Source organism: Methanoculleus formosensis (genome assembly GCF_025384765.1).
Lineage (GTDB): Archaea > Halobacteriota > Methanomicrobia > Methanomicrobiales > Methanoculleaceae > Methanoculleus > Methanoculleus formosensis.
On record NZ_VHLL01000006.1, the window covers coordinates 1 to 57296 of the forward strand.

The 57296-nt window shown below is 62.7% G+C and carries 52 protein-coding genes (1 of these 52 running past the window's edge); 27 read left to right on the top strand and 25 right to left on the bottom strand.

From position 1 onward, the window contains the following. Positions 1-254 precede the first annotated feature (254 nt). The 4 genes from FKB36_RS10010 to FKB36_RS10025 all read left to right on the top strand — a co-directional run bounded on the left by FKB36_RS10010 (position 255) and on the right by FKB36_RS10025 (position 5248). The gene (locus FKB36_RS10010) at positions 255-548 is read left to right on the top strand and encodes a nucleotidyltransferase family protein (protein WP_261597921.1); all 294 of its coding nucleotides are present in this window, start codon (positions 255-257) and stop codon (positions 546-548) included. Next, the gene (locus tag FKB36_RS10015; RefSeq protein WP_261597922.1) at positions 545-889 is read left to right on the top strand and encodes a HepT-like ribonuclease domain-containing protein; all 345 of its coding nucleotides are present in this window, start codon (positions 545-547) and stop codon (positions 887-889) included. The genes FKB36_RS10010 and FKB36_RS10015 overlap by 4 nt, the downstream gene beginning before the upstream one ends. A gap of 125 nt (positions 890-1014) precedes the next feature. Beyond that, positions 1015-2049: a hypothetical protein gene (locus FKB36_RS10020; RefSeq protein WP_261597923.1), complete on the top strand. Its 1035-nt coding sequence runs from the start codon at positions 1015-1017 to the stop codon at positions 2047-2049. Positions 2050-2380: 331 nt separating this feature from the next. Then, a complete protein-coding gene (locus tag FKB36_RS10025) occupies positions 2381-5248 on the top strand; it encodes a PAS domain S-box protein (protein ID WP_261597924.1) in 2868 nt (955 codons plus the stop codon). Between the two features lie 120 nt (positions 5249-5368). Here the strand turns inward: FKB36_RS10025 and FKB36_RS10030 are convergent, their stop codons facing one another. The 4 genes from FKB36_RS10030 to kdpA are packed head-to-tail and all read right to left on the bottom strand — an operon-like array spanning position 5369 to position 11678. Continuing rightward, entirely contained in the window at positions 5369-7309 is a 1941-nt protein-coding gene (locus FKB36_RS10030) for a DUF4118 domain-containing protein (RefSeq protein WP_261598076.1), read from the bottom strand. After that, positions 7306-7890 (bottom strand): potassium-transporting ATPase subunit KdpC, encoded by a 585-nt coding sequence (gene kdpC / locus FKB36_RS10035; RefSeq protein ID WP_261597925.1) that lies wholly within the window; start codon positions 7888-7890, stop codon positions 7306-7308. Before kdpC ends, FKB36_RS10030 begins: the two co-directional genes overlap by 4 nt. A gap of 13 nt (positions 7891-7903) precedes the next feature. Further along, positions 7904-9967, bottom strand: coding sequence for a potassium-transporting ATPase subunit KdpB (kdpB, locus tag FKB36_RS10040; RefSeq protein ID WP_261597926.1), 2064 nt, complete (start codon positions 9965-9967; stop codon positions 7904-7906). Between the two features lie 4 nt (positions 9968-9971). Beyond that, positions 9972-11678 (bottom strand): potassium-transporting ATPase subunit KdpA, encoded by a 1707-nt coding sequence (gene kdpA, locus FKB36_RS10045; protein ID WP_261597927.1) that lies wholly within the window; start codon positions 11676-11678, stop codon positions 9972-9974. A gap of 325 nt (positions 11679-12003) precedes the next feature. On the opposite strand from kdpA, the gene FKB36_RS10050 reads away from it, so the two are divergent. After that, positions 12004-12450: a DUF3887 domain-containing protein gene (locus tag FKB36_RS10050; protein WP_261597928.1), complete on the top strand. Its 447-nt coding sequence runs from the start codon at positions 12004-12006 to the stop codon at positions 12448-12450. A 49-nt stretch (positions 12451-12499) separates the two neighbouring features. On the opposite strand, the gene FKB36_RS10055 is transcribed toward FKB36_RS10050, so the two are convergent. Then, a complete protein-coding gene (locus FKB36_RS10055) occupies positions 12500-13870 on the bottom strand; it encodes an ATP-binding protein (RefSeq protein ID WP_261597929.1) in 1371 nt (456 codons plus the stop codon). 328 nt (positions 13871-14198) lie between these two features. Then, positions 14199-16322 (bottom strand): catalase, encoded by a 2124-nt coding sequence (locus FKB36_RS10060; RefSeq protein ID WP_261597930.1) that lies wholly within the window; start codon positions 16320-16322, stop codon positions 14199-14201. A gap of 215 nt (positions 16323-16537) precedes the next feature. Here FKB36_RS10060 and FKB36_RS10065 point away from each other — a divergent pair, with 215 nt between their 5' ends. Further along, positions 16538-17803 (top strand): APC family permease, encoded by a 1266-nt coding sequence (locus FKB36_RS10065; RefSeq protein WP_261597931.1) that lies wholly within the window; start codon positions 16538-16540, stop codon positions 17801-17803. 8 nt (positions 17804-17811) lie between these two features. Here FKB36_RS10065 and FKB36_RS10070 read toward each other — a convergent pair whose 3' ends face one another. Continuing rightward, complete coding sequence (locus tag FKB36_RS10070; protein ID WP_261597932.1) at positions 17812-17943, bottom strand: hypothetical protein; 132 nt, start codon at positions 17941-17943, stop codon at positions 17812-17814. A 216-nt stretch (positions 17944-18159) separates the two neighbouring features. On the opposite strand from FKB36_RS10070, the gene FKB36_RS10075 reads away from it, so the two are divergent. Further along, the gene (locus FKB36_RS10075; protein WP_261597933.1) at positions 18160-19233 is read left to right on the top strand and encodes an NAD(P)-dependent alcohol dehydrogenase; all 1074 of its coding nucleotides are present in this window, start codon (positions 18160-18162) and stop codon (positions 19231-19233) included. A gap of 185 nt (positions 19234-19418) precedes the next feature. Here FKB36_RS10075 and FKB36_RS10080 read toward each other — a convergent pair whose 3' ends face one another. The 3 genes from FKB36_RS10080 to FKB36_RS10090 all read right to left on the bottom strand — a co-directional run bounded on the left by FKB36_RS10080 (position 19419) and on the right by FKB36_RS10090 (position 21561). Beyond that, positions 19419-19928, bottom strand: coding sequence for a deoxycytidylate deaminase (locus FKB36_RS10080; RefSeq protein ID WP_261597934.1), 510 nt, complete (start codon positions 19926-19928; stop codon positions 19419-19421). A 69-nt stretch (positions 19929-19997) separates the two neighbouring features. Further along, positions 19998-20828 carry a class I SAM-dependent methyltransferase gene (locus FKB36_RS10085; RefSeq protein ID WP_261597935.1) on the bottom strand — a complete coding sequence of 277 codons (831 nt, stop codon included), beginning with the start codon at positions 20826-20828 and terminating at the stop codon, positions 19998-20000. A gap of 118 nt (positions 20829-20946) precedes the next feature. Next, positions 20947-21561 carry a hypothetical protein gene (locus FKB36_RS10090; RefSeq protein WP_261597936.1) on the bottom strand — a complete coding sequence of 205 codons (615 nt, stop codon included), beginning with the start codon at positions 21559-21561 and terminating at the stop codon, positions 20947-20949. Positions 21562-21959: 398 nt separating this feature from the next. Here FKB36_RS10090 and FKB36_RS10095 point away from each other — a divergent pair, with 398 nt between their 5' ends. Next, positions 21960-22829: an alpha/beta fold hydrolase gene (locus tag FKB36_RS10095; RefSeq protein ID WP_261597937.1), complete on the top strand. Its 870-nt coding sequence runs from the start codon at positions 21960-21962 to the stop codon at positions 22827-22829. A gap of 18 nt (positions 22830-22847) precedes the next feature. Here the strand turns inward: FKB36_RS10095 and FKB36_RS10100 are convergent, their stop codons facing one another. After that, the gene (locus FKB36_RS10100) at positions 22848-24041 is read right to left on the bottom strand and encodes a M24 family metallopeptidase (protein WP_261597938.1); all 1194 of its coding nucleotides are present in this window, start codon (positions 24039-24041) and stop codon (positions 22848-22850) included. Between the two features lie 106 nt (positions 24042-24147). Between FKB36_RS10100 and FKB36_RS10105 the strand changes: the two genes are divergently transcribed. Continuing rightward, a complete protein-coding gene (locus tag FKB36_RS10105) occupies positions 24148-24897 on the top strand; it encodes a class I SAM-dependent methyltransferase (RefSeq protein ID WP_261597939.1) in 750 nt (249 codons plus the stop codon). A gap of 9 nt (positions 24898-24906) precedes the next feature. On the opposite strand, the gene rsgA is transcribed toward FKB36_RS10105, so the two are convergent. Beyond that, positions 24907-26001 carry a ribosome small subunit-dependent GTPase A gene (gene rsgA / locus FKB36_RS10110; RefSeq protein WP_261597940.1) on the bottom strand — a complete coding sequence of 365 codons (1095 nt, stop codon included), beginning with the start codon at positions 25999-26001 and terminating at the stop codon, positions 24907-24909. Positions 26002-26136: 135 nt separating this feature from the next. Then, the gene (locus tag FKB36_RS10115; RefSeq protein ID WP_261597941.1) at positions 26137-27294 is read right to left on the bottom strand and encodes a TIGR04083 family peptide-modifying radical SAM enzyme; all 1158 of its coding nucleotides are present in this window, start codon (positions 27292-27294) and stop codon (positions 26137-26139) included. 163 nt (positions 27295-27457) lie between these two features. Between FKB36_RS10115 and FKB36_RS10120 the strand changes: the two genes are divergently transcribed. After that, on the top strand, positions 27458-27886 hold the full coding sequence (locus tag FKB36_RS10120) for a pyridoxamine 5'-phosphate oxidase family protein (RefSeq protein ID WP_261597942.1): 429 nt from the start codon (positions 27458-27460) through the stop codon (positions 27884-27886). 133 nt (positions 27887-28019) lie between these two features. Here the strand turns inward: FKB36_RS10120 and FKB36_RS10125 are convergent, their stop codons facing one another. From FKB36_RS10125 to FKB36_RS10135, 3 genes are all read right to left on the bottom strand, one after another. Next, positions 28020-28733, bottom strand: coding sequence for a DNA alkylation repair protein (locus FKB36_RS10125; protein ID WP_261597943.1), 714 nt, complete (start codon positions 28731-28733; stop codon positions 28020-28022). A gap of 187 nt (positions 28734-28920) precedes the next feature. Further along, complete coding sequence (locus FKB36_RS10130) at positions 28921-29427, bottom strand: GNAT family N-acetyltransferase (RefSeq protein ID WP_261597944.1); 507 nt, start codon at positions 29425-29427, stop codon at positions 28921-28923. Between the two features lie 157 nt (positions 29428-29584). Beyond that, positions 29585-30433, bottom strand: coding sequence for a metallophosphoesterase (locus FKB36_RS10135; protein WP_261597945.1), 849 nt, complete (start codon positions 30431-30433; stop codon positions 29585-29587). Positions 30434-30513: 80 nt separating this feature from the next. On the opposite strand from FKB36_RS10135, the gene FKB36_RS10140 reads away from it, so the two are divergent. The 3 genes from FKB36_RS10140 to FKB36_RS10150 are packed head-to-tail and all read left to right on the top strand — an operon-like array spanning position 30514 to position 33711. Beyond that, entirely contained in the window at positions 30514-32058 is a 1545-nt protein-coding gene (locus FKB36_RS10140; protein WP_261597947.1) for a radical SAM/SPASM domain-containing protein, read from the top strand. Next, positions 32045-32533: a siroheme decarboxylase subunit beta gene (ahbB, locus tag FKB36_RS10145; protein ID WP_261597948.1), complete on the top strand. Its 489-nt coding sequence runs from the start codon at positions 32045-32047 to the stop codon at positions 32531-32533. The genes FKB36_RS10140 and ahbB overlap by 14 nt, the downstream gene beginning before the upstream one ends. Further along, positions 32530-33711: a radical SAM/SPASM domain-containing protein gene (locus FKB36_RS10150; protein WP_261597949.1), complete on the top strand. Its 1182-nt coding sequence runs from the start codon at positions 32530-32532 to the stop codon at positions 33709-33711. Before ahbB ends, FKB36_RS10150 begins: the two co-directional genes overlap by 4 nt. Before the next feature lie 24 nt (positions 33712-33735). Here the strand turns inward: FKB36_RS10150 and FKB36_RS10155 are convergent, their stop codons facing one another. Then, the gene (locus FKB36_RS10155) at positions 33736-35193 is read right to left on the bottom strand and encodes a catalase (RefSeq protein ID WP_261597950.1); all 1458 of its coding nucleotides are present in this window, start codon (positions 35191-35193) and stop codon (positions 33736-33738) included. A gap of 406 nt (positions 35194-35599) precedes the next feature. Next, positions 35600-36904, bottom strand: a complete 1305-nt coding sequence (locus FKB36_RS10160) for a condensation domain-containing protein (protein ID WP_261597951.1) — start codon at positions 36902-36904, stop codon at positions 35600-35602. 103 nt (positions 36905-37007) lie between these two features. On the opposite strand from FKB36_RS10160, the gene FKB36_RS10165 reads away from it, so the two are divergent. Next, entirely contained in the window at positions 37008-37877 is an 870-nt protein-coding gene (locus FKB36_RS10165; protein ID WP_261597952.1) for an ATP-binding protein, read from the top strand. Here the strand turns inward: FKB36_RS10165 and FKB36_RS10170 are convergent. Continuing rightward, positions 37859-38449: a DNA-3-methyladenine glycosylase gene (locus tag FKB36_RS10170; RefSeq protein ID WP_261597953.1), complete on the bottom strand. Its 591-nt coding sequence runs from the start codon at positions 38447-38449 to the stop codon at positions 37859-37861. The two genes, FKB36_RS10165 and FKB36_RS10170, sit on opposite strands and share 19 nt — an antisense overlap. A 303-nt stretch (positions 38450-38752) precedes the next feature. On the opposite strand from FKB36_RS10170, the gene FKB36_RS10175 reads away from it, so the two are divergent. Then, positions 38753-39154, top strand: coding sequence for a cupin domain-containing protein (locus tag FKB36_RS10175; RefSeq protein ID WP_261597954.1), 402 nt, complete (start codon positions 38753-38755; stop codon positions 39152-39154). A 66-nt stretch (positions 39155-39220) separates the two neighbouring features. Here the strand turns inward: FKB36_RS10175 and FKB36_RS10180 are convergent, their stop codons facing one another. Together FKB36_RS10180 and FKB36_RS10185 are read right to left on the bottom strand one after the other, a co-directional pair. Continuing rightward, complete coding sequence (locus tag FKB36_RS10180; RefSeq protein WP_261597955.1) at positions 39221-39484, bottom strand: hypothetical protein; 264 nt, start codon at positions 39482-39484, stop codon at positions 39221-39223. A gap of 56 nt (positions 39485-39540) precedes the next feature. After that, positions 39541-40596, bottom strand: coding sequence for an AI-2E family transporter (locus FKB36_RS10185; protein ID WP_261597956.1), 1056 nt, complete (start codon positions 40594-40596; stop codon positions 39541-39543). A gap of 274 nt (positions 40597-40870) precedes the next feature. Here FKB36_RS10185 and FKB36_RS10190 point away from each other — a divergent pair, with 274 nt between their 5' ends. Next, a complete protein-coding gene (locus FKB36_RS10190) occupies positions 40871-42721 on the top strand; it encodes a potassium/proton antiporter (RefSeq protein WP_261597957.1) in 1851 nt (616 codons plus the stop codon). A gap of 245 nt (positions 42722-42966) precedes the next feature. Here FKB36_RS10190 and FKB36_RS10195 read toward each other — a convergent pair whose 3' ends face one another. Next, positions 42967-45465, bottom strand: coding sequence for a PAS domain S-box protein (locus FKB36_RS10195; protein WP_261597958.1), 2499 nt, complete (start codon positions 45463-45465; stop codon positions 42967-42969). A 514-nt stretch (positions 45466-45979) separates the two neighbouring features. Here FKB36_RS10195 and FKB36_RS10200 point away from each other — a divergent pair. Beyond that, positions 45980-47731 carry a dipeptidase gene (locus tag FKB36_RS10200; RefSeq protein WP_261597959.1) on the top strand — a complete coding sequence of 584 codons (1752 nt, stop codon included), beginning with the start codon at positions 45980-45982 and terminating at the stop codon, positions 47729-47731. Between the two features lie 81 nt (positions 47732-47812). Then, on the top strand, positions 47813-48574 hold the full coding sequence (locus tag FKB36_RS10205) for a dienelactone hydrolase family protein (protein WP_261597960.1): 762 nt from the start codon (positions 47813-47815) through the stop codon (positions 48572-48574). A gap of 13 nt (positions 48575-48587) precedes the next feature. On the opposite strand, the gene FKB36_RS10210 is transcribed toward FKB36_RS10205, so the two are convergent. Genes FKB36_RS10210 through FKB36_RS10220 form a run of 3 tightly spaced genes read right to left on the bottom strand, consistent with a single transcriptional unit; the run spans position 48588 to position 51229 of the window. Continuing rightward, positions 48588-49364 (bottom strand): DUF169 domain-containing protein, encoded by a 777-nt coding sequence (locus FKB36_RS10210; RefSeq protein WP_261597961.1) that lies wholly within the window; start codon positions 49362-49364, stop codon positions 48588-48590. Between the two features lie 48 nt (positions 49365-49412). Beyond that, on the bottom strand, positions 49413-50621 hold the full coding sequence (locus FKB36_RS10215; protein WP_261598077.1) for an aldo/keto reductase: 1209 nt from the start codon (positions 50619-50621) through the stop codon (positions 49413-49415). A gap of 29 nt (positions 50622-50650) precedes the next feature. Then, entirely contained in the window at positions 50651-51229 is a 579-nt protein-coding gene (locus FKB36_RS10220; RefSeq protein WP_261597964.1) for a TetR/AcrR family transcriptional regulator, read from the bottom strand. A gap of 236 nt (positions 51230-51465) precedes the next feature. Between FKB36_RS10220 and FKB36_RS10225 the strand changes: the two genes are divergently transcribed. The 9 genes from FKB36_RS10225 to FKB36_RS10265 form a co-directional block, all read left to right on the top strand. Next, a complete protein-coding gene (locus FKB36_RS10225) occupies positions 51466-51912 on the top strand; it encodes a hypothetical protein (RefSeq protein WP_261597966.1) in 447 nt (148 codons plus the stop codon). Between the two features lie 138 nt (positions 51913-52050). Next, positions 52051-52671 (top strand): hypothetical protein, encoded by a 621-nt coding sequence (locus tag FKB36_RS10230; protein WP_261597967.1) that lies wholly within the window; start codon positions 52051-52053, stop codon positions 52669-52671. A gap of 127 nt (positions 52672-52798) precedes the next feature. Beyond that, positions 52799-53407 (top strand): DUF1673 domain-containing protein, encoded by a 609-nt coding sequence (locus FKB36_RS10235; RefSeq protein ID WP_261597968.1) that lies wholly within the window; start codon positions 52799-52801, stop codon positions 53405-53407. Continuing rightward, positions 53398-54129, top strand: coding sequence for a DUF1673 domain-containing protein (locus FKB36_RS10240; RefSeq protein ID WP_261597969.1), 732 nt, complete (start codon positions 53398-53400; stop codon positions 54127-54129). The genes FKB36_RS10235 and FKB36_RS10240 overlap by 10 nt, the downstream gene beginning before the upstream one ends. After that, complete coding sequence (locus FKB36_RS10245) at positions 54126-54605, top strand: DUF1673 domain-containing protein (protein WP_261597970.1); 480 nt, start codon at positions 54126-54128, stop codon at positions 54603-54605. Before FKB36_RS10240 ends, FKB36_RS10245 begins: the two co-directional genes overlap by 4 nt. Continuing rightward, positions 54602-55333: a DUF1673 domain-containing protein gene (locus FKB36_RS10250; protein ID WP_261597971.1), complete on the top strand. Its 732-nt coding sequence runs from the start codon at positions 54602-54604 to the stop codon at positions 55331-55333. Before FKB36_RS10245 ends, FKB36_RS10250 begins: the two co-directional genes overlap by 4 nt. Beyond that, positions 55333-56076 carry a DUF1673 domain-containing protein gene (locus FKB36_RS10255; protein WP_261597972.1) on the top strand — a complete coding sequence of 248 codons (744 nt, stop codon included), beginning with the start codon at positions 55333-55335 and terminating at the stop codon, positions 56074-56076. Before FKB36_RS10250 ends, FKB36_RS10255 begins: the two co-directional genes overlap by 1 nt. A 92-nt stretch (positions 56077-56168) precedes the next feature. Next, positions 56169-56978, top strand: a complete 810-nt coding sequence (locus FKB36_RS10260; RefSeq protein ID WP_261597973.1) for an ABC transporter ATP-binding protein — start codon at positions 56169-56171, stop codon at positions 56976-56978. A 113-nt stretch (positions 56979-57091) separates the two neighbouring features. After that, positions 57092-57296 carry the 5' portion of a TIGR03557 family F420-dependent LLM class oxidoreductase gene (locus tag FKB36_RS10265; protein WP_261597974.1) on the top strand. Its footprint extends 812 nt past the window's final position, so only the first 205 of its 1017 coding nucleotides appear in the window; it begins with the start codon at positions 57092-57094; its stop codon lies beyond the right edge, outside the window.

Sequence of the window (57296 nt, forward strand, 5' to 3'; positions counted from 1 at the left end):
GAAGCGATCCGGGCATCGATGGGGATGGTGAAAGGAATTACGGTGTTACGGCAACGGGTTTAGAGAAAGGATGGTAGAACAAGGTCAAACAGAAGGAGAGGTGAGGGAGATTTAGCGAAGTACTGAGTTTCCAGCCTGAATCTTTTCCACCGGCGGGTTGTTCGGGAGGTGACCGGGGCCGATGCTCCCACGGCGAACAATAGATTAAAGCAATCCGCGAGCGTAAGGGGACATACAGCAGGAGCGTTGCGCACATGAAAACCCGCACCGAAGTCCTCGAGGTTCTTCGCTCCCTGAAGGCCGAACTCAGAGAGCGCTATCACGTCGAGAGCATCGCCCTCTTCGGATCATATGCCCGTGAAGAACAGGGGGAGGGCAGCGACATCGACGTACTCGTCGAGTTCGGTTCCGGTGCGGATCTCTTCGATTTTGTCGGGCTGTCACAGTACCTCGAAGAAAAACTCGGGTCCGGCGTGGACGTCGTGCCGAAGGCGGCACTTCGCCCGGAGATCCGCAGGCAGGTCACCCGGGACCTCCTCGTCGCATGAGATCGCATACTCTCTATCTCTCGGACCTTGCTGCTGCGCTTGAGAGGATTGAGGAGTTTACCGTTGGCATGACCTATGATCAGTTCCTGCATGACGACAGGACTCAGAGCGCTGTCATCAGGAAGTTCGAGGTCATCGGCGAAGCGGCAAAAAAGATTCCGCTGCCCGTCCGGGAGAAGTATCCCGCCGTTCCCTGGCGTGAGATGGCGGGGATGCTGGACAAACTGATTCACACGTATTTCGGTGTCGACACGCAGCTTGTCTGGCGGACCGTCGTCAATCGCGTTCCGGAGCTCCGGCAGGAGATCCGCCGCATCCTCGAGCAGGAGCGCGGGCGGTAACTTCGGGATGGCGCTGCCTGACACGCGAATGATGTGATACCCGTTCACCGCCGCATTCCGAACCCCGGGGCACTCCAATTGATAACCATATCAACCTCCCCCTCCATACTCGCTATGGAGATTCGATGCCCGCGATACGAATAGGCGAAGGGAGCGAGCTGGCCCAGCAACCGGAACCCTTCAGGAACGAGTACGAACTGCAGGAGATCCTCGCCGAGCACCCGGTGCTCCTCGTCGACCGTGATGACTCCGCGCTCGTCACGATCAGCCGGGAGTTCCCGCTTGAGAGCGGGTTCGCCGATCTCTTCCTCATCGACAGCAACGGGCTGCCGGTCATCGTCGAGGTGAACCTGGCCCGGAACGAAGAGTCGCGCGAGATCGTCGGCCGGTTATGCGACTACCTCTCGGCGATGCAGAACCTCACACCTGATGAAGTGAACGCGAGGTCGGGAGGCCTGCTCGAAGAGACGTTCCGGTCCATGGCCGGTGCCGAGGGGGAAGAGAACCCCGAAGATCGGCTCGTCCAGGTGAAGAGCAATTTTGCCTCGCATATGAGGGCCGGGCAGATCCGGGGTATCATCGTCCTCGATGCTGCCCCGGACGACCTCATCCGGGAGTTCAGCTACCTCAACGAACACAGCGACCTCGATCTCCGGCTGCTGGTGGTCGAGCGCTACCGGCTCGGCAGGAACGAGTACTTCTACCACTCCCGCTTCCTGGTTTCGGGAGAGGCGGAGCCGGAGATGAAGAGGCAGAGGTTACGGCTCCGGTTGACCGTCGAGATCTTCTCAAAGATGAAGTTGCCCGTATTTTCGACGCGTGCGACCGAAAAGGAGAACGTCCGCGTATACCGTGAAGGGTGGCCGGGCGAAGTGCACTACGTGTTCAGCGACTGGCAGGATTCGATCAGCATCGGGATACAGGTCAACCATAGACGGTATCCGAAGGTTGCCGGCTTCCTGCCCGAACTCCGCGAACACCTCTCCGCGATCATCTCGAAGACGCAGCGGGTCGATCTCGCCGCCGATCCGTCCGGATGGACAAGGCTCCAGTTATTCTTCGGGGAAGAGATTGACCCATACTGGATCGCACAATCGATGGTCCGTCTCTGCAAGACCGAGAGAGACGTCTCCACCCTGCTGCTGGAGGGGAGTGGCTAGAGGTCGAGATACCCCCTCCCTGACGCGGGCCCCGGCTTCTGGGACGTCGTCCAGGCCTGGATCGACCTTGCGGACTTCGAGACGGTCAACGGTGCAGATCGCCGGCCTCCCGAGAGGATCGAGACCGAGACGGTCACGAGTAACCGAAAATGCCGCCCACCGGGCCGTGCTATCACACCGAGAGATTGCCCACCCTTGCTATGGGTACATCACCCTATTTTGAATAAAACTCCCAATTTAACCGGGTATAAATCAATAATATTCTGTAATTGGCCGCTGCTTATACGAAATGTTTTATTACTTCTCCCCCCCTTTCTCAATAGGTACAACAGTGCATACCGTCACCAACCCCGACCACATCCTCTACGTCGACGATGAGGAGGCGCTGCTCGATATCGGCCGTGCTTTTCTTGAACGGACGGGCGGCATCGCCGTCGACGTCACTACAAGCCCCATCGAGGCGCTTCGCATGATCCTCTCCGGCCGGTATGCCGCGGTCGTCTCGGACTACCAGATGCCGGAGATGGACGGGATCGCTCTCTTGAAGCGGGTCCGGGAGGCAGGGTCCCGGGTGCCCTTCATCATCTTCACCGGCAGGGGGCGCGAAGAGGTGGCGATCGAGGCGCTGAACAACGGTGCCGACTTCTATATCCAGAAAGGCGGTAATCCGACGGCGCAGTTCGCCGAACTGGCGAACGCCGTCCGGCAGCTCTCTGGGAGGCGAAAAGCCGAGATCGCGCTCCATCGGAGCGAAGAGATGCTGTATAGGGCGCAGAGCCTTGCGCACCTCGGCAGCTGGGAGTTCTATCACAGGACCGGAGACCTGATCTGGTCGGACGAGTCCTACCGCATCTTCGGCCTTGACCGTGAAGAACCACTGACCTATGATGGGTTCCTTGCGGCGGTCCACCCGGACGACCGGGCACTGGTCGATACCGCGTATCGCAGTTCAATCGCGGACGGAAAGGACGGCTACGAGGTCGAGCACCGACTCCTTCGTAGCGATAGCGGGGAGGTCCGGTACGTCCTTGAACGGTGCGAGCACTATCGGAACGGAGCCGGGGAGGTCGTCCGCTCCGTCGGGATGGTACACGACATCACGGGGCGCAAACTCGCCGAGCTCGAACGGGTGGAGAGGCACGCGGAACTCCAGGCGGCATATGAGCAGCTCGCCGCTGTCGAGGAGGAACTCCGATCGAGTTTCGACGACCTTGCCAAGAACCAGCAGCGGCTCTTAGAGAGCGAACGCAAGCTTGCCGATATCATCGACTTCCTCCCGGACGCAACCTTCGTCATCGATACCAGCGGCCGCGTGATCGCCTGGAACCGTGCAATCGAGGAGATGCTCGGTGTTCCGAAAGCCGGGATGCTTGGCAAGGGCGATTACGCGTATGCGGTTCCGCTCTATGGCGAGGCGCGCCCGGTCCTGATCGACTACGTCCTCCGATCCGATGGAGCATCGAGCGGCCCTTACCAGGCCATGGTGAGGAAGGGGGAGATCCTCGAAGGCGAGACCTATCTCCCCCGTCCTGACGGCAGCCAGTCCGTCATCATGATCAGGGCATCGCCGCTCTATGACCGGGAGGGCAGGCGTGTCGGTGCTATCGAGACGATCCGGGATATCAGCCGGCAGAAGCAGGTGGATGCCGAACTCCTGCGGAGACACGAAGAACTCCAGGGGACGTATGAACAGCTCGCCGCTGCCGAGGAGGAGCTCCGGTCGAGTTTCGACGACCTTGCCGAGAGCCAGCATCGGCTCCAGGCGAGCGAAGAACGTTACCGGCGCATCTCCGAGAGCATCTCCGACGTCGTCTACTCCTGCGTCCTCGAAAGTTCGGGCGACTACACTATCGACTGGATTGCCGGAGCGGTGCGCGAGATCACCGGGTATACCGGTGAGGAGATCCTTTCGATGCGTTGCTGGAAGGAGATCGTTTACCCGGACGATCTCGCCGTCTTTGAGCGCGAGATCTCCCGGCTCTCCCCCGGGATGTCGTCGCTCTTCGAGCTCCGGATCGTCAGCCGGGACGGTTCTATCCGGTGGCTCCGTATCTCGGCCGACTGCAGCGATAGCGGGAGCAGAGGCGTGCGGCTGTACGGTGGGTGGCAGGACGTCACAGATCAGAAAGGGGCCGAAGAGGCGCTGCGGGAGACAGCGGCGAAGATGGAGAGCATCTTCCGCGCCGCCCCAACCGGCATCGGAATGGTTGTGAACCGTGTCTTTACGGAGGTCAACGGCAGGCTCTGCGACATCGTCGGCTACACCCGTGAAGAGCTCATCGGTCAGCCCGTGCGGCTGCTGTATCAGGACGACGCTGAGTATGAGTCTTTCCTGCAGGAGATGCACGCACAGATCCGGGAGGTGGGAACATGTACCCGGGAGATCCGTTCCCGGCGCAAAGACGGCGCGATCATCGGTATCCTGCTCTCCATAACACCTCTCGACCCTGCGTCTCTCTCCCGGGGCCTGACGTTCACCGCCCAGGATATCACCGAGCGCAAGGCATTGGAGCAGGAGATCGAGTATCATGCCGTGGAGCTTGCCCGGCAGACGAACAGCCTTGCGGTCGTGAACAGGAAGCTCAACCTGATGAGCAGCATCACCCGGCACGACATCCTGAACCAGCTGACGATCCTCCTCGGCAACCTCTCGTTTGCAGAGGAGGCCGTGCAGGAGCCCGAGGTCTCGAAGTACCTCACCCGGGTGCAGGGCGCCGCCGACCGGATACGCCGCCAGATCGAGTTCACCCGGGACTACACCGACCTCGGCATCAAATCACCGGAATGGCAGCGAGTCACCGACGCGATCCAGTCTGCGTCGCCTCAGGGGCTCCCGGTCGAGAACGAGGCCGGAGACCTTGTCATTTACGCGGACCCGATGCTTTCAACGGTCTTTGCCAACCTGATGGACAACACGCTCCGGCACGGCGAGTCGACGACACGGACCCGCGTCTGGTATCGCCCGGAGGAGAACGGAGATCTCACCCTCGTCTGGGAGGACAACGGCGTCGGCGTTCCTGCCGGGGAGAAGGAGCGGATCTTTCACCGGGGCGTCGGGAAGAACACGGGCCTTGGGCTCTTCCTGATCCGGGAGATTCTCGGGATCACCGGGATCAGCATCGCCGAAACGGGCGAGTTCGGGACGGGGGCACGGTTCGAGATGCTTGTACCCTCCGGGGCATACCGGGTTCTGGAGTGAAACCGGTTGCATCTCAGTACCTATCCAGGTTTGATCTCCCTCCCTGACATCACCTGTCGTACCGGGGTATTGACCTGCAGCGCCCCTCGATTGTCGGCGCCGGCGGCAGGGACAGCCCGCTCACTCTACTTCTTCCAGGGCCAGAGCCCCCAGGTATGCCATCGTCTGGAGGACATCCTTATTCTCCGGTGTAAGCACCTCCTCCGGGTCCCTGAATGCGAACGCCAGGACGCCGAACGTAACCGCAAACGCCTTCATCGGAACGTAGTGTCCTATCCCCATCGGGAGCGTTTCGGTGCCTCTCCCCGCTGCCCGGCCATTTTCGAAGGCCCACTGGGCGATGGTCCGCTCTTTTTGGGTGAGCGGATAATCGGGATCCCCGACGTTCACGAAGAGCCCCCCCGCACCCGGCGTGAGAACGGCAAATGCACCTTCGCCAAACTGCTTCATGTGGCGATAGAGCGTATCGAAGATCTCCTGGCGGTGCGCGACGTTCACCAGATCGCGGGAGAGGACGGCGACGGCCTCAACCTTTGCCTCGCTCCTCCGTATCTGCGGGAGCAGGTAGCGGAGTCTTGTTGCGAGACCGCTGATGATGAACGCAATGACCACGTATCCCACAAAAGAGATGAAGTAATCCCAGTCATTGATCGTAAGCGTGTAGTAGGGAGCCACAAAAGCGAAGTCGAAGATCAGGATGCTTGCGATAGCGGTGATGATCGCCGTTCTCCGGCGGAATAAGAGCGCTGCCGCCACCACTGGAACCAACTGGATGATGAGCAGGTTTGACGAACTGATGACATTTCGCAGAAAGTAATTCACGATCGTCACAAGCGCGATGAGTATTGCGCTGATGATGAGGTTTGGACTCACAAATTGCGGCAGTTGCCTGTGGATAGGGATACTTACCGTCGCTTTCGGTTCGTAGAGGAAGATATCGATCCCCTTTGACCGGACCATGGTGCGGTACACGGGAGAGTAGAAGATGTCCAGTCCGCGGGGTTTACCGAGCATGATCATGGTGACGTTGTGCTGCCGGGCATACCTGATCAGTTCCCCCGGAACGTCCCCTCCGCGGTAACGAACGATCCGTCCTCCGAGGCTCCTTGCCGTCTCCATCGCATCGTTGAGCCACCGCCGCTCCTGGTCCGTGAGGTTCTGCTCAGTCTCGGTCCCGATGGAGATCACGATCCAGTCCGCACGGAACCTGTCTGCAAGGCGGTACGCCGCACGGACCATCTGGTCCGCCGTCGGGCCGGGGCGTATCCCCACGAGGAGCCGTTCCCCGGCAGGCCATGGCCCCGGGATGGCCCTGGCCCGCATGCGGGTGAGCATCTGTCGATCGGTGACCTGCGCCATGAACCGGAGAGCGATCTGCCGGAGTGCCAGGAGATTTTCGACGCTGAAGAACCGCTGGACGGCCTGCTCGGCCATATCCCGCACATAGACCTTTCCGGCGCGGAGGCGGATCTGGAGTTCCTCCGGCGGGATGTCTATCAGGCGGATCTCGTCGGCATCGTAGAAGAACGTGTCCGGCACCGTCTCTGCGACGCGGATGCCCGTGATCTGGGCGACGATGTCGTTCTGGCTCTCGATGTGCTGGATATTGACGGTGGTGTAGACCGATATCCCCGCGTGAAGGATCTCCTCGATGTCCTGGTGGCGTTTGGCGTGCCGGCTCCCCGGAGCATCGGTGTGCGCAAGCTCGTCGATGAGAACGATCTGCGGGCGTCGCCTGAGGATCGCGTCGATATCCGGCTCCCGCAGCGTGAGTCCCTGGTAATCGACGCAAATCGGGGGGATTGCCTCGAGCCTTGCGGTGAGTGCATCTGTCTCTGCCCTGCCGTGCGTCTCCACATACCCGATCACGATATCGAGCCCGTCGCTCCGGTGGCTGAGCGCGTCCTCCAGCATCGTGTAGGTCTTGCCGACGCCGGCGGCGTATCCCAGGTAGATCGTCAGCTGCCCCTTCCCGGCCCTCTGTTCCGCCTGCTCTGCAACGGCGAGCAGGTCTTCGGGCAGGGGGCGGCCTTCCTCGGCGGTCCTTTCTGCCGTATTCAGCCCCTCCTGTCCAGGCGATCCAGCTCACGGTTGAGCGAGAGGACATTGACGTAGGGTTCTACGAACGGAACCGGGAGGCTCTCCGCCCGGGCGAGAACGAGCGCACGGACCTCGTCCTCCGGAAGACCGCGCGCCTCTGCGACGGCGGGGACCTGCACCAGCGCGGCGTCCAGGCTGATCGCGGGGTCAAGACCGCTCCCTGAAGCCATGACGAGATCGGACGGGAGTGGGCCCTGCACGCCGGCGTTCCGGAGAGCCCTCACCCGGTCCGCGATATGCTCGAGGAGCAGGGGGTTTCCGGGTGCAAGGTTCGACCCGCCGGAGGAAGACGCATTGTACGCGGTGATCGGCGTCTCCGAGGGGCGGCCCTGGAAGTAGAATGGTGCGCTGAAGCTCTGGCCGATCAGGTCCGAGCCGATCACCCGGTCCTGGCCGTCGACGATCAGGCTGCCGTGGGCCTGGTATGGAAATGCTGCCCCGGCGATGAGCGTTACCGCCAGGGGGTAGGCGAACCCCGTGATGATGAAGAGGACGAGGAAGAGGAGCAGACCGCTTTTTGCTGCCTGTCGTATCTCCGTCATGGGTGGTATACCTCTACAGGACTCCGGCGATCAGGAGGTCGAGTGCTTTGATGCCGATGAACGGAGCGACGAGGCCCCCGAGGCCGAAGATGACCAGGTTGTAGGCAAAGAGCCTCGATGCCGGCATCGGTTTGAACCGCACTCCGGCAAGCGCGATCGGTATCAGGAGCGGGATGACCAGGGCATTGAAGATGACCGCGGAGAGGATGGCTGACTGCGGGGTGGCGAGGTCCATGATGTTCAGGATGGCAAGCTGTGGGTAGATCCCGACCAGCGCGGCCGGGATGATGGCGAAGTACTTGGCGATGTCATTTGCTATGGAGAACGTGGTGAGGGCTCCGCGGGTCATCAGGATCTCTTTGCCGATCTCGACGATATCCAGCAGTTTGGTGGGATCGCTGTCAAGATCGATGATATTGGCCGCCTCCCGCGCTGGCTGGGTCCCATTGTTCATGGCCACCGCCACGTCGGCCTGGGCAAGGGCGGGTGCATCGTTGGTCCCGTCGCCGGTCATGGCGACCATGTAGCCCTCGTCCTGCGTCTCGCGGATCAGCCTTAACTTGTCGTCCGGCTTCGCCTCGGCAAGGTAGTCGTCCACACCCGCTTCCGCTGCGATTGCAGCCGCGGTGAGCGGGTTGTCGCCCGTGATCATGACCGTCCGTATTCCGATCCGGCGAAGGTCGGCAAACCGTTCCCGGATCCCGGTCTTCAGGATATCCTTGAGGAAGATCACGCCGAGGATCGTCCTGTCGCGCGCCACTACGAGCGGCGTGCCTCCTGCCGATGCAATCCCGTTCACTTTCGTCGCCAGGTCCGGGGGTACCGCTCCTCCGCGCTCGGGGACGAGCCTCGTGATCGCGTCGGCGGCTCCCTTCAGGTACGACGTCCCGTCGCACTCGGCGCCGCTCACGCGGGTTGCGGCCGAGAACGGGATGAACCGTGCACCCGGGGGGCATGCCGGCGCGACGCCGGTCTTCTCCCGGACAAGGGCAAGGATGCTCCTGCCCTCCGGCGTCTCATCGGCATACGAGGAGAGAAGGGAGGCCTGCATCAGTTCGTCCCGGGACTGCCCCTCCACCGGGACGAACTCCGCCGCCTGACGGTTTCCAAGGGTGATCGTCCCGGTCTTGTCGAGGAGCAGGACGTTGACGTCGCCTGCAGCCTCGATCGCCCGGCCGGAGAGCGCGACGATGTTGCGCTGGAAGAGCCGGTCCATGCCGGCGATCCCGATCGCCGGGAGGAGGGCCGCGATGGTCGTGGGGGCCAGACAGACGAAGAGCGCGACCAGCACCGTGAGGCTCGCAGGAGCACCCGATCCGGTGAACGAGGCGCTGTAGGCGGATACCGGGTATATGTTGCCGACGACCGCCAGGAAGACGGCGGTCAGCGCCAGGAGCAGGATCTCGAGCGCGACCTCGTTGGGCGTCTTGCGCCGTTCGGCCCCCTCGACCATGGCGATCATGCGGTCGAGAAAGGTCCGGCCGGGCTCCGTGGTGACCCGGACGATGATCTCGTTTGCTAACACCGTTGTTCCCCCCGTCACCGCGCTCCGGTCCCCGCCTGCCTCGCGCACGACCGGCGCGGACTCTCCGGTGATGGCGGCTTCGTTGACGAGGGCGGCTCCCCTGATCACCTCCCCGTCGCCGGGAATGATCTCGCTCTCTTTTACTAGGACGAGGTCGCCCGGCCGGAGGTCGGAGGAGGCGACCTCGTTCGCCGGTGCATCGAATGCCTCTCTCGCGAGGCGGCGTGCGGGTACGCTGGTGCGGGACTGCCGGAGAGACGCTGCCCGCGCCTTTCCCCTCCCCTCGGAGAGGGATTCTGCGAAATTTGAGAAGAGCACCGTCAGCCAGAGCCAGAGGGAGACGAGGCCGGTGAATAACGACTGCTCTCCGGTGGCAGTCGAGAGGCCGACGAAGAACCCTGCCGTCGTGACGATCCCCCCGATCTCCACCGCCAGCATCACGGGGTTCTCGATCTGCCTGCGCGGGTCCAGTTTGAGGACGCTCCCGACGAGCGCTTCGTGGACGAGACCCGGTTCGAGGGCGCCGAACCGGGGATACCGTTTCCTGGCCATCGGGCTACCCGCCTCCGGACAACAACAGGTGGTCGACGATCGGCCCCATGGCGAAGAGGGGGAAGAACGTGAGCGCCCCGACGATCAGGATCACCAGGATCGTCCAGATGGTGAATGTTGCCGACGTGGTGGGCAGGGTCCCCGGTCCCGGTGGGACCGTCTTCTTCTGCGCTATCGACCCGGCGAGGGCAAGCATCGCAACCGCCGGGACGAACCGCCCGATGGTCATTGCCGCGGCGCCGGCAAGCGCATAAAAGATCCCTGAGGCGTCGAACCCGGCAAACGCGCTCCCGTTGTTGTTGGATTGTGAGGCAAACGTGTAGACGAGTTCGGAGAAGCCGTGCGGACCCGGGTTGTGCATCGCTCCGGCCGTGCCGGGAAGGAACAGCGCGACCCCTGTGAGGATGAGGACGAGGACGCCCGGCACCAGGACCGTGAGAACGGCCATGCGTATCTCCTGAGCCTCGATCTTCTTTCCGAGGTACTCTGGAGTTCTCCCGATCATCAGCCCGGCGATGAAGACGGCGACCACGATAAACCCGATAATAGTGTAAAACCCCGATCCCACCCCGCCGAAGGCGACCTCGCCGAGCAGGATCAGGAGCATCGGCACCATGCCTGCAATCGGCATGAAGGAGTCGAACATGGCGTTGACCGCCCCGCAGGACGTCGCGGTGGTGGAGGCGGCAAAGAGGGCGGTGCCGCCGAGCCCGAAGCGGACTTCTTTTCCTTCCATCGAGATCCCGGTCACGTCGAACTGCCCCGTGAGCGGGTTGCCGTCCAGCTCGGCAACGTAGAGCGCGCCGAGGGCGGGGAGGTAGATCGCGAGCATGACGGTGTAGATGGCCCATCCCTGCCGCATGGACCCGGCCATCCGGCCGAAGACAAAGGGCAGCGAGACCGGGATCAGGAGGATCAGAAAGATCTCCACGAGGTTGGTGAACGGTGTCGGGTTCTCGTAGGGGTGGGCGGAGTTGGCGTTGAAGAACCCGCCCCCGTTCGTGCCGAACTCCTTGACGGCTTCCTGGGAGGCGACAGGCCCCATGGCGATCGTCTGCGGTCCGGCCGGGCCGTACCCTGCGGCATGCACGTAGGGGTCGACGTTCTGGATGACCCCCTGCGAGACGAGCAGGAGGGCGGCGAGAAATGCAACCGGGAGGAGGATGTAGAGGATGCACCGGGTCACGTCCACCCGGAAGTTGCCGATCCGGTCGGTCGACCGGCGGGTGACTCCCCGCATCACCGCAATGGCGATGCAGATCCCGGTGGCTGCCGAGAGGAAATTCTGGACCGTAAAGCCGGCCATCTGGGTCAGGTAACTCGCGGAGGCCTCTCCTGCATATATCTGGTAGTTGGTGTTGGTGACGAAGCTCGCCGCCGTATGGAGTGCCGTGCCGGGGTCGAATGCGCCGAAGCCTTCCGGATTCAGCGGCAGGTAACCCTGCAGCAGGAGAAGCGCGAGGAGTGCGATGAATCCGATGCCGTTGAAGATGAGCATCTCCCGTGCGTATCCCATCCAGTCCTCCTCCTCACCGGCAGACGTGCCGATGAAGCGAAAAAGCCGGGCTTCCAGCGCCCCGGGGATGCCGTGGGAGTAGTCCCCGGAGAACACGTGCCCTATGTACCGGCCAAAGAGCATCCCCGTGATGGTGACTGCTGTGAAGAACGCGATGAAGAGTAACCCGTCGAGGAGCGGTGCAGGTTGTGCCATTGTGGATCGCCGATTTTTATCGATCCTGGAAGATAATTTATGCCGCTATAAACTTAACTCATTCGTGCAACGGCATTCTCCGTGGCTAAATGGCTGGAGATGCTGGAGAGCAACACCGGGATCCGGAGATCTCGCCCTCCCCCGCTCGGATCTGGAACATCCGGTGAAGTGGCCGAGACCTGCGCCCTGGCCCGTTCGAGCCGGTGGAAGATCCCGAACAGAGATCCCCTGTCGACAGTCTCTGCACCGCTCCGATAGCCGTTACGGTTCTCCCTCCCGGCAGTCCGACCCCTACATTCATCACCTGCCGGTTCGATATTTTATCATGAGTCGTTCTCAGATTCCGCTCCTTGCCGCTCTCACGCTCCTCGCTGCAGTCTCCGTCTGCGGCTGCATGGGCCAGGAGACGGTGCTCTCCGGCGAGGAGGCGGCAGAGGTGTTTGCCTACGCGGACCCGATCGCCGACAACCTCATGCAGGGTTTCAATGACGGCAACTATACGGTATACTCCCGCGACTTCGGCCCGGAGATGCGGCAGGCCCTTGACGAGGCCGCGTTCGTGCAGAACCGTGAAGACGTCACATCGCGGATCGGGCTCTATGAGTCCAGGAGCGATCCCGTCGTCACGGAGATAGGCGAGTTCGTTGCCGTGACCTACCGGGCCGCGTTCGAGCAGGAGGACGGGGTTGCCCTCCGGTTAGTCTTCAAGAAGGGCGATGAATCGCACCAGCTCTACGGGCTCTGGTTCAACTCGCCGAAGCTGCGCAGTTGAGGCGCATCGTTCAAGAGATCTGCCCGGCGGGGGCGTGTCGGCCGCCCCGTTACCGGGCTGTGCAAATCGCTTCGATATCCGTGAGATCATAGACGAGAAATCCCTCCTCACGAAGTCGATCTTTTCCTTCGATGCTGCCGGCGACAAGACAGAAGCGCTCGCGGGGATAGTGGTCATGCCGGACATGCTCTGCCTTCTCTGCAAGGCGGGTGAGCACGCCGCGCCCCTCCCGTTCTTTCAGGTTTCCCCATTTGCACTCCCCAAAGATGATGCTCTCATCGCTCTCACGGACGGCAACGAGATCGATCTCTTCGCCGCGATACCACCATCGCCCGACGGTATAGCCCGGCAGAACACTCCGGGCGAACTCGTTTCGCACAAAGATCTCGAACCGTTTGCCGAAGTAGGGGTTCATATCGACAGCATCGCTCGGAAGGCCCTCCGTCTCGATCTCCTGCCGGTGTGAAAAGACGAAGTTGTACCAGAAGTCGAAGATGCAGTCCTTGATCCGGTACAGCCCCTGTCGCCGGCTGCCGAGGAGGGGCAGTTCCCTCTCGATGATCTCAAGCCGGATCATCGCTTCAAGATAAGGATAGAGATGGCGGGCGTCCATGCCGCAGAACTGAGCGATGGTGCCGGCGGTTGTGTTACCGACGGCGACGGCATTGAGGATCGCCTGGTAGATCTTCAACTCCCGGAACTCTTGCGAGAGAAGGAAGTAGGGCTCCCGATAGAAGTAGCCGTACTTGCTGAAGAACTCCCGTTCGACAAAGGTGAGGTAGTCGGGATAGTCCCCGGCCTTGAGGAGGTACTCGGGAATGCCGCCGATGGTCAGGTGGGCCTTGAGAGCGTCCCGAAAGGAGAACAAAGGGAGTAGTCTTCGTGCATCAGGAAACCGGAGTGCTCCAAGGAGCATGTCGCGAGTCCGCCGCCCATAGAGGGGAGACGTGTAGGAGAGCGCACTATCGGTCATCAGCCCGAGCATCGACCCGGAGAGGAGGATGTACCAGTTCGTTCCGGCCAGGGCAGTATCCCATGTTTTCTGGAGCGCTGAGAGAACCGTCGGGTCGTTCTTGATCAGGTAGGTAAATTCGTCGATAACAAGGTAGCGGCGCTCAGCAAGGGGTATCCGGGCGAGGTAGGTGAAGAGTTGATCCCAGGTTGCGATCTCCAGCGTTGCAAGGAGCGGGTCGTCGAGGAACCGTGCAATCGCCTCCTGCAGTTGTCGGATCTGGATCTGCGGCGCGGTATCCTCGGCAAAGTGAAGGATACCCTCCTTGTCGCGAACGAACTCGGTGATGAGCCGGGTCTTGCCGATCCGGCGCCGCCCGTAGAGGATGATCAATCGCCCGCCGTCTTTTTGCCACTCCTCCTCAAGGAGGGCGGACTCGGTCTCGCGATCGACAAATTCCCTAATCATGATTAGTACTAATCCAGATTAGTAATAAGGACTTCGTCTCCGGGCATACCGGATGCGTTCGTCGTCTCCACAACCGCCCGGTCGAAGGCGTGGCTTCCCGACATTCTCCAGTAGTCTCCACCAGTGGGCCCGTCTGTGTTTCGCGATTGTAACCGTCGCGGAGCGCACCAGGAGTGGTTTTCGCCAGGTACGATGGTTCCCCGACCGGGCTACCGCGCGGGCGTCCGTGCATCGTGCAACCGCAGACTGCCGGTGCCGCTCTCTTACGCCGACCCGAAGGCAACGTGCAAAAGAGGTGGTTCGGGAGTGCGCCTTGCGCCATCCCGCCTCAGGCGGGCACCTGCTCCTTCTTCTCCCGGTCCCAGTGGCGGTGCCGCCCGATGGCCGTCTTGAACTCCTCGACGAACGAGTTCACGTTCCCCTGGCTCCCGCAGGTGACGACCCCCATCTCGGAGGCGGCCTCTCCCCCGGAGCCGGCATCGGCGAAGGCGACCCCTTTGATGTCCGATGCCTTCAGGAGGTCGATCCCCTCCCCAACCGCCCCGATCGGTTTGCAGTGCTTGAAGGCCTCGTTGACAAAGTGGATCGCGAAACCCTGGTTCTTCAGGGTCTCCACGTGCTTCCCGCCCGGGACGTAGACGGCGTCGTAGACGACGGAGGTGGTGGTGACGTAACTCTTATCGACCTCCATCTCCCTGCCGTCGGCGGACCTGACCTTACCGAGGTACTGCGAGATGACCTCCGGGTGAGCCCCGCCATCTTTGAGCGCCTGTGAGACCTGCATCGCCTCGTCGTGGTTGTAGCCCTCCATCGCGAGGATCGCGACCTTCCGGCTCTTGATGGTGTCCATGACGGTCGTCTCCTGGCTGAGGCTCGGGGACTTCTTCGTGCCGGAGGACGCGCCCTTCTTCGCCGGGGGCGGCACCCCGATCCCTTCCGCGATCCGTATCGCGAGGTCGCCGTCGACGTTGTTGATGAGGTCCACCACGCGCCTCCGGACCCCGAGATCCCCGACCTTCCCGAGCTCGAAGTGGAAGGCCTTGACGATATGCTCCTTCTCCGCGTCCGACATGCTGTTCCAGAAGAGTTTCGCCTGGCTGAAGTGGTCGTTGAACTTCTCGCTTCGGGCGCGGATCTTTCTCGCGTCGATCTTCTCCTGGTAATGGGCGTAGCCACCCTCCTCCACCCGGGCCGGCCGGGGCTTATTCCCCCCGAGCGAGTTCGGGAAGTAACTCGCGACACCCTTATCGATCGTCATCCGGTGGTAGCCCTCCCGCTGGTTGTTTGCGACCGGCGCGAGCGGACGGTTGATCGGGATCTCCTGGAAGTTCGGGCCGCCGAGGCGTATCAACTGGGTATCCAGGTACGAGAAGAGCCGGCCCTGGAGGAGCGGGTCGTTTGAGAAGTCTATCCCCGGCACGATGTTTGCCGGGCAGAAGGCAACCTGTTCGGTCTCCGCGAAGAAGTTGTCCGGGTTTCTGTTCAGGGTCATCTTCCCGATCCACCGGATCGGCACCTCCTCCTCGGGCCATATCTTCGTCGCGTCCAGGATATCGAAGTCGAAGTTGTGCTCGTCCGCCTCCTCGATCAGCTGTATCCCGAACTCGAACTCCGGGTAGTCTCCCATCTCGATCGCCTCCCAGAGGTCGCGGCGGTTGAAGTCCGGGTCCTTCCCGGCGATCTTCTGCGTCTCGTCCCAGGCGAGCGAGTGGATGCCGAGCAGCGGCCGCCAGTGGAACTTGACGAACCGCGCCTTCCCCTCGGCGTTGATGAACCGGAAGGTGTTGACCCCGAACCCCTCCATCATGCGGTAGCTCCGCGGGAGCGCACGGTCCGACATGACCCACATGATCATGTGGGTGATCTCCGGCAGGTTCCCCACAAAGTCCCAGAAGGTGTCGTGGGCGGCGGAGGCCTGCGGCATCTGGTGGTGCTGCTCCGGTTTGATCGCGTGGACGAGGTCAGGGAACTTGATGGCGTCGATGATGAAGAAGATCGGCATGTTGTTGCCGACAAGGTCGTAGTTCCCCTCTTCCGTGTAGAACTTCGTCGCAAACCCCCGGACGTCCCTGACCGTGTCGGCGGAGCCCCGAAAGCCGACGACGGTCGAGAACCGGACGAAGACCGGCGTCAACTTCTGAGGATCCTGAAGGAACGCCGCTCGCGTGTATTCGGTCATCGGTTCGTAGACCTGGAAATACCCGTGCGCCCCCGAGCCCCGGGCGTGGACTGCCCGCTCGGGGATCCGCTCGTGGTCGAAGTGCGTCAGTTTCTCGCGGAAGTGAAAGTCCTCTAGAAGCGTCGGCCCCCGCTCGCCCGCCTTCAGCGAGTCATCGGTATGGCTCACCCGGACTCCCTGGTTCGTCGTCAGGTACTCCTGCTCCGGGTCTGCCCGGAACTCGTCAAGCTGCTCCTGCTTGCTCTTCCCGTCTATCTTTCTCCTCGCATCCATACGTCTTCACCTACAACCCTCTTGCTCCGGCCAGGCGTACGCAATCAATGCCCCGGCGAGCGTGCCCCCACATCCAGGGCAGCCATCATAAAAGTAACTGTGCACCGGAGATAGACGTACAGGGAGGTTGCACCGGTAGGTGACGGCATATGCGAGCGGGTTCGCTTCGCCGGAACGGTTAACCCTCCCGCCGATCTCGTGGGCGTGGACGACGTATGGCAAAGACTCCGCCCGACGGCATCTGGCCGAGCAGGCTCTCGCGAAGACTGACTGCGGGGGACGCCGTCGTCATCGGGCTCGGGTCGATGATCGGGGCCGGGATCTTCACGGCGCTTGCACCGGCGGCAGCCGCGGCCGGGGCCGGGCTGCTCTTCGGCCTCGTGATTGCGGCCGCTGTTGCGTACTGCAACGCCAGTTCCTCTGCACAGCTCGCCCGCCTCTACCCGGCGTCAGGCGGCACCTACGTATACGCGAGGGAACGGTTGGGCGAGTTCTGGGCCTGGGTCGCGGGCTGGGGGTTTGTGGTCGGCAAACTCGCCAGCTGCTCTGCGATCGCGCTCACCTTCGGCTACTACCTCGCCCCGGAGTATGCACGGCTCCTTGCCGCTGGGGCGGTGATCGCGTTCACGGTGCTGAACTACCATGGGGTCGAGAAGACCGCCAGTGCGACGAAGGTCATCGTCGCGGCGGTCCTGCTCTCCCTCACCTTGATCGTCGCTCTCATCTTCGTCGGTGAGCCGGATCCCGGCAACCTCCGCCCGCTCCTCGGGCCGAACGGCATCTACGGGGTTCTGCAGTCAGCAGGGATCTGGTTCTTTGCGTTTGCGGGGTACTCGAGGATCGCGACCCTGGGCGAAGAGGTCGAAGACCCCGAGACGGCTATTCCCCGGGCTATCGTGCTCGGTCTTTCCATCACGCTCTTCGTCTACGCCGTCGTCGTCGTCTCGGCGCTCCTGCTCGTCGGCCCTGCTCCGCTCGCGGAGTCCGACGCCCCCCTGGTGACGGCGCTCGTCGGGGCAGGCTTCGGGGAGTGGCAGTGGATCGTCAGGATCGGTTCGACGTTTGCGACGCTCGGGGTGCTGCTCTCCCTGATGACGGGGATAAGCCGGATGCTCTTTGCTATGGCGCGGGACCGCAGGATGCCCACATCTCTTGCCCGGGTTCACCCGGTGCACCGGGTCCCGTACCTCGCCGGACTGACGGTCGGTGTAATCCTGGTCGCGGTGGTGCTGCTCGCTGACCTTCGTGCGGCGATAGAGTTCAGTTCTTTCACCGTGCTGCTGTATTACGCGGTCACGAACATCTCCGCATATACCCTGACGGAGCAGGAGAGGCTGTACGGAAGATACCTCGCGGTCCTGGGTCTTTCAGGCTGCCTCGTGCTTGCTTTCACGCTGCCGGCCGCGGCCGTCGGTATCGGAAGCGCGGTCATGCTGGCGGGCATACTGGTATACCTTGGACAGAGGCGGCGCAGTACGTGACAGGGTCGTCAGCCCCGGACCGGGTCGTCGCCGAACCGGTTCATCCAGTAGTCGGCGGGGCTCTGTGCGAAGTCTCTTTCGAGGTCATCGAGCGAGAGGGCGGGGTTGCCCAAAAATACTCGCACGAGAGAGGTGAACACAGGTTTCTCTCCTGTGCCCGTCTTATTCATCGGAGGAAGTCTGCGGACTCCTCGGATGCACCGTATTTCGTGTTGCAGAGGTCGACTCAAGGGCAGGGCTCTCAGTCATCGCCGCGCGGAAAGACTGGCGGATTCCTGCGCCTCAAAGAAGGATTCATGGCGACCTCAACTTTTATGGCGTCATGTGATCACTACCCGGCCGAAAGGAGAGAGAACATGAAAGGCCTGGCAATGTTAAAGATCGGGGAGATCGGCTGGATTGAGAAGGACAGACCTGCTTGCGGCCCGAGAGACGCCATCGTCAAACCGCTGGCGCTCGCGCCGTGCACGTCTGACGTCCACACCGTCTGGGAAGGAGCGATCGGGGACCGGCACAACCTCATCCTGGGGCACGAAGCGCTCGGGATCGTGGACGAAGTGGGCAGCGAGGTGAAAGATTTCAAGCCCGGCGACCGGGTCATCGTCCCGGCCATCACCCCGGACTGGGAGACGGAAGCCGCACAGCGCGGGTTCCCGTCGCAGACCGGCGGGCCTCTCGGGGGCTGGAAGTTCTCGAACTTCAAGGACGGCGTATTCGGTGATTGCTTCCACGTCAATCTGGCCGACTACAACCTTGCGCACCTGCCGGAGGGGATGTCGCTTGAGGCCGGGGTCATGCTCCCGGATATGCTCAGCACCGGGTTTATGGGCGCCGAGAACGCCAACATCCAGATCGGGTCGACAGTCGCGGTCCTCGGGATCGGGCCGGTCGGGCTGTGCGGTGTCGCCGGCGCACGGCTGCGGGGCGCCGGGAGGATATTCGCCGTCGGAACCCGGCCTGCTTCCGTCAGGGTAGCGAAAGAGTACGGTGCAACGGACATCATCAGTTACAAGGACGGGAACACCGCCGACCAGATCCTTGACAGGACCGGCGGGGCGGGCGTCGACGCCGTGATCATCGCCGGAGGCGGCCCTGATATCATGATGGACGCGATCAACGTGGCGAAACCCGGATCGGTGATCTCAAACATCAACTACTTCGGTTCGGGCCTGGGCGACCAGGACGTCATACCCCTTCCCCGCGTGGGCTGGGGGTTCGGGATGGCGGACAAGAACATCATGACCGGACTCTGCCCCGGCGGGAGGGTGCGGATGGAGCGGCTGGCCGAAGTCGTGATGCACGGGCGCATGGACCCCGCGCTCATGGCGACGCATGTCTTCAAGGGGTTCGATAAACTCGAGGAGGCGCTTCTCCTGATGAAAGATAAGCCGAAGGACCTGATCAAACCGGTCGTCATCGTAGAGCAGTAGAGGGGCCGGGTATCCCGTGCTATGGGTGCCGGCTCCCCGTTGTCATGGTGATCCGGTCGAGGAAGTACCGAGAAAAACGATCTGTCTCCCCGGATACGGCTTTCCATCGGCTATCGTGATGACTGCCCCCGCCCCTGCAGGATGGGGGAGGAGGCCGAAGGCGCAGAGCAGGGCGAGGGAACCCCCTACTCCCCCAAGGCCTTCGCAATCACGCCGTCCAGGTGCCGGCGGTAGAGTTCCTGCGGGTCGAGTTCCCCGAGCCCTTCCGGTATCCTGACGACCACCCTGTCGATGCCGGCATTCACGAGCATCTTCGAGCACATCAGGCAGGGCGGGTCGTAAGACGGTGCTCCCGTCAGGCGCTCGAACCCTGCCAGGTAGAGCGTACATCCGACCGCAGCCCGGCCCGCCTGCAGGAGCGCGTTCATCTCCGCGTGCACCGATCGGCAGAACTCGTAGCGCTCGCCGGAGGGGATGTTGTACTGCTTCCTTATGCAGGTGTTCAGTTCATCGCAGTGGGCCTCCCCACGCGGAGCCCCGTTGTGCCCGGTCGAGACGATCTCCCCTGCCGGGTTCACCACGACCGCCCCGTAACACCGCCGGATACAGGTGGATCGTCGGGCGGTCTCGACCGCGATGGCCATATACCACTCCGTCCGCGAGGCCCGGGGCGGTACGGGAGGTCGATCCATCATGACCGCTCCTCCTTTGACCGCCTGCGCCCGCTCAGGTTTTCGCTCATGATAGATCTTCTGCCGCGCGGGTTAAAAAGAGGCGTTCTTCTGCTCGTGGGGTGACGCCCTGACCTCTCCGCTCTCTGGCTTCTCGAAGCAGAAGAAGCGATGCCTGCACCAGACGAGACCCCGGTCGGCCAGGACCTGCATCAGCCCTGTTGTCAGCCCCTCGGCCGCAAGGCTCACGGAGACGGCCGACGGGGCCAGGCGCGAGAGCGGGTCAGGGAGGTTCCGGCGTCGTGCAGCGTCGCGAACCGCGACGAACGGCCAGTAGAGGGGCGATGCGCTCGAGACCGTGCTCTCCTTCAGTATCATGCCGCATCCCTCGAAGAGCGACCGGTAATCTCCACCTCTCCGGTACACCGCCGCCCCGCTGAACTCCCCCTCGTGCTCCTTGAACTCCGGCTCCCTCCTCGCAAGCATCTCGATGAAGGTGAGATGCCCCCCCGGCCGGGTCACCCGGCAGAGTTCGCCGACGGTGCGGGCAAGTTCATCGTCGTCGGTGATGTAGCGCAGGGCCCAGACGGCGTTGACGACATCGAACGCGCTGTCCTCAAACGGGAGCGGCAATCCGTCGATGACGGCGTGTTCGGCGTTGCGGATGCCCGTCGCATCCGCCGCCTGTCGTGCCGCCTCGACCATCCCCGGCGAGATATCCACCCCGACGACGTGCTTCACCTGCCGGGCGAACCAGAGCGTCCACCGGCCGACGCCGCACCCGTAATCGAGCACCGAAAAATGCGGTTCCAGTCTGACTGCCCTTGAGACGAGACGTTTCTGGCTGCCGTCGATGTAGGCGTTGTTCAGGTCGTCGGCGCCAATCACCGCCCTGAGCGGGTGATGGGGGTGTTGTCCGGCCATCTCATCCCAGGTCTCGCGTTGATCGTGCGTATCCTCACCCCGTTTGGTTGGAATGAGGTGCCGGTGAGTATTTAGCATTTTCCACAGTATGGTGCATGGAAATGAGACTCGTTGAGGATCAGTAAACTCCCTCGCCGGTTACGAGGATGCCCTTCACCGGATAGGTGCCGTTGCACGGACCCGTGAACTCGTGGCGCACACTCTCGCGGTACGAGTTCGACTGCCAGCCGAGAATCCACCACTGGTTTATCCCCTGGAAGTCGGTCGAGACGGCGAGGACGTTATCGTCCCCGGCGTCGAAGGAGAGGATGAACGGCACCTCGACGACGTAGCCGGACGACCCCGGGCTCACGTAGTAGTCGTCGACGGGCCCGCCGGAGGCGGTGAGGTTGCCGACGATCCGGTACGGCGCAAAGAGGGGCTCGGTTCCCACCGGTATCTTGGTGTCTATCTCGTGGCCGGGATTGGCATCAAACATAGAGAGTTCCATCTCGATGAGCACCGGCGTCTCTTCCGAAGATCGGTTGGAGTAGATATGGGTCGGTTTCGGGAGATCCGACTCGTTCTGCCCCGGCATAATCCCGATCGGTTTGATGCGGTTCTTGTAGACGGGATCGATCCGGTCGGCCGAGACCTTCAGCATGGGAACCCCACTAACGTCCTCGATGCGTATCGAGATGTTGTCCCGGTCGAAATTGGTGAGGCTGGCGCGGGAGAGATCAAAGGGGGTCACGTTTGTTCCGGTATCCGGGTTGTAGCGGGATGGAAGGGGGATCAGGAGGACTACGTTCTCAATGGGGCCCGTCGTGGAGATCGTCAATCCGTAGTGATATGAGGATTCAAAGTTCTCGGATGCGGAGTAACACAGGACCCCTATGGTCAATACCATGAATATGAGTGAGAATACTACCAGAGCCGCGATTGCGATGGATACCTTCCTGATGAGGCCCAATCTATCCCTCCGTTCCCGATCAAGCCATAGGGGAACTGCCCTCATAAGTCTTCTCTCTTCAAAAATCCTTTTTCCGGTGGACCCGGACGGTCTAATTCCTTCGATCCCGGGCGAGCCCTTCCCGTGCCGTACCATTATATAGTATGGCCAGTCTCGGAACCCCGCAGAGGAGGTATTCCATGCCTTACATCACCGTCGGAAAAGAAAACTCGGGTCCAATCGACCTCTACTACGAAGATCATGGCACAGGCAAGCCGGTCGTCCTGGTCCACGGCTGGCCGCTCTCAAGCAAGTCCTGGGAGAAGCAGGTGCCGGCGCTGATCGACGCGGGCTACCGCGTCGTCGCCTACGACCGCAGGGGGTTTGGCAACTCCGCCAAACCGACCCTCGGCTACGACTACGATACCCTGGCCGAAGACCTGCACACGCTCATGACGGAGCTCGACCTCGCCGGGGCAACGCTCGTCGGGTTCTCGATGGGCGGCGGCGAGGTCGCCCGCTACCTCGGCACCTACGGGAACAACCGCGTGGAGCGCGCCGTCTTCATATCCGCGATCCCCCCGTTCCTGCTCAAAACCGCTGACAACCTCGAAGGCGTCAAGGGGAGCGCTTTTGACGGCTTCATGGAGAGCATCGCCGCCGACCGTCCGGCATTCCTCACCGGGTTCTTCCAGGACTTCTACAACGTCGACGTCTATGGGGGCGACCGGATCAGCGACGAGGTCCTCCGCCTCAGCTGGAACATCGCGGCCGCCGCCTCCCCGCGGGGCACGCTCGACTGCGTCCCGGCGTGGCTGACCGACTTTCGGGGCGACCTTGCGAAGATCGACGTGCCGGTTCTGGTGATCCACGGCGACGTCGACCGGATCGTGCCCTTCCCCGCCTCGGGCAAGCGCATCCACGATGCGGTCGAGGGGAGCCGTCTCGTGGTGATCGAGGGCGGGCCGCACGGGATCACCTGGACCCACGCCGGGGAGGTCAACCGGGAGTTGCTGGGCTTCCTTGAAGAGCAGGTCGAGCCGATGCAGCCGGTTGCCGGGCTCTCCTGAGCGTGGGGGAGCCGCCTCTCAGTACACTGGAATGAGTCCGGCGTTCGCCCCGGTGATGCACCGGCCGCCCCCGCGGGAGACCACGAAGGTGTTCTCGATCCCGACCATCCCGACACCCGCGATCCCCTTCTTGGGTTCGAGTGAGATCACCATCCCCTCTTCGAGCGGCTCGTCGAAACCCCGGGCGATCACCGGCATCTCGTCCACCTGCAGGCCGACGCCGTGGCCCAGGAACTGCACCCGCCGCTCCCCGAACCCCATGAAGTTCTCGAGGAACGCCGGCTCAAGGCCGCCGAGTATCGTCTCGTAGATCTCTGCCGGGACCATCCCCGGCCGCAGCATCGATGCCGTCTCGTCCTGGACCTCCACGCACCGGTGATGCGCCTCGTTCGCCTCTTCGGGGAGCGGCCGCCCGAACATATACGTCACCGTCTTGTCGGTGTGGTAGCCCTGCACCCCGCACCCGCAGTCGACGAAGACTAAATCTCCCGATCTAAGCTTCCGGTCATGGTTGCCGAGCACCGGCGCGCCGGGAGCCGCTCCGCGACACCCGCCCGGCCCGTCGAAGCTGGTCGGGTAGAGAGAGTTCTCTCCGAAACCGAGCTGTCCGAGCACCATCTCCGTCCCGAACATCCCGAACCGGGTTATCCCCTGGTGCCCCTCCCGGACCATGCGGGAGAAGATCTCGCCGCCGAGTTCGGCCTCGCTCATCCCTTCGGTGAGCATACCGGGGACGCAGTCTTCGAGCACATGAGAGTGAATCCTCCCCGCCCGCTCCATGAGAGAGAGTTCGTAGGCGCTCTTCTTCGATCTGACCTTTGCCGCCTGTGCGTCGAGCGGCTTTACCTCGCGGAACGGGAAGTGTTTCCGGAAGCGTTCGAGCAGTGCGAGGGGCACCACCTCCGTCTCGAGATGGATCGTCTCCGGGCATGTCCCCATCCCGGCCGCGGCGTCCCGGTAACTCTTCATCGGCTGGATATCGGGGAAGAACGACTCGTCGAGCGCCCTCTCGTAACTCCGGCGCACCCAGAGGACGGCCTCGTCGCTACGGGGAACCAGGAGGACAGCGTCCTGCATCGTCCCGGTGAAGTAGAACTCGTTCACCCTCCCGAAGATGGCGGCAGCCTCCCACGACGGGTTCTCCGCATCCATGCGGAGCCGGAACCGCTCCATGCGATCGCGGAGTTCGGAGGCGGGGGTTCTCTGGTCCATACGCATGATTGGGCGGCGATGGTATTTGGCTCTGGCGGGATTTCTGGCGACAGTCGGAGACCGTTCCGACCACAGGGGTTATAGAGCCGCACCGTGCACTACTCTCATGGACACCCCTTTTGTCTTTACCCTGCACGAGAACCTGCCCCGCCAGGGGCCGGGGAGCAACGCATGCACCCGGAAGGCCTTCTCGATGCTCGCCGGTCTCCCGCCCCAACCCGAGATCCTGGATATCGGGTGCGGGTCCGGGATGCAGACGGTCGAACTTGCCCGGATCTGCCCGGGCTGTCACCTCACCGCCACGGATATCTACCAGCCGTTCCTCGACGACCTCGCCCGGAGTGCGGCGTCGGCCGGGGTGGGCGACCGGATCGCCGCCGTCCGGGCCTCGATGGACGACCTGCCGTTCCCTGACGGATCGTTCGACGTCCTCTGGGCGGAGGGTTCGATCTTCATCGTGGGATTCCGAGAGGGGCTCGCCTCATGGAAGCGCCTCCTCCGGCCGGGGGGCTACCTCTGCCTCACCGAGGCCGCCTGGTTCACCGATACCCCCTCGCCGGAGGCAGCGACGTTCTGGAACGAGTGCTACCCGGCGATAACGACGGTCCGGAAGAACCGCGCGATCGCCGAGAGTGCCGGCTACGAGGTCGTCGCGACCTTTCCGCTGCCTGCGTCCGCATGGTGGGAGAATTACTATCTGCATGTCCTCAAGCGGATAGAAGACCTGCGGCCGAACTTCGCCGGTAATCCCGATGCGGAGGCGCAGATCGAGTTCGCCGAGCACGAGATCGCCGTCTACCGGGAGCATGCCGACGAGTACGGCTACGAGTTCTTCATCCTCCGGAAGGGAGTTTAGGGGAGGCCGTCACCTTCCTTTTGTCTTCCCGATATCCCTCTGGATCTTGCCGATCGCTTTCCAGCGTTTCTTCTCAAGCCTTACAAGCCCGATCTCCGCTTTATCCTGTTCGAACGCGAGTTCCTGCACGAGCCTCTGAAAACTCTCCAGCCGTACCGCAGGGAGGGTTCCGGCCGCGACGGCCGCCCGCACCGCACAGCCCGGCTCTTCCTCGTGCCGGCAGTCCGAGAACCTGCAGCCTTCGGCGAGCGCGAGGATGTCGGGGAATGTCCCGGCGATGCCGGTGGATGCCGTACCGATGCCGACCTCACGCAGGCCGGGGTTGTCTATCATGAGCGCCCCGCCGGCGAGGATGAAGAGCTGGCGGACGGTCGTGGTGTGCCGCCCTTTCTCATCGTAGTCCCGGGTGTCCGAAGTGTCCTGCACCGGGCGGCCCATGAGCCGGTTGATCAGGGTGGACTTGCCGACGCCCGACGAGCCGATGAGGGCGATCGTCGTTCGCGGCGCGAGGTAGGGGTCGAGACGGTCGACGCCCTCCCCGCTCACGGCGCTGATGGGGATGACCGGTATGCCGGGGGAGACGGCGGCGAGTTCACCGGCGAGCGTTGCGGGATCGTCCGCGAGATCGGACTTGTTGATGACAATGACCGGGCGGGCGCCTGAAGCATGTGCTATCGCAAGATAACGTTCTATCCGGCGGGCGTTGAGGTCATGGCCGGCGGCCGTGACGATAAAGACCGTATCGATATTCGCCGCGATGACCTGGTCGGCGCCTTCGCGCCCCGGTGTCCCCCGCGCAAAGAGGGTCTTCTGCGGGAGGATATCGACGATCGTCGAGGTGCCGGCTTCCGGCTGGTCAAGGAGCACGACAAAGTCCCCGACGGCGGGAAAGCGGCCGAGTCTCCGCAGAGCCCCAGAGACCCCGGCCGTGACGGACCCGCCGTCGACGAGCACGTCCCACACGGTCTTCTGCCGGCAGGCCACCCGGCCGGCGAGATACGGACCGGTGTATTTCGAGAATGCCGCATCGTGTTCCTCTGTCCAGCCGAGGTCTTTGAGCGTACAGGGATGCTGTTCTCCGCATCGGGGATTGGATTGGCTCATTGAAATGACCTTTCCTCTCTAAAATGTGTGGCATTCAAGGTGCCAAGTGCTTTGCGGTCGCGGTTATCGGCTGCATGCCGAAAGACCCCTCAGTTAGAGTACAGGGCGATGCCAGAAATGTGGCAGCCCGGGCATCTACTTCATGGCCATCGTCTGCAGGACCGCCATGATCCCCGGTTTTGCCCTCCGTCCGAACGGCGATCCAAACCCGCCCATCTCGTCATCACCTGAGCCGAACATCTCGTCGTTCAGCCGTTCGGTGATCTCGTCGAGTATCCGTTTGTACGCAACGCAGTGGGGGTCGACCCCCTGGATCTCGCCGGCTGTCGGCGCAATCGCGTTGTAGGGGCACCCGCCCCGGCAGTATCTGGTATGGGAGCACTCTTTACAGGCGCCGTCGACGTAGTCCTTGAATGCGTGCATCAGTCTCCAGGCGTCCGATTGGGCGAGGTCTTCCTCCGCGGGGCGGTCGTAGACGTTCCCCATCGCATACTCCGGCATCCCGACAAACCGGTAGCAGGGGTAGATGCTCCCGTCCGGCCCGAAGGCAAGGGTGCTTCCCATGCAGTCCACGAACGTGCAGACGGTGCCGTGCCGGACGAAGACGCCCTTGCAGAGGTCGTTGATGTTCATGATCTCGATCTTGCCCAGGTTCTCCAGGTAGGTGTCGAGGAGGTAGACCAGCAGTTCCCCGTACTCCTCCGGTTCGAGCGCCCACTCCTTCGGGTCGTCGCTCCGAAGCGACGGCAGTGCAGGGTGGAGTTTGAGGGGGAAGCCGCTCGTGAGGAAGAAGTCGACGATCTCCTCTTTGCGCCGGACCGACTGGTTGGTGAACGTGCAGATGAACCGGACATCAAGCCCGTTCTCCCGTGCAATCCCGTAGCCCCGCATCGTCTTTGCAAAGTAGCCCGTCCCCCTCTGCATGTCGGTGATCTCCTCGGGGCCGTCGATGCTCGAGCCGATGGGGATACGGTATTCCGCGAGGATCTTCGCCAGTTCCGGGGTGAGCAGCCAGAGGTTGCTCTGCAGGGCGAACGTCGGTTCAAGGTGGGCGAGTTCCTCCGAGAGGATGGGGAGCGCCTCGCGGTAGAAGTCTGCGCCGGCAAGGAGCGGTTCGCCCCCGTGGAAGGTGATGGTGACCTGATCGGACCGGTAGTCCTTGAGCCACGCCGCTATCTCCCGTACGGTCTCGATGCTCATTTTTGGAGAACTTTCATCGGAACTCCAGCAGTAGTGGCACTTCGATGGGCAACCGAGGGTCGGGATGATCATGACGTGAAACGGGCTCTTCATCGTACCGAGTTCACTCTGAAGACTTTAATACCTATTTATACGGGCGCCGGGACCGCAGATACGGGCGGAGACTGACCCGGGAGGTATTCCCGTCCGGTTCCGCCCGAGGGTTCCCCGGAAACATTTTTTATTTCCTCTCCGTATGGATGTGCGAGGAAGGAAAATGGAATTTTCCGAATGCGTGAAATTCGCGAACGAAAACCCCGTGACCTACATCGCGACGATGGACGGCGATCAGCCCCGGGTTCGGGCGTTTGCCATGTGGTTTGCCGATGCGACCGGGTTCTACTACCACACCGGGACGCCGAAGGCCGTCTGGCAGCAACTCATTAGAAACCCGAAGGTCGAGCTCTGCTTCTATGAGCCCGGCGAAGCGGGGAAGATGATGCGGGTCGCAGGCGCGGTCGAGTTCCTCGACGATCCGGCCTTGAAAGAGCGGCTTGTCGGGGACCGGCCGTGGCTCCTCCAGATCGGTCTCTCCGGCCCCGCCGACCCGAAACTCGCCGTCTTCCGCGTGGCCCACGGCGAGGCGTACTTCTGGACGATGGAGAACAACATGCGGGAAGCGGAGGCGCCGCGGGTCGGGTTCTGAGCCACCCTGCGCCTTTGCATGAAGTGAAGTACAGGGATAGCGATAGAACCTCACGCGAAGAGCGCGAAGCCGCGAAATGGCTTACAAGTATCCATCTACCTGCCTTCGCGTCCTTCGCGACTTCGCGTGAGACTTACCAGTCCTTCTTCATCGCTTCGGCCTTCAGGTCTTTCGGCATCAGCTCGATGGCATACCGGAGCGCCGTCCGGGGCATCTCCCGCTTGTTTGCCATGACGTAGGAGAAGACCCTGTCCGTGTGCTTCCGGCTCGCCTCCTTGAGGAGCCAGCCGTAGCCTTTCTGCACCATGTCGTCTGTGTCAGTCAGAAGCAGCCCGGCGATCTTGAAGACCTCATTGAGGAACTCCCCGCGCCGCGCCGGCACGACCAGCGAGACCGCCGCCGCCCTCCGCATCCAGCGATTCGTTGACTGCGTCCAGCGCTTCAGCTCATCGACCGCTTCCGGGTAACGGACGATGTAGTCCCCGACGGCGTGGTTGCAGAGGCCGTCGCAGGTGGCCCAGTTCGTGATGTAGGTCTCGATCCAGTGCCGGAATACGGCGATGTCGCCAGATTCGTAGCGGTCGGCGAGTAACGGGGCCCAGGCAGAGACCACGAACGCCTCCTCCATCATCCCCGACGAATAGAGTTCCTCGCAGAGTCCGAAGACCTCCTGCTTCTCACGGGATTTGACCTCTTTCCAGTACTCCTTTGCAATCGAGACCGCGGTTGCGGTCTTCATCCCGTAGCACCGGACCTCCTCCTTGAAGAACCGCTGGCCTCTCTCCTGGAGTTCGGGGTCCGCGTGTGCCGCGAACTCCTGCCGTATCGCCTCGACGACCGGATCCATATGCAGGTATACGGAGAGTAGTGGGATAAACAATGCGGCGCTCAGAGCCATCTGCCGCCCGATCCGGGTGTGAGGCATGCTCGATGGCGGCATGCGACCTTTCGTCGGACTTTGTGCCCCCGGTGCTCCTCCGGGCGGATAAAAATGCGGGATTTATCGGAAGATCACGGCTGTCGGCCGGGGGATCTCACGTCTCCGGTCGTCGGTGGGGTGCATTCCCTCGCACCTGTTCGAGCACCGTCCGGCGGGGGTAGAACCCGAACTTCCGGTAGAACGGGAAGGCCTCCTCGTTTCCTTCCGCGACCGCCACCCGGTTTTCAACCGAGCCGTTCTCGTCCAGCCACGTGAGCGCCCGGGTCATGAGGGCCGTCCCGATGCCCTGCGAGCGGTAGGCCTCGTCGACGTAGAGAGACTCGATCTCCCCGATATGGTCTGCCGAGAGCGAGGTTACGCAGTAAGCGACACACCGGCCCGTTGCCGGGTCGGAGGCGAGGTCGACCCGGATGTCTCCCGTCTCTGCACACCGGACAAAGTACGCCTTGCGGTCGTCGAAGGTCGTGTGCTCGAAGAAGGCCCGGAACGTCCGCGCACGGATGCGGTGGTGCTCGCAGATCCGGTTCCAGAGCGGGCGGATAACCTCGATGCCGGCGATGTCCGTGGTGCGGTACTCGATGGGGGGCGCCGTTACGGTCATACCTCTCCCCTTTTCGCCTTCGCCGGGCATCCCCGCCTGTAGGGCGCAGTTTCGGCAGGACAGTGGGAGATTCCAGCGCTCTTTATGGAGATCATGGTCGCACTGTTGAGAGCAGTGTTGCCGGTATACGCATATCTTCGTGCCGGTGCGCCCGGCATCAACGGTGCCCCCTCTTCCCGAGATACCGCTCGATGTGCGTCTTCCTGATCCCCATCCCGAGCAGGCGCAAAAAGACCTCATCCCGCCCTTCTGTCGCAACATCTTGCCGTGCCCGCCGCAGCGCCTCGGCCTCGTCTCGGAAGGGGAGCGGTCCCCGCCCGGTCGTGAGATCCCGGAGGAGTGCCGGGTCGCATTCCGTCGCGGTGATCTCCTCTCCGGGGCGCATAACAATCCGGCACGGTCCGGCAACGTACTCGATCCTTCCTGGCTCGATCACCGCATACGAGGCTGGCGAACAGTCGAGGGCGATATACGCCTTCCCGGCGACTACGGAGACCATCATGCCGTAGTGGCCGGTGACGATGCACGGCGCTGGAAGGTCGAAGAGCCAGATCCGGTCGGCAAGAGGGGCGTGGGCGACAACGATGTCGGCCGGCCCTTCGGCCGAGCGGGCCATCCTCTTCTCCTTCCCGGTGGGGACGCCGAGGAAGCGGATGCCGCAGGCGGTCTCCGCCTTTCCCGATATCTCGTGAAGGAAAGGGCTCGCCTCCGCCGCCTCCCGGACGCGGGCGTAGGTGCCCATCTTATCGTCGTTGTTCCCTTCGACGATGACGCAGTGCCTTCCCGCCGATGTAATCTCGTGGAGGAGGCCGAGGAAGAGTTCCGTCTCATCGAGACCCGAGCGGGAGCATCGGTCGTAGGCACCGTCGCCGGCGAAGACGACGAGTGCCGGGTTGATCTCCCCGACCAGGCGGAGGAACGAGTCGGTATCGACCTTCTTCCCGCCGGGTGCGCCCCGTTCCCTCGTCCCCCACGTGAGATCGCTGAACGCGAGGATCCTCGTCATGGCCCGGGGTTGGGCCCCGGGGGTGATAGGCCTCCCGGTCGTCCAAAGGTTGATGTCGAAAGCAACCAGAGATGTGGAGAATGCAGCGCACGACGGGCCCCGCCCTGATCTCCTGGAACGTCACCCTCCGCTGTCCGCTGAAATGCCCCCACTGCTACGCAGACGCCGGCGAGCACGAAGCGGAAGGGGTCCTCTCGACCGCCGAAGCGTTCTCGGTCATCGACCAGCTCGCGAGCACCGGAAAGCCCATCGTCGTCCTCTCCGGGGGAGAGCCCCTGATGCGGGAGGACATCTTCGATATCGCCCGATACGGGACCGAACGGGGGCTCGTGATGGCGATGGGCACGAGCGGGTATCTCCTCGATAAAGCGACGGCAGAGCGGCTCGCCGCGGCGGGCGTCCGGTCGGTGGCGGTCAGCCTCGACTCCGCTGACCCGGATACCCACGACGCGTTCCGCGGCGTCCCTGGCGTATGGGGGCGGGCGGTCACGGCGATCAAGCACTGCCGCGATGCGGGGCTCGGCGTCCGGATCAACATGACGGTCACCCGCCCCATCCTCGCCGATGTGGAGGGGGTGCTTGCCCTGGGCGAATCCCTCGGCGTCCGCGACTACCAGGTCTTCTTCCCGGTGGAGACGGGGAGGGGAAGCGAACCCGGGCAGGGCAATTCTCGCGAGTACGAGGACTTGATCCGGGAAGTCCTCCTCCGCTACCGGGAGAGCGGTCTCCGTGTCCGGCCGACATGCGCCCCCCAGTTTCGCCGGATCGCCGACGAGGCCGGGATCGAGAACCCCGGATGGGGCCGGGGCTGCATGGCCGGTATCAGTTACTGCCGGATCTACGCGACCGGGGAGGTGACCCCCTGCCCCTACCTGCCGGTGAGCGCCGGCAACCTCCGCACCACGCCGTTTGCTGATATCTGGGAGAACTCGCCCCTCTTCGCAGCCCTCCGCGACCCGGACCAGCTCACCGGAAAGTGCGGGCGGTGCGACTATAAGGGGGCCTGCGGCGGGTGCCGGGCGCGGGCCTGCCGCGGCGCCGACTCCGTCCCTGCCCGGTGGTGCGACGGCCTCATGCGGCCCGACGACCCCTGCGGGGAGGTCACCCGCGAGGACCCGTGGTGCCCCTACGAGCCCGGCACCGCCGACCGCACAGACCTCGCGATCCTGGACACCCTCCAGGACGACCTCCCCCTGGTCTCCCGCCCGTGGGCCGGTATCGCGGCGAGGCTCGGGATCGCGGAGGACGACCTCCTCGTAAGGATGCGGCGGCTCGCTGCGGCGGGCGTTCTCCGCAACGTCTCGCCGGTCTTTGAGTCCCGCAGGTTCGGGCTTGCCGCCGCGACCCTGGTCGCCCTCCGCGTCCCACAAGACCGGGTGCGCGAGGTGGCGGAGGTCGTCAGTACCTACCCGGAGGTCTCGCACAACTTCCGGCGGGACCATGCCTACTCCCTCTGGTTCACCCTCGCCGCCCCGACAGAAGAGCGGCTCTCCGCGGTGCTCTCGGATATCCTGGCCCGGACCGGCATCCTGGAGGAGGATGCGCTCGACCTTTCCACCGTCCGGGCCTATAAGATCGACGTGCGGTTCCCGCTCTCGAAGGAGGGGTCGGATGGATCCGATTGACGTCCGTCTTCTCGCAGAACTCGAGAAGGGGATTCCCATGGTCGAGGAGCCGTTTATCGAGATCGGGCGACGGCTCGGGGTCCCGGAGGCGGAGGTGCTCCGCCGGGCGCAACGCCTCCGCGACGAGGGGGTGATCCGGAAGATCCGGGCGCGGATAAACCAGCGGCTCCTCGGGATCACGGCAAATGCCCTCGTCGCCTGGCGGCCGCCCGCGGGGTGGGACGAGGAGGCCTTCTCCCGGTTCGCCGCCTCTCCGGGGATCTCCCACTGCTACCTGCGCCGACCGGTGCCCGGGAGGTGGGAGTACACCCTGTACACCGTGCACCACGGGAGGAGCCGGGAGGCTGTGCTCGCTGCAATCGAGGAGATGGCCCGGACGACAGAGTGCAGCGATTATATCGTGCTCTTCAGCACCGAGGAGTACAAGAGGGTGCCGAACGTGCGCATCAGCGAGAACGGAGGCGAACTACGGTGAACAGGATTACACAGTGCATGCATGGGCGGGGAACAGTCAGCGGCGTTATGCGCCACCAGAACAGGCCTCTTACCGAGGTGCCGGGGAAGTACCTTGCGTTCATGCAGGACTACCGGCCGGTCGTCTTCTGGAACCTCACCGACCGGTGCAACCTCGGCTGCGCCCACTGCTATAGCCGGTCCGGGCCGGGCTCGATGACGGACGAGGAACTCTCGACAAAAGAAGCCCTCGCGCTCATCGATGACCTCGCCGCAGCGGGCGTCCCGCTCATCCTCTTCTCCGGCGGCGAACCCCTCCTCCGCGAGGACCTGCCGGAGCTCGCGCGGGCGGCGGCGGAGAGCGGGATCAAGACCGCGCTCAGCACGAACGGTACCCTGATCACCCCTGATGCCGCCCGGATGATCAAGGACTCAGGGATAGGCTACGCCGGGATATCGCTCGACGGCGCGGGGCCGGAGACCCACGATGCGTTCAGGGGAACCCGGGGTGCGTTTGCGAAGGCTGTCGAGGGGTTTGCCCGGTGCCGGGAGGCCGGCCTCCGGACCGGCCTCCGGGTCACCCTGACCAGGGAGAACATGGGTGAACTCGAGGCCCTCATCGACCTTGCGGGGACGCTCGGCGCCTCGCGGTTCTGCCTCTACTGGCTTGTGCCGAGCGGGCGGGGGGGCGAGGCCTACGATCGGCTCCAGGTGGGGCCAAAGGAGGTAGATGAGGCACTCACCCTCCTCTACCGGAGGGCATCGGAGACCGATCCCGGGGCCATGGAGTTCCTCACCGTCGACGCCCCGCAGGACTGCATCCACCTCCTCCGTGCGATGGAGCGGGACGGGTCGCCCGACGCGGCCGGGGCAGAAGCGCTGGTGCGATCCCTGAACGGCGGGTGCAGCGCGGGGAAGCGGGTGGCAAACATCGACCCGAAAGGAAACGTCTACCCCTGCCAGTTCGCCCGGTCGCCCGAGTTTCTCGTCGGAAACGTCCGGGACCAGCTGTTCTCCCGGATATGGCAGGACGCGGAGAACCCCGTCCTCACCCGGTTCAGGGCGGAACCCCGTGACCTCTCCGGGAAGTGCGGGCGGTGCGGCTCCCGCGACCTCTGCGGGGGTGGCTGCCGGGTGCGGGCGTATGCGGCAGGCGGCGACCTCGCTGCAGAAGACCCGTTCTGTTTCGTCGAGCGGTAAAAAAAGGAGGTGGCGGTTCCGCCGCTACTTCACGTTTGCGAGCGAAATGCCGAGGGCGTTCGCGACACCCTTCCCGTAGGCCGGGTCGGCCTTTGAGCAGTTCTCGATGTGGCGGGCCTTGATGAAGTCGGGGGCATCCCCCATGGCGCGAGCGGTGTTCTCGAAGAGGACCTGCTGCTGTTCTGGGCTCATCAGGCGGAAGAGTTTGCCCGGCTGGGTGTAGTAGTCGTCGTCGTCCTCGCGGAAGTTCCAGGCTCCCGCCGCACCGGAGAGTTCTAGGAACGGGTCCTTATACTCGGGCTGCTCCTGCCACTCGCCGAAACTGTTCGGCTCGTAGCCGACGGCGGAACCTGCGTTGCCGTTCACCCGCATCTGGCCGTCGCGGTGCGAGGGGTTCGCGTAACATTTCGGGCGGTTGACCGGGAGCTGGTGGTGGTTGACACCCAGGCGGTAGCGCTGTGCGTCCCCGTAGGCGAAGAGACGCCCCTGCAGCATCCTGTCGGGCGAGAAACTGATCCCCGGCACCACGGCGGCGGGGTTGAACGCCGCCTGCTCCACGTCCTGGAAGTAGTTTTCGGGGTTCCGGTTCAGTTCGAGGACACCCACCTCGATCAGGGGGAACTCCCCCTTGTACCAGACCTTGGTGAGGTCGAAGGGGTTGTAAGGCATCTGCTTCGCCTGGTCCTCGGTCATCACCTGGATATACATCGTCCAGCGGGGGAAGTCGCCCCGCTCGATGCTCTCAAGGAGGTCGCGCTGGTGGCTCTCGCGGTCTTTCGCGACGATCGCCTCGGCCTCCTCGTCGGTCAGGTTCTTGATGCCCTGCTGCGTGTGAAGGTGGAACTTGACCCAGACACGCTCGCCTTTCGCGTTGATCATGCTGTATGCATGGCTGCCGAACCCGTGCATGTGGCGGTAGGAGTAGGGGATCCCGCGGTCGCTCATGGTGATCGTCACCTGGTGGAGCGACTCAGGAAGGGATGTCCAGAAGTCCCAGTTGTTCTTTGCCGACCGCATGTTCGTCTTCGGGTCGCGCTTGACGGCGCGATTGAGGTCCGGGAACTTGTGGGGGTCGCGCAGAAAGAAGACGGGGGTGTTGTTGCCGACCAGGTCCCAGTTCCCTTCTTCGGTGTAGAACTTCATGGCAAAGCCGCGGATGTCGCGTTCCGCGTCGGCCGCACCCCGTTCGCCCGCGACAGTCGAGAAGCGGACGAAGGCCTCGGTCTTCTTGCCCACTTCGGAGAAGATCTTCGCTTTCGTGAACCGGGTGATGTCATGGGTGACGGTGAACGTGCCGAACGCCCCTGACCCCTTGGCGTGCATCCGCCGCTCCGGGATAACCTCCCGGTTGAAGTGCGCGAGTTTCTCCTGGTACCAGACGTCCTGCATCAGCATGGGGCCGCGGGGGCCGGCGGTCATGGCGTTCTGGTTGTCCGGCACGGGTGCGCCGGCAGCGGTGGTTAATTTCTTCTTGTTCTCCATAGTTGCCTCCTTATCTCTCCTTAGGGGCAGTAGAGTGATTGGATTAAAAGCGACTGATGTAGATTCTCTTCGAGTCAATTTAAATGTTGCCTGACGTCGGCGTTCGATCTCATCTCTCTTCTGACGAGACCACAGGGCATATCGGCACGTCCGGTCCCTGCTCCGGGGCGCCGCAGGCGTGAACCTTCCCGCTATGGCCCGGAGTCCAGGTTGTCCCGGTATTCCCGGCAGCGGTCTGTGCAGCTGATACATGAGTAAGAACAGCGATTATCAGACCGGCAGGGCGAGCCGGCGGCGCTCACGCATCAGGGGTGCTCCGGCAGTCCAGTATCATTGTCCGCGACGGTTGCACCCGAGGGATGCCCAGACCACCTGCATCGCCGAGTTGAACGCCTGCATCATCGTCTCACGGAAGATACCCGTCCACGTACCCGAGGAACCGCTCCACGACGGCCGTCGAGTATGGCCCTTCCTCGTAGGCTGTCGCGAGGGTCAGGCGGTCGCGGAAGGTGGAGGCGATCATCAAAAACCCGTACGGCCAGCAGACGCAGGGGAGATACTGGATATCCCGGAGATCGAGCATCCTGCCGTCCTTCCCCGGGACCGGGAGATAATCGCCGGGATTGAAGATGCCGAGGTTCGAGAAGACCGGGTTTTTGTGGCCGGACGCCCCATACCGCTCGATCATCCCGTCGAAGAACGCCCGCACCGCCGGCATCCCGCCCGCCATGATCTCCTCGTAGAAGAGGATGGTCGCGAGGCCGAGGCTCCCTGATTTTTTGCGAGCCGTTATCGACGTCACCTGGCCGACGATATCCGGGAGCCGTGCCCCTTCCCCGGCAGAGAGGGTGGCCTCGTAGGCGATGGAGAGGTTCGCGAGCAGAGCGTCGTCGTAGAGGCCGGGATACTTCCTCCGCAGATCGGCCGAGGTCAGGAGCGACCGGGGCGCTCCCCGGTCGGAGGGGTCATGCCGGATCTTTGCAAGGGCGAGGAAGTATGCAGCGATCAGGACGTCGTTCACCGTAGCCCCGTGCTCTCTCCCGAACGCCTTTATCCGGCCGAGCCGTTCCGGCGCGAGCGTCCGGCGGGCGACACGGGGCGTCCCCCTCCCGGTCCGCTCGACCGGAAAGCGCCACCGGTCGACGAACGGCTCCTCCTCCGCGAGCGCCTGCCGCTGCTCTTCCTCCGGGTAGAGCGCAAGGACTCTCTTCGTGCTCCGCTCATAAGGGGCGCGGGACGGCGTTCGGAAGTCCGGGTCGTCCATGATCCCCCGGTAGACGGCAAAGACCTCCCGGGCAAGGGTGAGGGCGCCGGCCGCGTCGCAGAAGCCGTGGTGGCAGGTGACGGCGACGACATCCCCCGCCGCTCTCCGGTAGAGGTTGACCCGCACCTGCGGGCCGGAACGGACGTCGAGCGGCGGGGGTGGCGTCGTGAGAGGCTCGTCGGCGCCGCCCCGGGTGAGGACGAACGCTCGTTCCCATTCACTCTCCGGGACCTCCTCCCAGACCGGCCGGTCGTCAGCCTCCGCGTAGCGGGACCGGATGTAGGGATCGGACGCAACGAGCCTCATCGTCGCCTCCCGCAGGGCGCCGGCGTCAATCTCACCGCTGAACGTGAATACGACGTGCATCGAGGGGTCGTAGACCCGCTCGAAGTAGACGTTGAAGACGTCGAACGCGGGTGCGGGATAGCGGGCCGGCGGGGGAGACATTACCATAACCATCGTTTTGTTCTGGGATAACTGCTTTCGTGCGATACCTAGTTAAGAAACGGCGTCAAGGATACTGAACGGAACCTTTACGGGGATGTCTGCCATGAAGCGAAAGATCATCGAGATCGACGAGGAGAAATGCACCGGGTGCGGGCTCTGCATACCGGACTGCCCGGAAGGAGCGCTCCAGATCATCGACGGGAAGGCACGGCTCGTGAGCGACCTCTTCTGCGACGGTCTCGGCGCCTGCATCGGGACATGCCCGGAGGGGGCGATCTCCGTCATCGAGCGGGAGGCCGAACCCTATAGCGAGGAGGCGGTGATGGAGAAGATTGTCCCGCAGGGGATGGGTGTCATCAAGGCGCACCTGGAGCATCTCCTCGGCCACGGGGAGAAGGCCCTCTACCGCCGGGCGATCGATTACCTGAACGCCAACGAGATCCCGGTCCCCCCGCACGAGACCCCCGCCGCCCCCGCAGCATGTCCGGGCACCGTGGCAAGGAGCCTTCAGCGGGAAGAGGCCAGAAGTGCGGAACAGGCCGCACGGATCGAGTCGGAACTCCGGCAGTGGCCGGTTCAGCTGACGCTCGTCAACCCCGCTGCGTCCTACTTCGACTATGCGGATCTTCTCGTCTCCGGCGACTGCGTCCCCTTCGCCTACCCCGAGTTTCACCGGGACTTCCTGCAGGGGAAGATCTTGCTCATCTTCTGCCCGAAACTGGATGCGGATATCGAGGGATACATCACGAAACTCGCCGATATCTTCTCGCGGCACACGGTCCGGTCGATCACCGTCCTGCACATGGAGGTGCCCTGCTGCAGCGGGGTGCGCTACATCGTGGACGAGGCCCTGAAACGCGCAAAGAAAGAGATCCCGGTGGCCGAGAAGACGATAACGCTGCAGGGCGAGGCAGTGGAAGGGAGCATCGTCCGGCGCCGGGGCCCCGGCACGGGTCACCGCCGCGAGATGTAACGGCTCCCTTTGAGGTAGAACCGGAGCGGGAGGTCTGCCGCCTTCGTGATCCCTACGCGGGTCGTCTGCACGATCTCCCCGCCCGCTCCCTCCGCCCGGCGGCCGGAGAGGCTCCCGGGCGACCAGACCTGCAGGGGTCCCCCGGAGAGCGAGGTCCCGTCGAGATCCATCGTGATCCCGAGCGCCTGCGTCAGTTTGCCCGGCCCGCTCGTGAGCGCGAACGGGTCGTCCGTTCCCCGCCGCGCCTGCATGAGATCGGTCCCGCCGGCCGGCTCGAGCGCCCGGACGAGAACCGCCTCTCCCGTCCCCTCGGGGCCGGTCACGACGTTGAAGCAGGTGTGCAGGCCGTAGACCCGGTAGACGTAGGCATGGCCCGCCGGCCCGAACATCGCCCGGTTCCGCGGCGTCTCTCCCCGGTACGAGTGGGCTGCCGGGTCGTCCCGGAGGTAGGCTTCGACCTCGACGATCCACCCCATCGTCGCTGCCTCTTCCCGGTGCACGAGCAGGCACCCCAGCAGATCTTTTGCGACGGTCACCGTGTCGCGTTCGTAAAATGATGGTGGAAGGATCATGCGTGTTCTCCGGTCGTATCCTGAAAGATCTCCGCCGCCTGCCCATCAAGGTTCCGGGCGGCGGCGAGGCGGCACCGAAGTCTCTTATCACCCGCTCTCCCCGACCATGGGAACTCCGGGCCCCGGCCGCTGAATATCGTTCCGGCTGTATAGGTCGCTCTAACTGCCCGGCGCAGCCGCCACAGGTTTTATTCGGAGTTCAAGAGACCTGAAACGGGCTAATGTTTAATAGAAGTGGCGGCATAATGGAATATTGTTATCACCCACAACAAAAACAAACCTGCTTATATGGAGGTTCTGAATATGAAGAAAGGATTTGCAACCGATATCGAGACTGAAACTGTAAAGAACACCGAATTCCGCAGAGTTCTCTACACGAGCAAATTCAGCCAGCTCGTGCTGATGAGCCTGAAGCCCGGCGAGGAGATCGGCGAGGAGGTTCACGACGACGTCGACCAGTTCTTCCGGTTCGAAGAAGGGGAGGGGAAGGTCGTCATCGACAACACCGAGTACAAGGTGAAGGACGGCAGCGCCGTGGTCGTGCCGAACAGTGCCAAGCACAACGTGATCAACACCTCAAAGACCGCCGACCTCAAGCTCTACACGATCTACTCGCCGCCGGAGCACCGTGATGCGGTCGTGCACAAGACCCGCGAAGCGGCCATGGCGGACGACGAGCACTTCGACGGGAAGACGACCGAGTGATCCTTTCCGGATCACTCTAAAATCAGATCACTTTTTTTTGTAGTTACGGTAAGTGCCGGGCCGTTCTCAGTCCCGCTCAATCTCGCCGCCTGCCTCCCTGATCGTCGTCTCGATCCGTTCCAGCAGATCGGGGTCGTGGATGGCGAAGTCGAGCATCGGAAATCCCGCCACGAGGGGGATGGGTTTGAATATCGCAAGCGGCGCTGTTCCGTCTTTCCTTGGGCTTTCGCCCGGGGCGATGATGGAGGTCGTCCCATCCGCCCAGACGGCGAGGTTCCCATAACCCTGTGCGTCCCAGATCGCTTTGATGATTGCATGTGTATGTAGCATGCTCACTCCTCAGAAGAGGAGGGTGCGAAGAGGGTATCAACCTTCCCCATGCCGGTTTACCTCGCCGGTGGCGCCTCGGCCTCCCGCGTCTCCGCCGGGAGAGTCGGCTCTCCCGTAAAGAGGTGGTCGACACCGAGGATCGTGTTCACCCAGGCCCAGTCCTCGCTCGATTGAGCGACCATAAGGACGATGAGGGTGAGCGGGACGGCGAAGATCATCCCGGCAACACCGAGCGCCCATCCCCAGAAGATGACCGAGAGGACGACGACGAGGGCGGGGATCTCGAAGCGCCTCGATGCGAAGTGCGCGAAGATCGGGTTCTCCACGAGCGCGTTCAGGATCGCGACGACCACGATCACCGCGATCGCGCCCCCTATCCCGAACTGCAGCCAGGCAAAGAAGATCGCCGGGAGCGCCGCGATGACCAGCCCGATGTAGGGGATGTACGAGAGCAGGAACGTCATCACCCCCCAGAGGACGGCCGCGTGCACCCCCATGACCCAGAGGAACGTACCGAAGAGGAAGCCGTGGATGAGGTTTACCTCGGTCCTGACGATGACAAAGTTGGCCAGGAATCCGCTCATGCGGGAGAACGACTCGACGGCCTCGTCGTTCTTCATCACCTTCCTCACCCGTTCGGGCATCCGCGGCGCCTCAAAGAGCATGAAGATCGTCGTCACCGCTATGAAGAAGAGGTAGAGAAGGAGATCCGCGATACTGATGGCCGATGAGGAGAGAATTCCCACGAATCCCTGCAGGTTTATCGAAGACGGTGAGAGCGAACCCGTTTCAATCCCATATCTGTCCAGGAGGGTAAGGATCTCCGATAACCTGGCGGTCAACTCCCGCTGGTAAAGAGGAAGATCTGCGACCAGCGTCTCGAACGAGAAGAAGACGAAATAGCAGATCAGCAGAACGGCAAGGCAGGCGACGGCGGCGACCACGCCGACGGCGACGCTCTCAGGGAGTCCCCTCGTTCGAAGGGCTTTCGTTGGGGGATATATGATCATGGCGAGGATCACCGATACGGCGATGATGGTGACGAGGTATCCGATCGCCTCGATTCCGATAATGAGGAACACCAGTGCCGTCAACAGGAGTATGGTGCTCACGCGCCTTGGGAAGATCGGGGTTTCTGTCATCCTGACTGAGATCTTCTTACGGATACTATATCAACCCCGCGATACGCCGCGGAACCGACGAGGCCGAGAGATCTGTTCGGCGCGCCCGGCCCCCTCGCTCCGGTCTCGATGGGCTTTGGGGTTCTGCCGGGTGCCGATGATCGCGAAACGATCGGCGCCGGGTTGGTATCCGCCCGGAGGACTATCCGATCGAAAGAGTGGGTAGGCAATTTTTAAGCAGAGTACCCGCGAATAATATCCATAAATGGTCCTCACCCTCGAACTCGTATTTATCGGAATAGCGGTGCTCTTTCTGATAAGCATCATAGCAAATAAGTTCTCGGAGAGGCTCGGTGTTCCTGCGCTCCTCATCTTCCTCATCGTCGGGATGCTCGCAGGCTCGGAGGGGCCGGGCGGTATCCCGTTCGACGACCCCACGCTTGCGCAGCTCATCGGGATTATAGCACTTGCATATATCCTCTTCTCGGGCGGTCTTGATACCCGGTGGGAAGAGATCCAGCCTGTTCTCTGGCAGGGGATCGCCCTCTCCACGATCGGCGTCGTCCTGACCGCAGTCCTGCTCGGCGCGTTCGCCGTCCTGGTCCTCGGATTCTCTCCGCTCACGGGCCTACTCCTTGGCGCGGTCGTCTCGTCCACCGATGCGGCGGCAGTCTTCTCGATCCTCCGAACGGCACGGGCCCGCCTGAAGGGAAATCTGCGACCGTTCCTCGAGTTTGAGTCGGGGAGCAACGACCCCATGGCGGTCCTGCTCACCACCGGCATCATCGGCCTGATCCTTACCCCGGGTTCGTCGATCTTCAGCCTCGTCCCGACGTTCGCGCAGCAGATGGCGGTCGGCGGCCTCATGGGTTACGCGCTCGGCAAGTTCACGGTCTGGTTCATCAACCGTATCAAACTGGAGACCGAGGGGCTGTACCCGGTGCTCACCCTCGCGATGGTGCTGCTGGTCTACGGGCTGACCACCGTCATCGGCGGAAACGGGTTCATCGCTGTCTACCTCGCCGGTCTTATCATTGGTAACAGCGTCATCATTCACAAAAAGAGTCTGATCCGGTTCTACGACGGAATTGCGTGGTTGATGCAGATCGTGATGTTCCTTGCGCTCGGGCTGCTCGTCTTCCCCTCGCAGCTTGCATCGGCGTTCGTCCCCGGCCTTCTCGCCGCCCTCTTCCTGATATTCATCGCGCGGCCGGTCTCCGTCCTGCTCACACTGCTCCCCTGGAAGATGCCGATGAACGAGAAGGCCCTGGTGTCGTGGGTGGGGCTCCGGGGCGCCGTCCCGATCATCCTCGCGACCTACCCCCTTGTCGCAGGGGTGTCTGATGCGGATGCGATATTCAACATCGTCTTCTTCATCGTCATCTTCTCGGCGCTCGTGCACGGGACATCGATCCCCTCAGTCGCCCGCTGGCTCGGTCTCGCCGGCCCGCTCGAGGAGACGGGCAAACTCTCCCGGGAGTTCGATGTGGACCCCGATACCCCGAGCGAATTGCTCGAACTGGTCATCCCTCCGGACGCCTCGGCGGTGGGCAAGCAGGTCGTCGACCTCGGGTTGCCGAAGGGCACACTCATCATCCTGATGCAGAAGGGAGACGAACGCTTCGTTCCGGTCGGCAGCACAGTCATCGGGGCCAGAGATACGCTCCTCCTCCTGACGACGGACGAGATGACGGAGTCCGTCCGCGCCTGTCTCCTCAACTGCGAAGAACCGTGCAATGTCGCCGGCTCGCCGCCTCTCCCGGAGACCTTCTCCTGTACGGCGATAGTCGAGAAAGACCCCGAACAGGTCGAACCGGATCAGCCGGTCGTCTTCGGGGGCTCGGCTACGGTCTCCGGGGACTGCACCGCAACCGTCTCGGAGATGGCCTGGGACTTCGGCGACGGGACGACCGGCAAGGGCGAGACCGTCAGCCATGTCTACGCCACGGCTGGAACTTACACGGTCACGCTGGCCGTGACACTCAGCGACGGCATCGTCTGCCGGGCAACGACGGATGTTACGGTGGTCGATCCCCGGGAGCCCGGCTCTTCTCCGGCAGGCATCACGGCGAGCGGGAACCTGGTTCCCGGTGGCGTCGATACGCTGGACGACTGATACGGATCGGGCGGGCCCGGGACTTCGGTGATGAGGAGAAGGGCAGCCATGACCGCGGCACCTTCGACAGCCGCATACTTCTCCCGCCGAGCGGAAGCAGGGCGGCGACGTTGCGGCTGCCCCGGCTGTTGCCGCCCCTGTGAGCGGTATGAGGAAAAAAGAAGCCGGTGGCGACTGTTTTTATGTGTCGGATGTCGCCGGCGGGAGCGATTACGATCTCTCTACAGGGCAGCGCGCCGTTATCGTTACGAACCAAAATCCCGATCCCGGTTCGCCGGCTTGAGCGTGAACCTGAATGCCGCTCCTCCCTCCGGGCGCCCCTGCATGCGGTCCTCGATCCAGATCCTTCCCCCATAGCGCTCGACGAGTGTCCTGCAGATGAAGAGCCCGAGCCCGTCGCCCCTCCCCCGGGCTTTACCGCGCTCGAACCGGTGGAAGAGTTTTCCCTTCACGTCGTCGGGCACGCCGGGCCCGTTGTCTTCCACTGAGACCAGCACCTCCCCGTCCTGTTCCTCCGCCCGGACGACGATCTCCACCTCCGGCCCGCCGAACTTGACGCTGTTGCCGATGAGGTTCATGAAGATCGTGGCGAGGAGGTTGTCCGCCAGGACCTCGAGCGGTGGAACCACCTGGCGTATCGATGCTCCCCGGAAGTTTCTGGCCTCCTCGCTGACGACCGCGCTGAGGTCGACCGGTGAAAACTCTGCCGAATCGGTGTGAATGCGCCTGATCGTCGAGACGTTCATGAGGATCTCGGTGCTCCGCGCTATGCTGTCGTGGAGTTTTCGGGCGTAGGCCCTTTCGGTGCCGTCGAGGAGTTCGATCATGAGGTCGGCGTAGATGCTCGAGACGTTGTTTGCATTCCTGATGTCGTGAGTGATGATGTCGAGGTAGAGGTTCGCCTCCCGGTGCGCCTCCTCCAGACTGGCGAGCAGCCTGTTTCGCTCTTCTTCGGCATGGTTCCGGTCGGTGACGTCACGTGCGTTCATGATGAATTGCCGGTCGCTCCCCTCCCGGATCAGGCTCGTGCCCGTAACGTCGAGGAAAATCCATCGGCCGGCAGAACTCCTGATTCTGACCTGGAACGTGAGCCTCGCAGACGGCAGGGCTATTCCGGCCCTCACGGTTTCTACTGCTGCCCGGGCGTCTTCGGGGTGTATGAGGTCGAGTACGTCCGTGCCGATGAGACTCTCGGGATCATAACCCCCGATCAGTCGTACCGAAGGGCTTGCGTAGGTGATGTGTCTCTGCATATCGAGGAGAAGGATGATATCGGATGCGTTCTCGATGAGGGAACGGAAGTGCTCCTCGCTCTCTTCGAGGACCCGGTTGAGAAGCGCCAGTTCTTCGGTCTTCTCCTGCAACTGCTCGGTGGTGCTCTGCAGTTCTTCGTTCTGAACCTCCATCTCTTCGGCGAACTGCTGCACCTGCTCCAGGAACTCCTGCTTCTGCGCTTCCGCCTGTTTCAGCTCAGTGATCTCTGTGCCGACGGCGATGGCTCCGGTGACCGCTCCCCGGGCATCCCGCATGGGCGTCCTGGTAATATAGAAAGTCCGATCGCCGATCGTCTCCTCGAAGGCCTCGGTGGTCCCGGTCTCGATCACGTACCGATCATTGGCCATAACAGGGCCGCCGATCTCCGGGCCGAGGAGTTCGATCGGCGTCCTGCCGAGTACTTCAGTGGTCGGTCTGCCGATTATCCCGGGCACGGCAGGGTTGCAGAGCACACACCGGCCTTCGCGATCGGTGACGCATATGGGTGCCGGAGTATTCTCGGTGATGGCGTTGAGAAGGGCGTTGGCCTTCGCGAGTTCGTCCGCACGCTCGACCACACGCTCTTCAAGCGTCTCGTTTAACCCCCGTAGCGCCTCCTCGGCCCGCTTGCGCTTGGTGATGTCGATACCGACCTCGAGGATGTTGAGGGAGCCGTCCGCATCGGTGAAGGGGAAGTCGAAGATATCGTAATCGTGGTTGTCCGGCCCGGTCCACTCCCAGCGATGCGGCGCTCCCGTCTTCATGACGTTGTAGGACTCGCAGTTCTCGCAGGGCTCCGATCGCGAGAAGAGGTACTCGTAGCAACGTCGCCCGTCGGACGCGCCGAACCGCTCCCGGAAGAAGCAGTTTGCGAAGGGCACGCGATAGTCAGGCGAAAGCAGTATCACGTATACCGGCAGCGTCTCCAGGACGTCGTAGAGGCGTTTTTGCCCGGCCTTCACCGCCTCTTCAGCCCTGATGCGTTCGGCAACCTCGGCCTGCAGGGCTTCGTTCGCCTCCCGGAGTTCTAAGGTGCGTTCCAGAACGCGCCTCTCCAGTTCGTCATGCGCCCTCTTGAGCGCCTCTTCGGCCTGTTTGCGCTCGGTGATGTCCTGTCCCTGCGCGATGACCGAGGAGATCGCTTCCCCATCGCTCTCGTACACCGCGGCGGAGTTCCAGAGGACCGTCCTGATCCTGCCTCCCGCCGTGAGTATGGGGATCTCGACGGTCTCCCATCGCTCCCCGGCCGTCGTCTCCCGGATGAGACCCATCAGTTCCTCACGCCGGGTTTCGGGGAAGAGGATCTCCGGCGACCGGCCGACGACCTCGCCTGCGGCCCGCCCCGTCAGCCGCTCGAAGGCGCTGTTGAACCTGGTGATCCTGAGATCCGCGTCCCAGACGATGATGGGGGCGTTGGCATATCTGACCAGGTTCTCCAGGTACTGGGTCGTTTCAGATCCCTTCTCGGGTGTTTCGTGCTCGTGTATCAAAAATCGTTCCTCCTCCATAAGGCACGCCGTCGAGCGAACCGATAGTGTTGGGGTTTTATCACCGGCGGCTTGGAGCAGATTGCCCTCTCGATCGCTCCCGGCACCGGGCTTTATTGTGGGCTCTCCGGCGACGTTCCGGGTAGAGCACTTGAATGGAATCGGACCCCTATCCGTGAAGTGGTTTTAGGATACATTTGCAATTAACGTTTGGTATTGAGTTCCCGCAAAGCCGCAAGAAGGACGAACTACATTCCTTTTGGTCTACTGATGTTCTTCATCAGTTCCCGTATCCTCGTAAACTGCCGGCAGGAACCGTCGGACCGGGAGCAGGCGCCCTGAGGGTTGTGCGTGAATAACGGTGAATGAGAGGGAACATTTTTCGAGAAAATGGCATCGGATACGGCGATAAATCTGCTATGCTTATCTACCCGGGCTGCCTTTTTTCTTTATGGGTAAACGTACCGGTACGACTCATCTTCTTCAACATTGTCTCTGTCTCTTCGCCGTGCTTCTGATGGTCGCGAATGCAGCGGCATGCACCGTCTTTGCGATAACGCCCGGTGCTTCCGAAGACAGGTCGATGTACGTCGGGCATACGAACGACGGCGTCGGGAAAGACTGGAGGAACGTCGACGACATAAGTCTGTCTTTCGTCCCCGCGGCCGACCATGCGCCCGGAGAGAAGAGAGCGGTCTTCTTCGACCCCGACAGCGGTTCTGATGCGGCGGGAGGCGCGAGCGGCGGTGATTCGCGCCTGGTTCTTGGGTATATCGACCAGGTGCCGCACACCTACGCCTACTACACCGGCTCATACGGCATGATGAACGAACACCAGCTCCTCTCCGCCGAGTGCACCGACTACGCGAAGGTCGAGCTCGGTGCAGCCGAAGGGAAGCGGATCTTCTACTCCTCGGAGCTCTCGAACGTGGCGCTCGAGCGGTGCACGGAGGCGCGGGAGGCGGTCGAGGTGGTCGGCGGCCTGATCGACACCTACGGCTACTACGGGACCGGCGAGACGCTTATCTTCGCCGATCCACAGGAGGCGTGGGTCATCGAGATCTGCTCGAGCCTCGATGAGGCGGACGGCGGGGGCCTCTGGGTCGCGCAGAAGATCCCTGATGGAGAGGTCTTTGTCGCGGCAAACGAGTTCAGGATCCGCGAGGTCGCTCCCGGAAACCCCGACCAGATCTACTCGGCCGATCTCTTCACGAAACTCGAAGAAGCGGGCGTTTGGTCTCCCGCGGACGGCACCCTCGACTGGCTCGAAACCGTCAGTTACGGCGAGTACTCGCACCCCTACTACTCGGTGATGCGGGTCTGGCGGATACAGGACCTGCTCGCCCCGTCGCTCAACCTGAGTCCGTACGTCGAGGACTCGTACACGAAGGCGTACCCGTTCACCATCGCGCCCGACGAGAAGGTCAACCTCACCGGAGCGTTCTCGCTCTTCCGGGACCACTACGAGGGAACCGGATTCGACCTTTCTACCGGCGAAGCCGCAGGGCCGTTCGGGAACCCGTACCGGTACCTGGGACCCGACGACGCCCACACGAATTTCCAGAACGGGTCGTACATAGAGGTCCGTGCCGGGGCGAACCCGCGGGCGATCTCGGAGATCTTCTGCAGTTACAGTTACGTCGCTCAGGCGCGGTCGTCCCTCCCCGACCCGGTGGGAGGCGTGCTCTGGTTCGGTCCCGCGGTCGCGTACGAGACGGTCTACGCGCCGATCTACGCGGGTTCAACGAACGTATCCTCCGCGTACGCGACCGGCGACCGGTTTGAATACGATCCAGACGCCGCCTACTGGACGTTTGATTTTGTAACGAATTGGGCCATGCTTCGCTACGACGCGATGATCGGTACCATCACTGCAAAGCAGGTCGAGCTCGAGGCCGAATCGATTGCCCTTGTGCAGCAGACCGATAGAGAGGCGGCCGAACTCATCGCTGCCGGCGATGGTGAAGGGGCGGCACGTCTCCTCACGAACGTCACAGTCATGCGGGGTGACGAGATCGTCGACGAATGGCACGGCCTCGCGGGCACGCTGATCGTTACGTACTCGAACGGCCGCATAACCGACCCGGCGACGGAGGCTGTCGAGGAGCCCGGGTACCCGGCATGGTGGCTGAACGAGACCGGGTACCAGTACGGGCCGCGGGTCTACGAACTCGACGAACTCCGCGCGACCGGCGGGCTGAACTACACCGAGAGCAGCGTCTGGGTCCCGAAGAACGCGACGTTTGCGGATATCCGGGAACTCATCTGACCACTTTTTTTTGCCGAACGGGCGGCACCGTTATATGACGCGAGCAGGATGGGGGTGCACCCTGGGACGGGGGGGTAACCTATGAGAAGTATGATCCTGCTTGCAGCGGCCGTATCCCTGCTCCTTCTCGTCGGCAGTGTAGGCGCCGTCGACGTTGGGACTGCCGGGATGCGGAACGGAACGACGGTGAACATCCAGAGCGACGGCCAGAGTTATCCGGCCTACATCACGACGCCCGAAGGCGATGGGCCGTCCCCGGCCGTGGTGCTAATCCACTCCTTCAACGGCCTGGAGCCCGGATACCGGGTTATGGCCGACCGCCTGGCCACGGATGGGTTCGTCGTCATCGCCCCCGAGTGGCAGACCTACGGCCAGGCGCCACAGGACAACGTGACGGAGGCGCTGATCCGGGATACGGTCGCGTATCTCGGGACCCGGCCCGAGGTGAACGCGAGCAGCATCGGGCTCGCGGGGTTCTGCGCGGGCGGGCGCTACACGATGCTCTTCCTGCCCCGGATCGAGGAGTTCAGTGCGGGTGTCGCCTGGTACGGCTTCCCCTACTCCGGCGGGCAGGCGAACGGGACGGCGCCGGCGAGCCAGATCGGCAACATCACCGACCCGATGCTGATCATCCACGGCACGGCGGACGAGGCGAGCCCGGTGGCCGATATCTACCGGTATGCGACCGACCTCGATGCGGCCGGGAAGTACTTCGAGCTCAAGGTCTACCAGGGCGAGCCGCACGGGTTCATGATCGGCGAGGACGGGGAGCTCGTGGAGACGCCCCTCACAGAGAGCGCATATCAGGAGATGGTGGGGTTCTTCAACCGGACGCTCGGTTGAATCCCCCGTCCGCTCATTTTTGGGGCGAATGGAGGCTATTGCTCCGGTCTATCTTCTTCATCACCTTCTCCCAGGACTCCGTGATGAGGAAACTCTCCTCCATATAGCCGATGACCCTCTCGAACTTCTTCATGGGAAATGCCATCGTCAGGACATCCAGCGGGACGCAGGGCCGTGCCGAGGGATCGAAGATCCCGAGCACCGCCCGCGGGTTCTCGTTCTGCTGCTCGAGCCAGGGGAAGGAGAAGACCGAGCTGCACCCGGCGCCAAAGGGAGCGATGACGCCGTTCGGGTCTGACCGGTCGAAGTTTGCGAGCGTAAAAAGGCCGGAGAGCACCTCGGGCCGCGCGAAGAAGACGACGGCGTCCGGGTTGTCCGCCTCCGTGAGGTTGTCCCAGCGCTTGAAGACGATGCTCCTTCCCTCTGTCGGTATCCGTGCGGTTCCCCGGTCGAGTTCGTCGACGATCTCCGGCGTCCGCTTGTAGCGCTCCCCCTCCATCTCGCCGGGTTTTCCGTAGGAGAGGAAGTAGCGGAAGTCGGGGAACCGCTCGGCCTCGTAGCCGAGGTAGAACCTTCCCCCGCGGCACCCGATAGATTCTTCAGAGAAGACAAGGCTCTTGCCATTTCGCACTTTCGTGAGATCGCAGACGAAGCACCTCCAGCCCTTCGGGGCGGGGGCCTCCTCCACCCCATCGATCGGGCCCCCGACCTCGAAGGCGATCGGGAGTTCCGCCCCCGGGAAGTACTTCTCGTGAAGCCGCGTGTAGGCGTCGCGCAGTGCTGTGTCCATATGGGTTTGTCCGGGGCAGCGGGGATTAATTTTCTGATCCGTGCCGCTTCAGACTTTCCTCATCGTGTTCCAGCGCATGAGCCTGAGGGCGTACTCCGTCACGCTCCCGATGAGCCGGACGCCGATGCTCTCGTAATCCTTCGCGACCTTGCTAAGGTGCTCCGGGATCGGGAGGTGTTGCGGGCATACCTTCACGCACTTGCCGCAGTCCCTGCACAGCGACGCATACGCCGGTTCCGCACCGTCCATCTTCCCCCCGATGCGGAGTTGGTACATCACCTTCGACTGGAGCGTCCCGCTCTCGGTGTTGTAGGCCTCGAAGCATCCGGGGATGTTCACGCCCGCCGGACAGGGCATGCAGTACCGGCACCCGGTGCAGCCCACCCTGTTCAGGCTGCGGTAAGCCTCCGCCGCCCGGCCGACGATCTCGAGTTCCTTCTCGGTAAGTGAGTTCGGGTGGGCTTCGCCGGCGATCCGGATGTTCTCCTCGATATGCTGCTCGTCGTTCATCCCCGAGAGGACCACCGTGACCTCCGGGTGGTTCCAGACCCACCGGAGCCCCCACTCGGCCGGAGTCCTCTTCACGTCGGCCTCGTCCCAGACGGCCTGCACCTCGGCCGGCGGGTCCCTCGCAAGGTAGCCGCCCCGGAGCGGCTCCATGATGACGACGCCGAGCCCCTTTGAAGCCGCATACATGAGCCCCTCGGTCCCCGCCTGGTTCATCTCGTCGAGGTAGTTGTACTGGATCTGGCAGAAGTCCCAGCCGTAGCCGTCGACGATCCCCTTGAATGCCTCGATGCCGCAATGCGATGAGAAGCCTGCGTTCACGATCCGGCCGTCCGCCTTCGCCGTATCGAGGAACTCAGCGACCCCGAGATTCTTCATCTTCCGCCAGCCTTCACCGCTTGAGAGGCTGTGGATCAGGTAGTAGTCGATATGGTCCGTCTTTAAGGTCCTGAGCTGGAGGTCGAGCATCCTGTCCATATCCTCGCGGGACGTAACGAGCATATGCGGCAGTTTCGTCGCCAGTTTGACCTTCTCCCGGTAGCCGTCGGCGAGCGCCCGGCCGAGGAGTTGTTCGCTCCCCGGGTATAGCAGCGCGGTGTCGAGGTAGTTCACCCCGTGGTCGACGGCGTACCGGATCTGCCGTATCGCCCGTTCTTCATCGATGCCCATACCCTTCGTCGGCAGCCTCATGCAGCCGAAGCCCAGTACCGAGAGTTCGTCGCCGGTCTTCTCCATCTTCCGATATAGCATGGTCAGTGTCTCCTCTTCCGCACTCTCCGTCATTCTTCCGTCAACCCCCTCCATACAATCTCGAACGAAGCGGCGATCAGCCGGTCTGCGTCGAGATCTCCCCCCGATTCGATGAGCGACCTGACGACGGCGTCGATTGGTGAGGTTATGACGGAAAAGGCGACCTCGACCGGCATGCCCTTGAGGCAGGTCGTCCCGAGGGTTTCGGTAAGCGCCTCGTAGACGGCGGGAGCGTCCTTCAGGAACTCCTCCGGGGGCAGTCTTCTGACGAACGGGGACGAGCAGAACTGCTGGACGAACATATATTCGTCGGGGTGGTCGACCCCCCAGAGAACTGCGCTCCGCCACAATCTCCGCATCCTCTCCCGGTTCGTCCGCTCCGCGTCGCCTCCCCTGCCGATCTCCTCCGCCATCCGGCTCTTGATCTCGTAGTAGGTGGAGTTAATGAGTTCTTCCTTCGTCGGGAAGTAGTGAAAGAGCGTCCCGTTCGAGACGCCTGCTTCGCGCGCTATGAGCGATGTGGGGGTGCCGTGAAATCCCCTCTCCGTGAAGAGCCTGACCGCCGTGGCGGCGATGGCTGCTTTCTTCTCGTTCCTCTCCCCGGTCATACGGATCCCATCTCTTAGAGCGACCGGTCACTCTAGAGTGACCAATCACTCTAATGATCTCCGGGTGGTTAAGGCTTGTGTTTTGTGCGGCGGTATGTGCGATTAGAAGGATATTTACAAGCAGAAACCGGTGTGGGTGAAGTATCGGTCTCCCCCGGCACGCGGAGGAGTTCAGCGGTGAGTTCGATGAGGGACAAACCGAATTATTTATAATGTCAACCTGTGTATGTTGACGAATGCCACTCTCCCTGGATGACAGGCAGTTCGCGTTCTGGAACCTCCGGCGGAGCGGTCTTCCCAACATCCAGATCGCGGACCGCTTCAAGATATCCCGCCAGGCGGTCTCGAAGGCGCTGCTTGCCATGGACCGGAAGGTCGAGGAGACGCTTATCAATATGGCGCAGGCGAACCAGATCGAGGTCGAGCGCATGAACGCGGAGGTTGGCGTCCTCTTTGGCCGCTCCGTCCCGTTTGACGCTGCGGCCATCGTCTTCGTCTCGGCGGACCGCGGGGTGCAGGTCTGGTACGAGCACGAGGGCGACTGCGGCGCGTGCCAGCGGTACACCCAATGCATCGAGCTCCTCTGGGGCTATGCGGACGAACTGGGGATAACACTGACGAAGACTGACGACCCGACCCGTATGGCCGACGAACTCTTTGCAAAACTCCGGGAGATGGTGTGATTGTCCCTCTTAAAGACGATCCGGGCCTACCTCGGGTGGTGTCCTATAGAGGGGCAGGCGCACCGGCAGATGCAGCCGGGGTCCGCCATGCGCGGGGATACTCCGCATGGCGGCCGACGGCGCGTCGGCGGTATAAGTATGAAGATCGATTCAATCGCCAAAGAGGAATTCTGGCGCTCAACTGCAGTCTTCGGAATCTTGGTCGTCATCACTGCTTTCGTCATTACGGCTGGTTATCTCCCAATACCGGCATTTCTGTTGTTTCCCCTGCCACTGGCGATCACTGCAGTAGTCTTCTGCATCGTGGTGTGGTATAGGCGAAAAGAGCATCTGACCGATCCCAATCCTGTGAGCATCCTCCATCACGCTCTCGGGTTAAGAAACAGAGAGAAGAAAACGAAGCGAAGGGGAACTGCCATCGAAAAAGCGTTCGATGCTATCCTTCTCGCTATAGTCTTCCTAATCTACCTTTACGCATCCCTTGCGTACTCTATCAGCCAGATCTACTGGCTTCCCGTCCTTATCGTCATCGGCCTGCTCCTGGCCCGCATTGTCTTCACCGATGGTGATGTTCAACGCGTCACCGTTGCGCGATCAGTTGTCTTCTATCTCATAGTAGCCATGATCTTTCTTCTGCGCCACCTGGCACTGGGGCATCCCGTTCTTCCCCTCCTCCAGGCATTCGTGCTTATTGGCATCGTTTCTTTCCCCATCCTCTATATCTGGGAGCGACGACGCGCACCGGAGGGAACAGATTGATGGTAACCCATGGAACGATGGCTCTGCTCTGCACGCCCGTCCGGGATATATTTGGAGTAGAGATCCGCAACAAACCCACTTTGGGAGGAATGACGACGAATAGGCAAAACTCCGGGAGATGGTGTGATTGTCCCTCTTAAAGACGATACAGGCATATCTTGGGTGGTGCCCCATGGCAGGGTCGGTGCGGATGGATCGCGTGGCGCGGGCGGCGACGGTCGCGGCACCGGGCGGGCAGGATGGGGGCACTCCTGAGTTTGGGTGGTGGAACCGCTATCATAATCAGCTGCTGGTCGCGGCTCTGACCGCATCGGTAGCGACAGTGGCGGCCTTTCTCCTGGTCGGGGATACCGCCTCATGGTATCCGGCTATCTTCCTCGGGGTTGGCCTCGGGGTGGGGCTGGCCATCGGCTTCCTGCTCGGTTCAGGGAAGCAGTACGCGCAGATCGATGCCGGAAAGTTCATCCGGGCCAACATGAGCCGGCGGCTGCGCATCACGCAGGATCTGAGCCTGCCGGCGGCAATCATCCTCCTTGCCATTGTCATAGTGTATTACATCCATGCGGGGTGGTTTGACCGGCTTCCTGCGCTCATGCTGGCCCTCGGTATCGCCTTCTGGGCGCAGTATGGCATCACGATCCTCTGGGAGCGGCGGCACCGCACAACCCTGATCGCGAAGAAGGGGTCGATGTATACCCTGGATACGAACGCGGAGGGTGAACCCATATGGCAATAAGGTTCTCCGAGACGATACGAAGGCTGATGGGCTGGTGCCCGAATGCGGCAATGGCCGGCAGGCGATATGCCGCGCTTGATGTCGAGGTCGAGACGGCGGCGGGCGGCGGCCGGGAGGCGGTGGAGGGTGTACTGGTAGACTACGGCCCGATCGGCACCCCGGGAAGGCTTTTCCTGCTGCTGCTTGGCGTCGCCGGTATCATCGGATGTCTCTACGCCACGGCTCCGGCAACCCTCGTTACGGTTCCGATAACCTCCGTCATGCCTCCGGCGGGGGGCCTTCTTCTGCTGGCCGTCATCGTGGGATACTCCGTTCTAGAACTCTACGGAGCCCTGCGAAGATCCCGCATCGATATCGCCCGCGATACCGTCACTATCAGTCGGCCGCTCTTCCGACCGATCGTCATCCCAAAGGATGCCGTCGTGACGGCAGAGGTGAAGGAGAACAAACTCCCCGTCTCCCTCCGGCTTCTCACGATAGCGATCTCGGTGCTTCTCGTGTTGGCGGCCGGCAACGTATACGCCGGGTTCGAAAACCCGGCTTCCATGCAGTTTATCTTCGGGCTTGCCGCCGCGATCCTCTTTCCGGTGCTCTTCTACCGTACCTATCTGCGGACCCGTTACCCGCAGGCCCTGGTGATAACGACTGCGGAAAAGAAGATCGCCGCGATCTACACCGATGATCCGGGGCGGATAGCCCGGGCGCTGGAGATGCCGTCATGACGATCTCCATGGAGTATATCAGGAAGAAACTCGGCTGGTGCCCGAACGCCGGCGCCGTCAAACCCGTCCGGCATACGAGCGCACAAGCGGGCTACGGGGATGCGTGGCAGGGGAAGAAACCGGAGTCCAACCCCGGCCCGGAGCCGGCCGGCACTGCAGGCGGCGATCGGGGCGGCTACCAGGACAACATGCTGCTGATCCTCCTTGCCCTGGCCTGGCTTCTTCCGGTCGTGTACGACCGTGAGTTCCTCCCGATCCTCATCCTCCTCTCCGCCGTCGCGGTATATTACGACGCGCAGGGCATCCGTGCCGGGGAGAGATTCGAGAAGGAGACACTCTTCGGCGATATCGTCACCTGGCAGCCGCTGACCTGGGGGGCGGCGACGCTTGTGGGCGGGATCATCATCATGGCGATCTACCTCTTTCACCGCAAAGAGATCTACCGTGCAAACCACCGCGGGGAAGCGTCCGCATGATGCTGAAGTTCGCTGAAGCGATACGCCGGTGGATGGGCTGGTGCCCGAACGCGACCGGCACCGTTCGGCGGCGGTATGTCGCACCGGACGGCGAGATCGGGATGGGGGCGGTTGCGGACGGCAAGCGGGAGGCGGTGGAGGGTGTATTCGTGGATTACACCAGCCCCCGTTTCCTGCCGGCGTTGATCCTTGTCGTCGGTGTGTTCTTCGTGCTCCTCGTGGTGGGCTTCCTGATCCCATCCCTGCGTCCCGGATTCTATGTTTTCACAGGCCTCTTCTTTATGGCATATGCCGTGGTGCGTCTCTATCTCGATAAAAAAAAGGCTGAAATAGAGTCGTTCGGAGATTCGGTCGTTGTCCGGAGATCGCGTACTCGCCCCCTCGTCTTTAGAAAGGATGCCGTCAGATCGGTCGAGGTGAAACAGCCCTACCTGCCCATACCCCGCTGGGTGTCCGCGTTGCTCTTGGTTCTCATGTATGCGGGGGTATTCTACGGCATGGTGTGGATCGGGGCGATGCGGTATCCGGGCAGCCCGGCCGACCCCGATTTTATCTTCCACGCCTTCTATCTGGTCGGCTTCATGGTGTATATGCTGGAGTTGCTCTGTCGCTCCCTGGTCAGCCTGCGGTATCCCGGCCACGTCAGGGTGAAGCTGGAGCCCGCCGGGTTCCTCCACATCTACACCGATGACCCCGAACGGATAGCCCGGGTACTGGAGGTTTCCTGATGATGGTATTTCTAGAGTATATCCGGAAGAAGCTCGGCTGGTGCCCGAACGCGGCGGCTACCGGCACCAGCAGGCGCCGGTATGCCGCGCCAGACGGCGTGGTCGGGCTTGAAGCCGCGAGGGAAGGCAGCCGGGAGGTGGTGGAGGGCGTGTTCGTGGAGTACACCAGTCCTCGCTTCTTTGTGCTGATGCCGTTCTCCGTCCTCACCTTCCTCTCCCTCTTCGTGATATCCGTCCTGATCCCCTCCCTGTGGCCCGCTCTCTCCTTTACCTTCCTGGCCGTCTCCCTTCTGGCGTGGGTTGCATGGCGCATCTACTTCAATCCGTACAGGACCGCGATCGAGTTCTCCGGGAACTCCGTCACCATCCAGAGATCGCATACCGGGCCGCTCGTCTTCGGAAAGGATACGGTAAGGTCGGTCGAGGTGAAACGACCCTACCTGCCCATACCCCGCTGGGCGTCCGTGCTCCTCCTGATAATCATGGCTGCAGTGATGTTCTTTGCTGGCGTAGGGAACGGGTTGATGCGCTACCCGGGAGGCCTGTCCGCCGGCCCCTATTTCGGCTTTCAGGTTCTCCTGGCGGTCGGCTGGACGGCATTTATACTGGAGCTGCTCTACCGCGCCCTGGTCAGCCTGCGGTATCCCGGCCACGTCAGGGTGAGGCTCGAGCCCGCCGGGTTCCTCCAGATCTATGCGGAAGACCCGGAGAGGGTTGCCGAACTGCTCGGTTCCCCACGATGACGGGGCATACCTTTTGACGGGAACCGTCCAATATACAGAGCGACATCCCATGAAACTCCTGTACCGCATCCCCACCCGGCGGAGCAACCGGCATGACCGATAACACTCACTCCTCTCCCCCGGCGCTCGTCGAGTTCCAAAACGTCAGCGTCGTCCGGGACGGCCACAGGCTCCTCGACTCCGTCTCGCTCACGATCCGCGAGGGAGAGCATATCGCCATCCTCGGCCCGAACGGGGCGGGGAAGTCGTCGCTCATCCGGGCGATCACCCGCGAGTACTACCCCTCTGCCGGGGGGGCCGGCGTCGTCTTCCGGTTCCGGGGACGGGATACCTGGGACGCCTTCGATCTCCGGTCGCACCTCGGGGTCGTCTCTAGCGACCTCCAGCACACCTTCACCCGCGGCATATCGGGCCGCGAGGTTGTCCTCTCGGGGTTCTTCTCAAGCATCGGGCTCTTCCTCTCTCACGAGGTGACCCCCGCTATGGAGCGGAGGACCGATGAGATACTCGAGTTCCTGGAGGTCGCCCACCTTGCCGACCGCCCGATGACCGAACTCTCCTCGGGCGAGGCCCGCCGGTTCCTGATCGGACGGGCGCTCGTCCACGACCCGAGCACGCTCCTCCTCGACGAGCCCACAAACAGCCTCGACCTCGCCGCGCTTCACACCTTTAGGAAAACCCTCCGAAAGATTGCACAGTCCGGCACCGGGATCATCCTCGTGACCCACAACCTCCACGACATCATCCCCGAGATCTCCCGTGTCGTCCTGATGCGGGACGGCGCCGTCCAGAAAGACGGCCCGAAGGCCGATGTCCTGACCAGTGAAGCCATCGCCGACCTCTTCCGCGTCCCGGTCCGCGTCCGGGAAGAGGACGGGTATTACTACGCGACGGGGTACTAACCCCGAGCTCGTTATTTTTCCCCCGTCATAACGTTTAAGCCCGGTGACGTTCTCCCCCGCTGCTCATACCCGTGGCACCTCCGTGCACATGGGACGAGGAAAGGAGGAAAAGCATGGTCGAGATAGGCTACAAACTCTTCACCGAGTCGCACAGTGCACCCGAACTGGTGAAGAACGCACGGCTTGCCGAGGACGCCGGGTTCTCGTTTCTGAGCATCAGCGATCACTACCTCCCGTGGATCCCGAACCACGGGCGTGCCGGGTTTGCCTGGTGCACCATCGGTGCGGTATCGCAGGCCACCTCGCGGGCCCGGGTCT

Coding starts and splice junctions, on each gene's coding strand:
- FKB36_RS10165 (WP_261597952.1), top strand. CDS start 37,008: ATGAAGCGAAAGATCATCGAGATCGACGAGGAGAAATGCACCGGGTGC.
- FKB36_RS10160 (WP_261597951.1), bottom strand. CDS start 36,904: ATGTCTCCCCCGCCGGCCCGCTATCCCGCACCCGCGTTCGACGTCTTC.
- FKB36_RS10200 (WP_261597959.1), top strand. CDS start 45,980: ATGGTCGCGAATGCAGCGGCATGCACCGTCTTTGCGATAACGCCCGGT.
- FKB36_RS10225 (WP_261597966.1), top strand. CDS start 51,466: ATGCCACTCTCCCTGGATGACAGGCAGTTCGCGTTCTGGAACCTCCGG.
- FKB36_RS10055 (WP_261597929.1), bottom strand. CDS start 13,870: ATGATTAGGGAATTTGTCGATCGCGAGACCGAGTCCGCCCTCCTTGAG.
- FKB36_RS10050 (WP_261597928.1), top strand. CDS start 12,004: ATGAGTCGTTCTCAGATTCCGCTCCTTGCCGCTCTCACGCTCCTCGCT.
- FKB36_RS10155 (WP_261597950.1), bottom strand. CDS start 35,193: ATGGAGAACAAGAAGAAATTAACCACCGCTGCCGGCGCACCCGTGCCG.
- FKB36_RS10065 (WP_261597931.1), top strand. CDS start 16,538: ATGGCAAAGACTCCGCCCGACGGCATCTGGCCGAGCAGGCTCTCGCGA.
- kdpB (WP_261597926.1), bottom strand. CDS start 9,967: ATGGCCAGGAAACGGTATCCCCGGTTCGGCGCCCTCGAACCGGGTCTC.
- FKB36_RS10075 (WP_261597933.1), top strand. CDS start 18,160: ATGAAAGGCCTGGCAATGTTAAAGATCGGGGAGATCGGCTGGATTGAG.
- FKB36_RS10240 (WP_261597969.1), top strand. CDS start 53,398: ATGGCAATAAGGTTCTCCGAGACGATACGAAGGCTGATGGGCTGGTGC.
- FKB36_RS10060 (WP_261597930.1), bottom strand. CDS start 16,322: ATGGATGCGAGGAGAAAGATAGACGGGAAGAGCAAGCAGGAGCAGCTT.
- FKB36_RS10255 (WP_261597972.1), top strand. CDS start 55,333: ATGATGGTATTTCTAGAGTATATCCGGAAGAAGCTCGGCTGGTGCCCG.
- FKB36_RS10100 (WP_261597938.1), bottom strand. CDS start 24,041: ATGGACCAGAGAACCCCCGCCTCCGAACTCCGCGATCGCATGGAGCGG.
- FKB36_RS10190 (WP_261597957.1), top strand. CDS start 40,871: ATGGTCCTCACCCTCGAACTCGTATTTATCGGAATAGCGGTGCTCTTT.
- FKB36_RS10120 (WP_261597942.1), top strand. CDS start 27,458: ATGGAATTTTCCGAATGCGTGAAATTCGCGAACGAAAACCCCGTGACC.
- FKB36_RS10105 (WP_261597939.1), top strand. CDS start 24,148: ATGGACACCCCTTTTGTCTTTACCCTGCACGAGAACCTGCCCCGCCAG.
- rsgA (WP_261597940.1), bottom strand. CDS start 26,001: ATGAGCCAATCCAATCCCCGATGCGGAGAACAGCATCCCTGTACGCTC.
- FKB36_RS10115 (WP_261597941.1), bottom strand. CDS start 27,294: ATGAAGAGCCCGTTTCACGTCATGATCATCCCGACCCTCGGTTGCCCA.
- FKB36_RS10170 (WP_261597953.1), bottom strand. CDS start 38,449: ATGATCCTTCCACCATCATTTTACGAACGCGACACGGTGACCGTCGCA.
- FKB36_RS10180 (WP_261597955.1), bottom strand. CDS start 39,484: ATGCTACATACACATGCAATCATCAAAGCGATCTGGGACGCACAGGGT.
- FKB36_RS10230 (WP_261597967.1), top strand. CDS start 52,051: ATGAAGATCGATTCAATCGCCAAAGAGGAATTCTGGCGCTCAACTGCA.
- FKB36_RS10210 (WP_261597961.1), bottom strand. CDS start 49,364: ATGGACACAGCACTGCGCGACGCCTACACGCGGCTTCACGAGAAGTAC.
- FKB36_RS10085 (WP_261597935.1), bottom strand. CDS start 20,828: ATGGCCGGACAACACCCCCATCACCCGCTCAGGGCGGTGATTGGCGCC.
- FKB36_RS10140 (WP_261597947.1), top strand. CDS start 30,514: ATGCAGCGCACGACGGGCCCCGCCCTGATCTCCTGGAACGTCACCCTC.
- FKB36_RS10260 (WP_261597973.1), top strand. CDS start 56,169: ATGACCGATAACACTCACTCCTCTCCCCCGGCGCTCGTCGAGTTCCAA.
- FKB36_RS10080 (WP_261597934.1), bottom strand. CDS start 19,928: ATGATGGATCGACCTCCCGTACCGCCCCGGGCCTCGCGGACGGAGTGG.
- FKB36_RS10245 (WP_261597970.1), top strand. CDS start 54,126: ATGACGATCTCCATGGAGTATATCAGGAAGAAACTCGGCTGGTGCCCG.
- kdpA (WP_261597927.1), bottom strand. CDS start 11,678: ATGGCACAACCTGCACCGCTCCTCGACGGGTTACTCTTCATCGCGTTC.
- FKB36_RS10125 (WP_261597943.1), bottom strand. CDS start 28,733: ATGGATCCGGTCGTCGAGGCGATACGGCAGGAGTTCGCGGCACACGCG.
- ahbB (WP_261597948.1), top strand. CDS start 32,045: ATGGATCCGATTGACGTCCGTCTTCTCGCAGAACTCGAGAAGGGGATT.
- FKB36_RS10250 (WP_261597971.1), top strand. CDS start 54,602: ATGATGCTGAAGTTCGCTGAAGCGATACGCCGGTGGATGGGCTGGTGC.
- FKB36_RS10015 (WP_261597922.1), top strand. CDS start 545: ATGAGATCGCATACTCTCTATCTCTCGGACCTTGCTGCTGCGCTTGAG.
- kdpC (WP_261597925.1), bottom strand. CDS start 7,890: ATGACGGAGATACGACAGGCAGCAAAAAGCGGTCTGCTCCTCTTCCTC.
- FKB36_RS10175 (WP_261597954.1), top strand. CDS start 38,753: ATGAAGAAAGGATTTGCAACCGATATCGAGACTGAAACTGTAAAGAAC.
- FKB36_RS10010 (WP_261597921.1), top strand. CDS start 255: ATGAAAACCCGCACCGAAGTCCTCGAGGTTCTTCGCTCCCTGAAGGCC.
- FKB36_RS10095 (WP_261597937.1), top strand. CDS start 21,960: ATGCCTTACATCACCGTCGGAAAAGAAAACTCGGGTCCAATCGACCTC.
- FKB36_RS10220 (WP_261597964.1), bottom strand. CDS start 51,229: ATGACCGGGGAGAGGAACGAGAAGAAAGCAGCCATCGCCGCCACGGCG.
- FKB36_RS10215 (WP_261598077.1), bottom strand. CDS start 50,621: ATGCTATATCGGAAGATGGAGAAGACCGGCGACGAACTCTCGGTACTG.
- FKB36_RS10205 (WP_261597960.1), top strand. CDS start 47,813: ATGAGAAGTATGATCCTGCTTGCAGCGGCCGTATCCCTGCTCCTTCTC.
- FKB36_RS10130 (WP_261597944.1), bottom strand. CDS start 29,427: ATGACCGTAACGGCGCCCCCCATCGAGTACCGCACCACGGACATCGCC.
- FKB36_RS10135 (WP_261597945.1), bottom strand. CDS start 30,433: ATGACGAGGATCCTCGCGTTCAGCGATCTCACGTGGGGGACGAGGGAA.
- FKB36_RS10020 (WP_261597923.1), top strand. CDS start 1,015: ATGCCCGCGATACGAATAGGCGAAGGGAGCGAGCTGGCCCAGCAACCG.